The organism is Variovorax sp. GW821-FHT09B01 (genome assembly GCF_059418345.1).
This window is the reverse complement of sequence record NZ_JBWKPQ010000039.1, coordinates 1-43258: the sequence shown is the minus strand read 5'-3', so window position 1 is coordinate 43258 and position 43258 is coordinate 1. Positions and strand designations below refer to the sequence as shown.

33 protein-coding genes and 1 pseudogene are annotated in these 43258 nt (G+C 70.7%); 27 read left to right on the top strand and 7 right to left on the bottom strand.

The annotated features are described in order from the left end of the window. From AC07RV_RS44340 to AC07RV_RS44270, 15 genes and pseudogenes are all read left to right on the top strand, one after another. Nucleotides 1-397 (top strand): annotated as a pseudogene (locus AC07RV_RS44340) (hypothetical protein); the annotation flags it as partial. Continuing rightward, nucleotides 394-2454 carry a caspase family protein gene (locus AC07RV_RS44335; protein ID WP_296781259.1) on the top strand — a complete coding sequence of 687 codons (2061 nt, stop codon included), beginning with the start codon at nt 394-396 and terminating at the stop codon, nt 2452-2454. The pseudogene AC07RV_RS44340 and the gene AC07RV_RS44335, both read left to right, overlap by 4 nt. Before the next feature lie 19 nt (nt 2455-2473). Then, the gene (locus AC07RV_RS44330) at nt 2474-3019 is read left to right on the top strand and encodes a type VI secretion system tube protein Hcp (RefSeq protein WP_093350822.1); all 546 of its coding nucleotides are present in this window, start codon (nt 2474-2476) and stop codon (nt 3017-3019) included. Nucleotides 3020-3032: 13 nt separating this feature from the next. Further along, nucleotides 3033-3869, top strand: a complete 837-nt coding sequence (locus AC07RV_RS44325; RefSeq protein WP_296781258.1) for a type VI secretion system accessory protein TagJ — start codon at nt 3033-3035, stop codon at nt 3867-3869. Further along, nucleotides 3862-4374: a type VI secretion system baseplate subunit TssE gene (gene tssE, locus AC07RV_RS44320; RefSeq protein WP_093350827.1), complete on the top strand. Its 513-nt coding sequence runs from the start codon at nt 3862-3864 to the stop codon at nt 4372-4374. The genes AC07RV_RS44325 and tssE overlap by 8 nt, the downstream gene beginning before the upstream one ends. A 93-nt stretch (nt 4375-4467) precedes the next feature. Continuing rightward, nucleotides 4468-6369 (top strand): type VI secretion system baseplate subunit TssF, encoded by a 1902-nt coding sequence (tssF, locus tag AC07RV_RS44315; protein ID WP_296781257.1) that lies wholly within the window; start codon nt 4468-4470, stop codon nt 6367-6369. Beyond that, nucleotides 6345-7457, top strand: coding sequence for a type VI secretion system baseplate subunit TssG (tssG, locus tag AC07RV_RS44310; RefSeq protein WP_398499444.1), 1113 nt, complete (start codon nt 6345-6347; stop codon nt 7455-7457). Before tssF ends, tssG begins: the two co-directional genes overlap by 25 nt. 39 nt (nt 7458-7496) lie before the next feature. After that, the gene (gene tssH, locus AC07RV_RS44305; protein ID WP_296781255.1) at nt 7497-10193 is read left to right on the top strand and encodes a type VI secretion system ATPase TssH; all 2697 of its coding nucleotides are present in this window, start codon (nt 7497-7499) and stop codon (nt 10191-10193) included. Nucleotides 10194-10245: 52 nt separating this feature from the next. Next, nucleotides 10246-13122 (top strand): type VI secretion system Vgr family protein, encoded by a 2877-nt coding sequence (locus tag AC07RV_RS44300; RefSeq protein ID WP_296781254.1) that lies wholly within the window; start codon nt 10246-10248, stop codon nt 13120-13122. A 12-nt stretch (nt 13123-13134) separates the two neighbouring features. Next, the gene (locus tag AC07RV_RS44295; RefSeq protein ID WP_296781253.1) at nt 13135-15735 is read left to right on the top strand and encodes a DUF2169 family type VI secretion system accessory protein; all 2601 of its coding nucleotides are present in this window, start codon (nt 13135-13137) and stop codon (nt 15733-15735) included. After that, a complete protein-coding gene (locus AC07RV_RS44290; protein WP_296781252.1) occupies nt 15732-16793 on the top strand; it encodes a pentapeptide repeat-containing protein in 1062 nt (353 codons plus the stop codon). Before AC07RV_RS44295 ends, AC07RV_RS44290 begins: the two co-directional genes overlap by 4 nt. Then, nucleotides 16790-17470, top strand: coding sequence for a DUF3540 domain-containing protein (locus AC07RV_RS44285; RefSeq protein WP_296781251.1), 681 nt, complete (start codon nt 16790-16792; stop codon nt 17468-17470). The genes AC07RV_RS44290 and AC07RV_RS44285 overlap by 4 nt, the downstream gene beginning before the upstream one ends. A gap of 10 nt (nt 17471-17480) precedes the next feature. Next, nucleotides 17481-17876: a DUF4150 domain-containing protein gene (locus AC07RV_RS44280; protein WP_093350847.1), complete on the top strand. Its 396-nt coding sequence runs from the start codon at nt 17481-17483 to the stop codon at nt 17874-17876. A gap of 194 nt (nt 17877-18070) precedes the next feature. Then, nucleotides 18071-19780: a type VI secretion system-associated FHA domain protein TagH gene (gene tagH / locus AC07RV_RS44275; RefSeq protein WP_296781250.1), complete on the top strand. Its 1710-nt coding sequence runs from the start codon at nt 18071-18073 to the stop codon at nt 19778-19780. A gap of 68 nt (nt 19781-19848) precedes the next feature. Next, entirely contained in the window at nt 19849-20664 is an 816-nt protein-coding gene (locus AC07RV_RS44270; protein WP_296781249.1) for a PP2C family protein-serine/threonine phosphatase, read from the top strand. A 144-nt stretch (nt 20665-20808) separates the two neighbouring features. Here AC07RV_RS44270 and AC07RV_RS44265 read toward each other — a convergent pair whose 3' ends face one another. From AC07RV_RS44265 to tssA, 4 genes are all read right to left on the bottom strand, one after another. Next, on the bottom strand, nt 20809-21288 hold the full coding sequence (locus AC07RV_RS44265; RefSeq protein ID WP_093350855.1) for an Hcp family type VI secretion system effector: 480 nt from the start codon (nt 21286-21288) through the stop codon (nt 20809-20811). Nucleotides 21289-21436: 148 nt separating this feature from the next. Next, nucleotides 21437-22930, bottom strand: a complete 1494-nt coding sequence (gene tssC / locus AC07RV_RS44260; protein ID WP_093350857.1) for a type VI secretion system contractile sheath large subunit — start codon at nt 22928-22930, stop codon at nt 21437-21439. A gap of 50 nt (nt 22931-22980) precedes the next feature. Then, complete coding sequence (gene tssB / locus AC07RV_RS44255) at nt 22981-23499, bottom strand: type VI secretion system contractile sheath small subunit (protein ID WP_093350860.1); 519 nt, start codon at nt 23497-23499, stop codon at nt 22981-22983. Between the two features lie 88 nt (nt 23500-23587). After that, on the bottom strand, nt 23588-24619 hold the full coding sequence (tssA, locus tag AC07RV_RS44250) for a type VI secretion system protein TssA (protein WP_296781248.1): 1032 nt from the start codon (nt 24617-24619) through the stop codon (nt 23588-23590). Between the two features lie 137 nt (nt 24620-24756). On the opposite strand from tssA, the gene tssJ reads away from it, so the two are divergent. Then, the gene (tssJ, locus tag AC07RV_RS44245) at nt 24757-25233 is read left to right on the top strand and encodes a type VI secretion system lipoprotein TssJ (protein ID WP_296781247.1); all 477 of its coding nucleotides are present in this window, start codon (nt 24757-24759) and stop codon (nt 25231-25233) included. A 29-nt stretch (nt 25234-25262) separates the two neighbouring features. On the opposite strand, the gene AC07RV_RS44240 is transcribed toward tssJ, so the two are convergent. Continuing rightward, nucleotides 25263-26462 (bottom strand): type VI secretion protein IcmF/TssM N-terminal domain-containing protein, encoded by a 1200-nt coding sequence (locus tag AC07RV_RS44240; protein ID WP_296781246.1) that lies wholly within the window; start codon nt 26460-26462, stop codon nt 25263-25265. 16 nt (nt 26463-26478) lie between these two features. Continuing rightward, on the bottom strand, nt 26479-27810 hold the full coding sequence (locus AC07RV_RS44235) for a DotU family type IV/VI secretion system protein (RefSeq protein ID WP_296781245.1): 1332 nt from the start codon (nt 27808-27810) through the stop codon (nt 26479-26481). A gap of 302 nt (nt 27811-28112) precedes the next feature. Here AC07RV_RS44235 and AC07RV_RS44230 point away from each other — a divergent pair, with 302 nt between their 5' ends. Then, nucleotides 28113-28793 (top strand): response regulator transcription factor, encoded by a 681-nt coding sequence (locus AC07RV_RS44230; protein ID WP_093350872.1) that lies wholly within the window; start codon nt 28113-28115, stop codon nt 28791-28793. A 36-nt stretch (nt 28794-28829) separates the two neighbouring features. On the opposite strand, the gene AC07RV_RS44225 is transcribed toward AC07RV_RS44230, so the two are convergent. Next, nucleotides 28830-30641 carry an acyclic terpene utilization AtuA family protein gene (locus AC07RV_RS44225; protein WP_296781244.1) on the bottom strand — a complete coding sequence of 604 codons (1812 nt, stop codon included), beginning with the start codon at nt 30639-30641 and terminating at the stop codon, nt 28830-28832. Between the two features lie 153 nt (nt 30642-30794). Between AC07RV_RS44225 and AC07RV_RS44220 the strand changes: the two genes are divergently transcribed. From AC07RV_RS44220 to AC07RV_RS44175, 10 genes are all read left to right on the top strand, one after another. Next, complete coding sequence (locus tag AC07RV_RS44220; protein WP_296781243.1) at nt 30795-31970, top strand: acyl-CoA dehydrogenase family protein; 1176 nt, start codon at nt 30795-30797, stop codon at nt 31968-31970. 24 nt (nt 31971-31994) lie between these two features. Further along, entirely contained in the window at nt 31995-32828 is an 834-nt protein-coding gene (locus AC07RV_RS44215; protein WP_296781242.1) for a TIGR03084 family metal-binding protein, read from the top strand. After that, nucleotides 32825-33724, top strand: coding sequence for a phosphatidylglycerol lysyltransferase domain-containing protein (locus AC07RV_RS44210; protein WP_296781241.1), 900 nt, complete (start codon nt 32825-32827; stop codon nt 33722-33724). The genes AC07RV_RS44215 and AC07RV_RS44210 overlap by 4 nt, the downstream gene beginning before the upstream one ends. 67 nt (nt 33725-33791) lie before the next feature. Beyond that, nucleotides 33792-34700, top strand: coding sequence for an amidohydrolase family protein (locus tag AC07RV_RS44205; protein WP_296781240.1), 909 nt, complete (start codon nt 33792-33794; stop codon nt 34698-34700). 69 nt (nt 34701-34769) lie between these two features. Continuing rightward, nucleotides 34770-36392, top strand: a complete 1623-nt coding sequence (locus AC07RV_RS44200; RefSeq protein ID WP_296781239.1) for an acyl-CoA carboxylase subunit beta — start codon at nt 34770-34772, stop codon at nt 36390-36392. A gap of 17 nt (nt 36393-36409) precedes the next feature. Then, on the top strand, nt 36410-38395 hold the full coding sequence (locus AC07RV_RS44195) for an acetyl-CoA carboxylase biotin carboxylase subunit (RefSeq protein ID WP_296781238.1): 1986 nt from the start codon (nt 36410-36412) through the stop codon (nt 38393-38395). Next, entirely contained in the window at nt 38392-39168 is a 777-nt protein-coding gene (locus tag AC07RV_RS44190) for an enoyl-CoA hydratase/isomerase family protein (protein ID WP_296781237.1), read from the top strand. Before AC07RV_RS44195 ends, AC07RV_RS44190 begins: the two co-directional genes overlap by 4 nt. A 533-nt stretch (nt 39169-39701) precedes the next feature. Then, nucleotides 39702-41105, top strand: coding sequence for a substrate-binding domain-containing protein (locus AC07RV_RS44185; protein WP_296781236.1), 1404 nt, complete (start codon nt 39702-39704; stop codon nt 41103-41105). Nucleotides 41106-41256: 151 nt separating this feature from the next. Then, entirely contained in the window at nt 41257-42513 is a 1257-nt protein-coding gene (locus tag AC07RV_RS44180) for a substrate-binding domain-containing protein (RefSeq protein WP_296781235.1), read from the top strand. 8 nt (nt 42514-42521) lie between these two features. Further along, entirely contained in the window at nt 42522-43148 is a 627-nt protein-coding gene (locus tag AC07RV_RS44175) for a transposase (RefSeq protein ID WP_296781234.1), read from the top strand. The last annotated feature ends 110 nt before the right edge of the window (nt 43149-43258 follow it).

The window sequence follows — 43258 nt, the reverse complement described above, 5'->3', positions numbered from 1 at the left end:
GCCCCAGCCCGGGCCCGAGGGCGGCTGGTGGGGCAGCGTGCGGCGCTGGCTCGGCGCCGACGGCTGGATGCGGCCCGCGTTCGCGGTGCTGGCCCTGTGCGTGGTGGTGCAGAACGTGGGCCTGTTCGGCGGCCACGATGCGCAGGACGACGTGCGCTTCCGCGCCGTGCCCACGGCACCGGCCGCGGCCGGTGCCGATCTCACGGTGCGCTGGAAGGACGGCGTGCGCGTGGACGAGGCCGACCGGCTGCTGCAGGCGATCTCGGCCGACGTGGTCGGCGGTCCCGGCAGCAACGGCGTGTGGCGGCTGCGCGTGCCCGACGTGGAGAAGAGCCTGCAGGTGCTGGCCGCCTCGCCGCTGGTCGAAGCGGCGGGACGGGCGTCGGAGCGGCCATGAGCCATGGCGCGCGACCTCCGGCCCGGCTCCCTCCCCCGCTGGGGGAGGGCTGGGGTGGGGGCACGCGGCGCTCGATGGTGGCGCAGTGGCTGCTGCTGCTCGCGCTCGCCTGCCTCGCCCCGCGCGCCTTCGCCACCCAGCGCGCGCTGCTCGTGGGCGTGTCCGAGCTCGTCAACCAGCCGCAGTCGCTGTGGCTGCAGGCGCCGCGCAACGACGTGGCGCTGATGCGCGACGCGTTGCTCCGGCAGGGCTTCGGCGCGGGCGACATCACGACGCTGGCCGATGGCGTGAGCGGTGCCGCGCTGCCCGAGTCGCAGGCGATCCATGACGCGCTGTCGCGGCTGCTCGCGCAATCGCGCAGCGGCGACTTCGTGCTGCTCTATTTCTCGGGCCACGGCACACGCTGGCGCGATGCCACCAAGCGCTACCAGGAGCCCGACGGGCTGGCCGAGAACTTCCTCGCGCGCGACGTGCGCGGTGCCGTCGGCGTCGACAGCGCGCTCGCGGGCGGCGTGCGCGACGTCGACTTCGACGGCTGGGTGCAGGCCTTTCTCGCGCGCGGCGTGTTCGTCTGGTCGGTGTTCGACACCTGCGCCGCCACCTCGATGACGCGCAATGCCGCTGCCGCCGTGCCCGCCGTCGCCGAAGGCCCGGCCGACGACGAGGTGCGCTGGCGCGGCCTGCGCGCGGGCCAGCTGCGCGCCGCGCCGGCGGCCGTGCCGCTCGCCGCGCCGCCCGCGCCGCCCGTGGCCGAGCGCGTGGCGCGTGCGCGCTACGTCGCCTTCTTCGCCTCCGAGAGCCACCAGATCACGCCCGAGCTGCGGCTGCCGCGCCAGGGCCGCAACGCGCGGCCGCAGGGCCTGCTGACCTGGGCCGTGGCCGGCGCGCTGGAACGCCGGCCCGCCACCTGGCGCGAGCTGTTCGACGGCGTGCTCGCGCTCTACCCGCCGGTGATCGACGAACTGGCGCAGCGCTTCCCGACCCGCGAGCTGCCCTCGCCGGTGGCCGAGGGCAATCTCGACGCGCCGCTGTTCGCCAACAGCGCCGGCGCCGTCTCCACCTTGCCGGTGTGGCGCGCGCAGCGCAGCGGCGACAGCCTGGTGCTGCAGGCCGGCCTGGCCGACGGCCTGCAGCCGCAGCAGGAACTGCGCATCAACGCCACGCTCGAGGACGGCACCGTGCGCGGCGTGCAGGCGCGCGCATCGCAGGTCGACCTCGACGGTGCGAGCCTCGCGGTGCCCGCCGCGCTGCGCGAACTGCCGGGCGCGGTGCTGTGGAGCGCCTCGCCGCTGGCCGCACCGCCTTCGACCGCGCTGCGCGTGCGCAGCGACGGCCCGCTGCCGCCCGGCATCGGCCTCGACTACCCGGCCTCGGTGGTGGCGGTGGGCGCGGGCGCGCCGGCCGACCTGCGCTGGAGCGACCTCGGCGCGGCCGGCCAGCGCCTCGAATGGCAGTCGCCGGCGCTCGGTGCCGGCAGCGAGCGCCTGGGCGACAAGGCCGCGGTGCGGCGCCGGCTCGAGACGCTGGCGCGGCTCAAGTGGTGGCGCCAGCTGTGCGCGCTCGGCGAGGGCACGCAGATGCCGATCGACGGCTTCGAGGCCGTGCTCGAGATCTGGAACGGCGACCGGCTCGCGCGCAGCGGGCCGCTGCGCACCAGTGGGGCGAACCTGCTGCCGCTGCGCGACGGCGAGCGCGCGGCGCTCAACGTGCGCAACACCAGCGGCCATTCGGTCGACATGGTGGTGGCGGGCATCGATGCACAGGGCCGCCCGCGCGCCGAGTACCCGTCCGACCCCGGCGAGAGCAACCGCTTCGAGCGCGGCACGCGCGAGGCGCCGGCCGCCAAGCGCTTCGAGCTGCCCTGGCTCTCGGCCGAGGGCGCGCGCCTGTTCGTGCTGGCCACGCCGGCCGCGCCGCAGAGCGGGCCGCGGCTGTTCGGTGCGGCGGTCGAGCCGGTGCTGGCCGACCTGCGCGTGCGCGGCCAGGTGGAGCCGCCGCGGCGCCGCCTCTACGCGGCGATGTTGTCCTGGGGCGCCGCGGACGCCGCGTCCCGATGATTTTTTCAAGGAGATTGCAATGAGCTTTTCTGCAGAAGGCGCCCTCGATCCCGACGAGCTGCTGCGCCTGCTCGACCTGATGGCCGGCGAACCGGTCAACGACTTCCTGATGTCGATCGACAACCGCGGCACCAAGGTCAAGGGCGAATCGGAACGCGGCCTCGAGTTCATCGACATCGGCGGCTACTGCCACCAGATGGAGGTGGTGTCGCCGCCCGGCTCGACCAAGGGCTCGGTGCGCGTGCATCCCTTCGTCATCGTGCGCGAGGTCGATGCCGCCACCGCGTCGATCGCGAGCCTGCTGTTCAGCCAGGAGGCCAACCTCGAGGTCTCGATCTTCGTCTACCGCGCCAGCGGCGACCACCTGCCGTCGCAGCCCTTCTTCGAGGTCATCCTGACCGGCGCGCGCGTCGTGAGCCAGGCCATCCTCACCGGCGGCACGCCGCGCCAGCCGCGCGAGGTGACCGTGTTCGAGAGCCGCAACGTGCAGATCAAGACCGCGCCGCAGCTCGCCTCGGGCATCCGCGGCGCCGTGCGCACCGCGGTCATCGCGGCCACCCAGTGAAGCGGAGCCAGCCATGACCACCGCCGCCGAATTCCTCAAGGCCGCCGATCCGGTGGCCGCCCTCAAGGCGCTGAGCGACGACGTGCGCGCCAAGCCCGCCGACAGCAAGCCGCGCGTCTTCATGGCGCAGCTGCTGTGCGTGCTGGGCCAGTGGGAGCGCGCGCTCAACCAGTTGACGGTCGCGGCCGAGCTCGATGCGCTCGCCGTTCCGATGAAGCAGGTGTACGGCGATGCCGTGCGCTGCGAAGGCCTGCGCGCCGAGGTGTTTGCCGGCACGCGCACGCCCATGATCTTCGGCCAGCCCGACGAATGGCTGGCGCTGCTCATCGAGTCGCTGCTGCGGCAGGGACGCGGTGAGGCCGAGCTGGCCGAAGACCTGCGCCAGCGCGCCTTCGACGCGGCGCCGGCCATCGCCGGCAGCATCGACGGCGTGCCCTTCGACTGGCTGTCCGACGCCGACATGCGACTGGGCCCGGTGCTCGAGGCCTTCGTCAACGGCAAGTACTACTGGATCCCCTATGCGCGGCTCGCCTGCGTGAAGATCGAGCCGCCCGAGGACCTGCGCGACTGCGTCTGGATGCCCGCGCACCTGGACTTCGAGAACGGCGGCGAGACGCTGGCGCTGATCCCCACGCGCTACGAAGGCACCGAGCGCTGCAGCGACGGCCAGCTGCTGCTCGCGCGCCGCACCGAGTGGCGCGAGCTGCGGCCCGAGGTCTGGGCCGGCCATGGCCAGCGCGTGTTCGGCACCGACGCCGGCGAGTACGCGCTGATGGATGTGCGCGAGATCGTGTTCACGGCCGCCGCTCCGGAAGAAGAAAGCGGCGAAGAAAGCGGCGCAGGTGGTTGACCTCACCGCGCAGGAGCGGCTGCAGCCCTCGCTGCTCGACCGGCTGGTCGACAGCGCGCCCGACGAGCAGCGCGAGGGCGACGACAAGCGCACGCTCACCAAGCAGGCGCTGCGCGCGGCCGTGCTGCGCGACCTGAGCTGGCTCTTCAACGCCACCAGCTACGGCCTCGGCATGGACGACCGGCAGTACCCGAACGCCGCGCGCTCCGTCATCAACTACGGATTGCCTATGCTGTCTGGCCAGTTCACCTCGTCGATACAGCGTGTCAGCATGGAACAGGCTCTGAAGAACGCGATCCTGCAGTTCGAGCCACGCATCCTCTCACGCACTCTCGAAGTGGAACTCGTCATGGAAGGCTCCGCCCTGGACTCGCACAACTGCGTCGGCCTGCAGATCCGCGGCATGCTGTGGGCGCAGCCGGTGCCGCTGGAGTTCCTCATGCGCAGCCGGGTCGACCTGGAAGAAGGACGCATCGAGATCGAGGACGCGACCCAGAAGCCATGACGCCGCCGGCCCCGCATCCCGCTTCGCCGCGCGCCGATTCCCGCCTGCCGCGGGCCGCGCGCGGGCCGCTGGCCACCTGGAGGTAGCGCCGCGATGGATCCCCGACTGCTGAGCCTGTACGAGCAGGAACTGCGCTACTTCCGCGAGAGCTCGGCCGAGTTCGCGCGCGCCTTTCCGAAGATCGCCAACCGGCTCGGCATCGAAGGCCAGGAGGTCGCCGACCCCTACGTCGAGCGCCTGATCGAGGCCACGGCCTTCCTGTCGGCGCGCGTCAACCTCAAGCTCGATGCCGAGTACCCGCGCTTCACCGGCCACCTGCTCGACATCGTCTATCCGCACTTCCTCGCGCCCACGCCCGCGATGGCGGTGGTCAGCATGGTGCACGACCCCGACGACGCCAACCTCGCCGTGGGGCCGACCCTGCCGCGCGGCGCGGGCCTGCGCTCGCGGCACGCGGTCGGGCAGAGCACCTACTGCGAGTTCCGCACCGCGAGCGCGATGCGGCTGTGGCCGCTGGAGCTGCTGCGTGCCCAGTACTTCAGCTACGCGCCCGACCTGCCGCTGGCCACGCACCCGCAGTCGCGCGCCATCCGCGGCGGCCTGCGCATGGTGCTGCGCACCACCGCCGACCTGAACTTCAGCCAGATCGCGCTCGACGACCTCGTGCTGCACCTGGGCGGCGCCGACGACGTGGCCTGGCAGCTGCACGAATGCGCGCTGGGCCAGCCCATCGGCGTGCTGGTGCGGCCGCTGGGTGCCGGCGGCGCGCTGCAGGGCGAGGCGCGCAGCCTGCCGCCGAGCGCCATCGGCGTGGTCGGCTTCGAGGACGACGAGGCGCTGCTGCCGGTCACGGCCACCGGCTTCTCGGGCTTCCGGCTGCTGCAGGAGTACTTCGCGTTTCCGCAGCGCTTCCAGTTCCTCAAGATCTCGGGCCTGCAGTCGGTGCTGCCGTCGATGCCGGTGACGCAGATCGAGATCGTGCTGCTGTTCTCGCGCGGCGACGCGGCGCTCGAGAAGCTGGTGACGGCCGAGAACGTGCAGCTGCATTGCGTGCCCGTGGTCAACCTGTTCAACAAGCGGCTCGACCGCGTGCCGCTCAGCGAAGGCGTGAGCCAGTTCCACCTGGTGCCCGACCGCACGCGGCCGCAGGACTTCGAGGTGCACACCGTGACCGAGGTCGTCGGCCACGGCGCGCCGGGCGCGGACTCGGGCTCGGCGGCCGCGGTGGAGCAGCTGTTCCGACCCTTCTATTCGGCCTTCCACGGCACGCGCCACAGCCATCCCGCCTACTACACGACCACGCGCGAGCCGCGCATGCTGTCGGTGCGCCAGCGCACCGAGGGCAACCGCAGCAGCCACATCGGCTCCGAGGTCTACATGCAGATCGTCGATCCGCAGCAGGCGCCGTACGCGGCCAGCCTGCGCCAGCTCGCGGTGTCGGCGCTGTGCACCAACCGCGACCTGCCGCTGCTGCTGCCGATGGGCCGCGACAACGACTTCGACTGCGTCGACTCCTTCCCCGCGCAGCGCGTGCGCATGGTGCGCGGGCCCTCGCGGCCGGTGTCGCCGGTGGTGAGCCAGGGGCTGGGCTGGCGCGTGCTCGACCACCTCGCGCTCAACTACCTGTCGATCTCCGACAGCTCGCCGCAGCAGGGCGCGGCCGCGCTGCGCGAGACGCTGATGCTCTACGCCTCGCACGCCGACGAGATGCGCCAGGGCCAGGTGCGCGGGCTGCTGTCGGTCAGCAGCAAGGCGGTGGCGCGCCGGCTGCCGATGAAGGGGCCGATCGCCTTCGGGCGCGGCCTGGAGATCACGCTCGAGGTCGACAAGGACGCCTTCCACGGCCACAGCGTGTTCCTGTTCGGTGCCGTGCTCGCGCGCTACCTGGCGCGCCACGTCGAGGTCAATCATTTCGTCGAGACCGTGGTGCGCATCGCGGGCAAGGGCGAGAACATGCGCTGGAGGCCGCTGTGCGGGACGCGCCAGATCCTCTAGCCGCGCCCGCGCTGCCGGCGACGCCCGAGGGAACGGTGGCAGCGCGCGTCGATGCCGCGCTGCGCCGGTGGTCCGACCAGCCCTGGGCCTACGACTACTTCGCGGTGCTGCGCCGGCTCGAATCGGCCGCCGCCACCACGCCGCGCTGGGGCCGCGCGCTGCTGCCGAGCGCCGAGCCGGTGCGCGTGGGCCAGGAGCCCTCGCTGTCGTTCGCGCCCGCCGCCTTCAGCCGCTTCGAACCGGCCGGCGCGCACTCGCCGCCGCGGCTGCGCCAGCACTTCTTCGCCTACATCGGTCCCAACGGGCCGCTGCCGGTGCACCTGAGCGACTTCATCCGCGAGCGCAGCCTGAACCACGGCGACCCGACCTGGCTCGCCTTCCTCGACAGCTTCCTGCACCGCTTCTCGCTGCACTTCTACCGCGCCTGGGCGCAGGCGCGGCCCGCGGTCGCGCTCGACCGGCCGGGCGAGGACCGCTTCCGGCTGCAGATCGGCGCGCTGGTGGGCATCGGCACGCCGGGGCGCACCGGGCGCGACGAGATCCACGACGACGCGCGGCTGCACTTCTCGGGCTGGCTCGCGCGCCGCGTGCACAGCGCCGAGGGCGTGGAGTCGGTGCTGTGCAGCTACTTCGGCGTGCCGATGAAGCTCGAGCGCTGGGTCGGCCACTGGATGAGCCTGCCCGATGCCGAACTCACGCGGCTGGGTCGCGGCGAGAGCTCGCGCGCCATGGGCATGGGCGCGATGCTCGGCACCCGCGCCTGGGACCGCCAGCACCGCGTGCGCCTGCACGTCGGGCCGCTCGACCTCGCGCGCTACCGCATGTTCCTGCCGATCGGCGACGCGCAGCCCGTGCTGCAGCGCTGGATGCTGCAGCTGCTGGGCGGCGAGCTCGAGTGGGATGCCGAACTGGTGCTGCGCAAGGAGCAGGTGCCGCCCACGCGGCTCGGCCAGCAGCGCGGCAACGCGCCGCGGCTGGGCTGGATCTCGTGGCTCGGCGAGCGCCCGCGTTCGCGCGACGCGAGCGACGTGCGCATCGCGAGCCGACCCGGTGGCGAGGCGCATCCGCGCGCGCCGGCCTTTCAATGAAACCCCTTTCGTTCGTCTTGAAGAGATACGGAGTCCTCCATGAGTGAAATCAGCCGCACCGCCCTGTTCGGGAAACTCAATTCGCTGGCCTACAAGGCCATCGAAGGCGCGACCGTCTTCTGCAAGATGCGCGGCAACCCGTACGTCGAGCTCGAGCACTGGTTCGCGCAGCTGCTGCAGGCGCAGGACTCCGACCTGCACCGCGTGATCCAGCACTACGGCCTCGACGTCTCGGTGATCGCCAAGGACATGACGGCCGCGCTCGACCGCCTGCCGCGCGGCGCCACCGCCATCAGCGACTTCTCGCCGCACATCGAGAACGCGATCGAGCGCGCCTGGACCTACGCCACCCTGCAGTTCGGCGAGGCGCAGGTGCGCACCGGCTACCTGCTGGTGGGCATGCTCAAGACGCAGAGCCTGCGCAACCCGCTGTTCGGCCTGTCGAAGCAGTTCGAGAAGGTCAAGGTCGAGGACCTGGCCGAGAACTTCGTGAAGATCTGCGATGCCTCGCCCGAGGCCCAGATGCGCGCGCAGGACGGCACCGGCATGGGCAGCGGCGCGCCCGGCGAGGACGCGGGCGCGATGGCGCCGGCCGCCATGGGCAAGGGCGATGCGCTCAAGAAGTTCGCGGTCGACCTGACCGAGAAGGCCAAGAAGGGCGAGATGGACCCGGTGACGGGCCGCGACGAGGAGATCCGCCAGATCGTCGACATCCTGATGCGCCGGCGCCAGAACAACCCGCTGCTGACCGGCGAGGCCGGCGTCGGCAAGACCGCCGTGGTCGAGGGCTTCGCGCAGCGGCTGGCGCGCGGCGACGTGCCGCCGCAGCTCAAGGACGTGAAGCTGCTCACGCTCGACATCGGCCTCTTGCAGGCCGGCGCGAGCATGAAGGGCGAGTTCGAGCAGCGGCTGCGCCAGGTGATCGACGAGGTGCAGAGCTCGCCCACGCCGATCATCCTGTTCATCGACGAGATCCACACCCTGGTGGGCGCGGGCGGCGCGGCCGGCACCGGCGACGCGGCCAACCTGCTCAAGCCCGCGCTGGCGCGCGGCAACCTGCGCACCATCGGCGCCACCACCTGGGCCGAGTACAAGAAGTACATCGAGAAGGATCCGGCACTGACGCGGCGCTTCCAGGTCGTGCAGGTGCCCGAGCCCGACGAGACCAAGGCCATCCTGATGCTGCGCGGCGTGGCCAGCGTGCTCGAGAAGCACCACCGCGTGCAGCTGCTCGACGAGGCCATCGAGGCCGCCGTGAAGCTGTCGCACCGCTACATTCCCGCGCGCCAGCTGCCCGACAAGGCCGTGAGCCTGCTCGACACCGCCTGCGCGCGCGTCGCCGTGAGCCAGCATGCGACGCCGCCCGAGGTCGAGGACTGCATGCGCCGCATCGAGGGCCTGACGGTCGAGCAGGAGATCATCGGCCGCGAGGAGGCGATCGGCATCGACGTCACCAAGCGCGCGGCGCAGGTGTCGGCGCTGCTGGCCGAATCGAAGGCGCAGCTGGAAGTGCTCAATGCACGCTGGCAGGAAGAGAAGGGCCTGGTCGACCGGCTGCTGGAACTGCGCGCGAAGCTGCGCACGGGGAACAAGCCGGTGGATGCGGCGGCCGCCGGCGAAGCCGCGCCCGCCGAGGCCGCGCCCGACCGCGCCGCGCTGCTGGCCGAGCTGCACGAGCTGCAGGCGAAGATCCACGCGGTGCAGGGCGAGTCGCCGCTGATCCTGCCCTCGGTCGACGAGCAGGCCGTGGCCTCGGTGGTCGCCGACTGGACCGGCATCCCGGTCGGGCGCATGGTCAAGAACGAGGTCGAGGCGGTGCTCAAGCTCGCCGACACGCTGAACCAGCGCGTGATCGGCCAGAAGCACGGCCTCGAGATGATCGCGCGCCGCATCCAGACCTCGCGCGCGCGGCTGGACAACCCGCAGAAGCCGATCGGCGTGTTCATGCTGTGCGGCACCTCGGGCGTCGGCAAGACCGAGACCGCGCTCGCGCTGGCCGAGGCCCTGTACGGCGGCGAGCAGAACATCATCACCATCAACATGAGCGAGTTCCAGGAGGCCCACACCGTCTCCACGCTCAAGGGCGCCCCCCCGGGCTACGTGGGCTACGGCGAGGGCGGCATCCTGACCGAGGCCGTGCGCCGCCGGCCCTACAGCGTGGTGCTGCTCGACGAGGTGGAGAAGGCGCACCCCGACGTGCACGAGATCTTCTTCCAGGTCTTCGACAAGGGCTGGATGGAGGACGGCGAGGGCCGCATGATCGACTTCAAGAACACGATCATCCTGCTGACCACCAACGCCGGCAGCGAGCTCGTCATGAGCATGTGCCGCGACCCCGAGCTGCTGCCCGACCCGAATGCGCTGGCCGATGCGCTGAAGGCGCCGCTGATGAAGGTGTTCCCGCCCGCGCTGCTGGGCCGCATCGTCACCATCCCCTACTACCCGCTGTCGCCCGAGATGATGAAGAAGATCGTGCGGCTGCAGTTGGGCCGCATCAAGAAGCGCGTCGAGACCAACCACGGCGTGCCCTTCGAGTACAGCGACGCGGTGGTCGACCAGGTGGTCGCGCGCTGCCAGGACCCGGAGTCGGGCGGCCGCGTGATCGACGCCATCCTGACCAACACCGTGCTGCCCACGATCTCGGTCGAGTACCTGCAGCGCCTGGCCGCCGGCGGCGAGATCCGCCGCGTCGCGCTCGACGTCAAGGACGCCGACTTCACCTACGCCTTCGATTGACCTGGCGCCGCGGCCGGCACGCTGAGGCGCTCCCAACCAGAAAGACAGCAAGATGGCCGAGCACGAGTTCCGCATCGACAGCGAATCACCCGTCAACAAGGACCTGATGTTCTGGCGCATCGTGGGCCACGAGGGGCTGTCGCGCCCGTCGTCCTACGAGCTCACCGTGCTGTCGCAGGACCGGACCATCGATCCGCGCCAGATCCTGGGCCACGCCTTCGACGTGGTGATCGGCTTCGCGGATGCCGACGACCAGAAGCACGAGCGGCATGCGCGCGGCCATGCGGTGCGCGTGGTGCGCGGCGGGCAGGTCGGGCGCTTCTTCGAATACCGCATCAGCCTGCGCTCGTGGTTCGGCCTGCTGACCAAGCGCATCAACTCGTGCATCCTGCAGGAGAAGCCGGTGCTCGACGTGCTCGATGCCGTGCTGACCGACAGCCCCATCAAGGCCCACGCGAAGACCGAGCCCGCGGGCGTGATCGGCGTGCACGAGGCGCGCCGCTACTGCGTGCAGTTCCAGGAGAGCGACTACAACTTCCTGTCGCGCATCCTCGAGGACGAGGGCGTCTACTACTGGTTCGATTCCTTCGACTCGCCGGGCGTGATGCACCTGGCCGATTCCACCGGCATGGCGCACGGGCCGCTGCCCGCCAAGGGCGTGCTGAACTACGCCGGCGATGGCGCGAGCGAGGCGCGCTTCAACGAGATCGAGCGCTGGGTCAGCGCGCGCCAGCTGCGCTCGGGCAAGTACGAGTCGCGCGACGTGAACTACAAGGCGATCAACACGCTGCTGAGCACGCACGGCGAGATGGTGCCCGCGCACGAGCTGGCGGACCTGGAGGTGTTCGAGTACCCGGGCGGCTTCTTCACGAGCGAGCAATCCGATGTCGTGCTCGAGGTCCGCGCGGGCGAGCTGCCGGCGCGGCAGACGCTGCACTGGGCCGTCACACGCTGGCCCGATGTCGCGGTGGGCCACACCTTCACCTTCAAGGGCGATCCGGACGGCACGCGCGACGGCGACTACCTGATCGGCGGCTGCGTCTTCGTCGCCACCCATCCGGGCTACGAGGGCATGGGCACCTTCGTCGCGCCGCGGCCGACCGCGGAGCTGCTGCGCGAGGCGCTGCGCGACGACGCGGTCAATGCCGGCTGCACCGATGCCCTGCTCGAGCTGATCGACACCACGCCCACCTTGCGCGAGGGCGTGCGCGGCACCAGCGCCTTCCTGATCACCGCGCTGCCCGCCGACCACATCTTCCGTCCGCCGCGGCTCACGCCGCGCGTGACCATGCCGGGCCCGCAGAGCGCCATCGTCGTGGGCGGCAAGGGCAAGGAGCACGACGTCGATCCCATGGGCCGCGTCAAGGTGCACTTCCACTGGGACCGCAAGGATTTCCGCGACGACCGCTCGACCGCCTGGATCCGCGTCTCGCAGCCCTGGGCCGGCAAGGGCTGGGGCGGCTACTTCGCGCCGCGCATCAACCAGGAGGTGATCGTCGAGTTCATGAACGGCGATCCCGACCGGCCGATCGTCACCGGCCGCGTCTACAACGACGACCAGCCGATCCCGTACAAGTCGGCCACGCAGAGCGGGTTCAAGACCCGCTCCACGCCGGGCGGCGGTCCCTCGAACTACAACGAGATCATGTTCGAGGACAAGAAGGGGGGCGAGCTGGTCAACATCCATGCGGAGCGGAACATGTCGACCTCGGTGGAGGTGGACGATTCGCTGAGCGTGGGGCGCGACCAGACCGAGACCGTGGACCGCGACCGCACGGCGCTGGTCAAGCGCAACGAGAAGAACACGGTGGCGGAGATCCAGACCAACATCGTCGGCATCTCGCAGAGCAACACCATCGGCTCGGGCGGGCAGAAGACCCAGGTGCAGGGCTACCAGGAGAACATCTTCCATGCGAGCCAGAAGACCTCGGTCGTCGGCATGCAGGACCTGATCGTCACGGCGAACCAGAACGTGGCGATCGGCGGGTTCCAGAAGACGGTGGTGGGTGCCAACCACGACATCGGCGTGGTCGGCTTCCAGACCACCTCCGTGGGCGCCGACATGGCCTACCTGGTGACCGGCAACAGCAAGATGCAAAGCGGCGGCGAGCGCAACGACGTCACCGGCGGCAAGCACGCCATCATGGCCAACCAGGTCAAGCTGATCGCCAACTCCTCGATCGACATGATCGCGGTCGGCGACATCAACGCCACCTCGATCGGCTCCAACACCACCGTGCTGGGCTCCAACTCGAGCGGCTACATCGGCTCCAACAGCGAGGCCAACCTGGGCATGAACCGGTCGACCTTCATGGGGCTCAACATGAGCAACGCGCTGGCGGTCGACATCGCGAACTTCGCCGGCGTGCAGATCGAGAACACGGCCGCGGCGCGGCTGACCAACGTCGCCTCGGTGAACCTGAGCCAGAACGGCGTGGACCTCGACCTGCAGACGATGAAGATCATCTCGGGCGGCGGCGGTGCCGGCGCCGCGGCCAGCGGCGGCACCGCGGGCATGGTCACGGGCTTCGCCATCGGTGCCGCGGCCCTGATCGCCGGCCTGTTCGACGTGAACGCCACCTTCACCCAGTACGAGACGGCCAAGACCGAGCTCAAGAAGGCGGCCGAGGAGGCCGCCGCCCAGGGGCTGACGAGCCTGGCCGCCCGCCTGGGCGACATGGCGGCCATTGCCGAGCGGCGCGCCTACGAAGGCAAGCTGTCGATGATCCCTCTGGTGGGCGGACTGGGCATGGCGGGCGCGGAACTGCTGGGCGGAACCTACGGCCGGCGCACCGCCGATGCCTTGAGCAAGGCGGCGCCCGAGACCGCAGGCAAGGCCCCCGTGGTGCCCGCGGCGCCGGTCATTCCGGACGCGCCGCCGATGCCGCCGCTGCCGCCGCGCTACGTCCCGCCCCACGGCGGCACCTGAGGCCGGCCGCGCATGCAAGTCACCAAGCCCCAGGCGCTGGGCCTGTCGACCCGTCCGGTGGAGTACCGCAAGCGCTTCGGCCTGTGCGTGACCGCGAGCCTGCACGTGCCCTTCGCGCAGGGGCTGTCCGGGGCGCTGTGGAGCGAGCAGTCGATGTGGGAGTTCCTCGGCCAGGAGATGGTCGAGCCAATGATCGACGAGGGCGTGGCCAAGCTGACGGCCGAGTTCCTGGTCCACGGGCGCGCCTTCGCGCCGGCCGACCAGCCCACGGGCTGCGCGGTGCGCGCGCGGCTGGGCGCGCGCGAGAAGACCCTGCTCGTGTTCGGCGAGCGTCACTGGAACGGGCAGGACGCGAGCGCGCCGCTGCCCTTCGAACAGATGCCCATCGACTGGGCGCATGCCTATGGGGGCGCGGACTTCGCGGCCAATCCGGCCGGCACGGGCCGCGAGGTGCGCGAAGGCGTGCAGCGGCTGCCCAACGTCGAGTGGCCCGGCACGCGGCTGCTGCGGCCCGATCACGCGGTGGCGCCGGCCGGCTTCGGCGCGCTCGCGTCGACGCACCCGCAGCGCGCCCAGTACCGCGGGACCTACGACGCCGACTACCTGCAGGCGCACGCGCCGGGCTTCGCGCCCGACCTGGACTGGCGCCATTTCAACCTGGCACCGCCCGACCAGTGGTTCGAGCAGCCGCTGCGCGGCGACGAGCCTTTCGCGTTCGACCACCTGCATGCGACGCGGCCGCGCATCGAGGGCCAACTGCCCGGATTGCGCGCGCGCGTCTTCGCCGGCTACGCGGTGGCCGGGGCCAGCGAGCCGAAGCTGCGCGAAGTGCCGCTGCGGCTCACCACGGCGTGGTTCTTCCCGCATGCCGAACGCGCGATCCTGCTGTTCCAGGGACTCGCAGAGGTCGACACCGACGACGGTTCCGATGTCGTCTCGCTGGTCGGGGCGGTGGAGCGGCTCGGCGAGCGTCGCCCCGACGAGCACTACGTGGACGCGATCGCGCGGCGCGGCGATCCGCGCCTGGGTGCCGTCCACATGCTGCACGACGGCGACCTGCTGCCCGAGGGACTGAATGCCGACGATCCCGCCGTCGAGGCGGCGCGCGCGGCCTTCGCGATGGACGGCCTGCAGGGCGATGCGCAGTACCTGCGCGCACGCGCCGAGGTCGAGGTGGCCCGCGAGCAGGTCCGCGAACACGGCGGCGATCCCGACGCGCTCGGCATCCGCCTGCCCGAGCGCGAGAAGGTGCCCAAGGGCGCCGAACTCGCGCCCTACATCGAACGCAAGATGAAGGAGGAGCAGCGCCAGCAATGGGCCGTGCTCGAGGATGCGCTGACCCAGGCCGAGAAGGCGCTGGCATTCGCCGCCGAGCAGGGGCTGCCGCCGACCTCGCTGGCGCATCGCGGGCCGCCGCGCTTCAGCGCCGAAGCGAAGCTCGACGAATTGCGCGCCGCCTTCGCCGCGCAGGGGCAGGCGCTGGACACCGCCAAGGTCTATCCGGCGCTGATCAAGCAGCAGGCGGCGGAACGGCTGGGCTATCTGCAGTCGGCCCATGCCCAGGCGCCCGCGGCGCCGATGGAGGCAGAAGCCGCCAAGGCGCTGCGCGAGGAGATGAAGCGCGCGGTGGCGGGCGGCCTGCGCCGCTTCGCGGACCTCGATCTCACCGGCGCCGACCTGTCGGGCCTCGACCTGCGCGGCACCAGCTTCGCCGGCGCGTGGCTCGAAAGCGCCAACCTGTCGAAGTCGAACCTCTCGGGCGCGGATTTCTCGCGCGCCGTGCTGGCCCACGCGGACCTGCGCGGCGCCATCGGCGCGGGCACGCTGTTCGCCGAGGCCAACCTGGGCGCCTCGCAACTCGCCGGCGCGATGTTCGACGAGGCCGACCTGCGCGGCGCCGTGCTGAACCGCTGCGTTCTTGCCGAGACCCAGCTGCGCCGTGCGCGGCTGGAAGGGGCCTCCCTGCTCGAGACGCAGTGGGGCAGCGCGGACTGGAGCGGCGCCCACGGCACCCGCCAGATCTTCTACAAGCTCGACCTGCGGGGGCTGTCGCTCGCCGAGGCGGAGCTGGCCGAATGCAGCTTCGTGGAGTGCGACCTGAGCGGCTGCGACCTGCAGGGCGCGCGGCTGCGGCACAGCAGCTTCATCGGCTGCAAGCTCGACGGCGCGCGGCTCGTCGGCGCGCAGGCCGAGGGCGCGGTGTTCGTGCAGCAGTGCAGCCTCGCCGCGGTGGACTTCAGCGGCGCGGTCCTGGCAGGGTGCAACCTCGGCGAGGCCATCCTCGATGGCGCGAAGCTGGTGCGCGCGAACCTCGACGGCGCCAACCTCACGAAGGCCTCGCTGGCGCGCTGCGACCTGCGGCTCGCGCGCGCCCGGGGCGCGATGCTGCGCAAGACCAGCCTGCGGCAGGCCGCGATGGCGGGCATGGACCTGTCGAACGCGGTGCTGCACCACGCGGACCTGCGCGGTGCCGACCTGCGCCGCGCGAACCTCTTCGGCGCCGACCTGTCGCGCGTGCGCCTGGATGGCGACGCGCGCTTCGAGAACGCGCTGCTGCAGCGCGCGCGCACCTGGCCGCGCCTCACGCCCGAACAGCAGCAGGCCGCGCCATGATGAGTCCCGAACTGCTGTCCATGGCCGTGGCCATCGGCGAGCCCGTCATCGGCATGGACCTCGCCAAGGGCGCCTTCGGCGGGGCCCAGCTCGGCGGGGCGGTCTTCTCGGGCGCGCGGCTCAGCGAGGCGGACCTGCGCGGCGCCGACCTGCGCGAGGCGGTGTTCGAGCAGTGCGACCTGCGCGGCGCGCTGCTGGCCGGCGCCAACCTGCGGCGCGCCGTGTTCGATCGCTGCACGCTCGACCATGCCGACCTGCGCGGCGCCAACCTGCACGCCGCCGTCTGGACCGACTGCCAGGCACCCCATGCCCAGCTCGCCGGGGCCCAGCTGAGCATGGCCATGCTGACGCGCTCGCGTCTGGACCATGCGGTGCTGCGCGGCGCCGACCTCGACGCGGCCGTGATCGACGGATCGAGCCTGATCGACGTCTGCGCCGACGAGGCCCACTGGCGCCAGACCACCGTCATCGGCTGCGACCTCTCGCTGCTGACCTGGGCCGGCGCGACGCTGGTGCGCGTCGCCTTCATCGACACCGGGCTGCAGAACCGTTCCTTCGCCGGACTGCGGGTCGAAGGCTGCCAGTTCCTCAAGGCGAACCTGTCGGGGGCCGACTTCTCGGGCGCCGACATGCGCCAGTGCAACTTCCAGGAGGCGTTGCTCGACGGGGCCTGCCTGGCCAAGGCGCATGCACCGCTGGCGCTGTTCTGCGAGACCCGGGGCGAGCAGGTGGACTTCTCCGGTGCGCGGCTGCGCCAGGCGCTGTTCACGGGCGCGAAGCTGCCGGGCGCCAACTTCGCCGGCGCCGACCTCTACCAGACCCACTTCGCGGGCGCGCAATTGCCCAAGGCACGGCTGGTCGCGGCCGAACTCACCTATGCCGACTTCCGGCACGCGGACCTGTCGGGCGCCGATCTGCAGGACGCTTCGATGTTCCGCACCGTGCTGCATGGCGCGAACACGCAGGAGGCGCGCATGTCCGACCGCGGGCGTGCGATCGAGCAGGACCCCGAACTGGCGGCCGCGGAACGCTGGCAGCCCATGGAGCAGAAGACATGACGACCTCGAAAGCAGCCCCGGCGCGGCGCCGTTCGCGCCGCGCCGCCCATCCCCAGGCCGCGCAGCCGGCCCAGCCCGCGCAGGCCATTGCCGCCGGCTGGTGCGTGGGCACCGTGTGCGAATGCGGACCCGCCGGCTTCACGGTGCTGAGCGGTGCGCTGCGCCGCAGCGGCCAGCGCGCGGTCAGCTGCCTGCTCGAGCCGCGTGCGGGCGACAGCGTCGCCTGCCTGCAGGTGGCGCCGGACGAGCTCTGGATCCTGGCCGTGCTCCAGCGCGAAGGCGAGACGCCGCACGTGCTGCAGCTGCGCGGAGACACGCAGCTGCAGGTCGACGGCCGTCTTTCGCTGGCGGCGCCGCAGCTGTGCCTGCGCAGCGACCAGCTCGAGGTGCGCGCCCGCGAGGCGCGCGTGGCGCTGGATTCGGCCGAGCTGACGGGGCGCCACCTGAGCGTGGTGGGCAGCGTGGTCAAGCTCGTCGGCTCGGTGCTCTCGACGGTCATGGACCGCGTCAGCCACTACAGCCGGCACCACGTCCGCACCACGGAAGGCACGGACCGCGTGGCGGCGACGCATGTCGAATGCGAGGCCCGTCAGCTGCTGCGGCTGTCGGGTGAGCACACGCTGGTGAACGGCGAGAAGCTCGTCAAGACGCGCGGCGGCCAGATCCACTTCGGCTAGGAGCACGCACATGTTCGCCAACTGCCAGATGATGGGCACCGACATGGGCTTTCCCGATGTGTGCCTGACGCCCACGCCCGCGGGGCCCGTGCCCATTCCGTACCCGAATATCGCGATGGGGCCGATGGCCATCCCGAACTGTCCCACCATCCTTTTCATGGGGGCCCCCGCGCACAACCTGGCGACCTCGATCCCCATGACCAACGGCGACAACGCCGGCGTGAACATGGGCGTGGCCTCGGGCACCGTCATGGGGCCGTCGCGCCATGTGACCGGCGCGTTCACCGTGCTGCTCAACGGCATGCCGGCCAGCCGCCTGACCAGCGTGTCGCTGCAGAACAGCACCAACTGCCCCGGGGTGCGCGTGGTGCCGAGCCAGGCGCTGGTGCTGCTGCTGGCGCCCTAGCGCGGCGCTCTCCATCGCCTTCCGATGCAAAGACATACCTCTTAAGTCGAGATTGCCAAGCCGTCCCCCGGAATGAATACTCCTTCCGAGTTTCGTCGCAAGCTCGCGCACAGCTGTAGGGGCGTCGCCCTGGGGGCCGGTTCATGATCCAAATCACTGTTGTCACCCGCCAAGGCGTCCCGGCGGGCCCGTCGTTGTCGGCGAATTTCGGCCCCGAGGGCGGCACCATCGGCCGCGCCGACACCAACACGCTGGTCCTCGACGATCCCGACCGCACCGTCTCGCGCGTGCATGCCCAGGTGCTGTGCCGCGACGGCCAGTACTTCGCCATCGACCGCGGCAGCAACCCGATGCAGTGCAACGGCGTGTCGCTGGGCTCGGGCAAGGAAGCGGCGCTGACCGACGGCGCGCGCCTGGTGGTCGGCAGCTTCGAACTCGTGGTGCGCGCGCAGGCCGCCGCGCCCGCACCGGCACCGGCCGCGGCAGCGTTCGCGATCCCCGAAACCATCATGGGCCTGTCGGGCGCGAAGCCGGCGCCGGCGCCGGCATCCGCCGCGGCGACCAGCGACGATCCCTTCGCCGACCTGCTCGCGGGCCTGGGGTCGCCGCCCGCACCCGCGCCGGGCCGGTCGCCCGCGCCGTCGCCATCCTCGTCGTCGTCATCGTCGTCAGCCGACTCGCTGCTGTTCCCCGATCCCATGGCCACCGGCTCGCGCAATGCGCAGGCCGCGCAGATCGATCCCTTCGCCAACCTGCTCGGCCCCGACCCGGCCTCGGCACCGGCCGGCGGGCTCGGTGCGCTCGACGACTTCTCCGACCTCGGCGCGCCGCCCGCGCACGGCAAGGCCGCGGGCATCGACGAGCTGTTCGGCGGCGCGGCCGGTGGCGGCGGCATCGGCGGCGATCCGCTCGCGCTGTCGCCGCTGGCCGATCCGCTGCTGCAGCCCAACACCGCGAACGATGCCGACCCGCTGGCCGCGCTGCAGCGCGCCGCGCCGGCCACGCCGATGGCGCGTTCCGACCACCTGCCGATCGAGCAGTTCGGCTTCACGCCACCGAAGGCGATCACGCCGCCGGCCGCGGTGCCGGTACCGCCGCCGGCCCCCGCGCCCATTCCCGCACCCATCCCCGCACCGCGCGCAGCGCCGCTGCCCGAGCTGCCCGCCTTCGACGACATGACGGGCCTGCCGATCCGCATCAGCGGCCCCGACACCGCGGGCCGGCCCCTGCCGCCGTTGTCCGCGCCGCCGCCGGCACCCGTGCCGCGCGCGCCCGCGCCCGTTGCGGCCGCGCCCGTCGAGCGCATCGCGAGCGACGACGAGCTGCTGGCCGCCTTCCTGCGCGGCCTCGGCGGCACGCACCAGCCGCCCGAGATGCTCACGCCGGGCCTGATGGAGCGCATCGGCTCGATGCTGCGCAGCGCCACCGAAGGCACGCTGCAGCTGCTGCTCACGCGCCAGGAGTTCAAGCGCGAGGTGCGCGCCGAGGTCACGATGATCGCGGCCCAGGCCAACAACCCGCTGAAGTTCTCGCCCACGGTCGAGGTCGCGCTCGCGCACCTGCTGGGGCCGGGCGTGCGCGGCTTCATGCCGGCCGAGGCCGCGATGCGCGATGCCTTCAACGACCTGCGCGCGCACCAGTTCGGCGTGATGGTCGGCCTGCGCGCGGCGTTGGCGCACGTCATCGCGCGCTTCGAGCCCGAGGAGCTCGAGAAGAAGATCAGTTCGAAGTCGGCGCTCGACGCGCTGTTCGCGGCCAACCGCAAGGCCAAGCTGTGGGACCAGTTCGTGGCGCTGTACGGCGGCATCGCGACGGAGGCCGAGGACGACTTCCACAACCTGTTCGGCAAGGCCTTCCTCGAGGCCTACGAGGCGCAGATGGCGCGCCTGAAATCCGACGACTGAGGCGCGCGCGACCGCTGCACCGCAGAACAAGAACCCACGACACGCACGACCGACGCGAGGAGCCCCGCTTGGAAATCGAAATCGTCACGCTGTCCCGCCAGGGCGGCCGCAGCTACAACGAAGACGTTCACGGCCATTGGCACGACGAGCGCCATGTCGCCTGCCTGGTGGCCGACGGCGCCGGCGGCCATGGCGGCGGCGACGTGGCGGCGGCCACGGTGCGCGCGAGCGTGCTGGGCGCGTTCTCGGCCGGCCCCAGCCTCGACGCGGGCGTGCTGCGCGGCCTGATCGAGCAGGCCAACCGCGACGTGGTGACGCGCCAGGCCGAGGGCGGCACGCTCGCCGGCATGCGCTCGACGGTGGTGTTCGCGGCCATCGACCTCGAGGTCCATGCGCTGGCCTGGGTGCACAGCGGCGACAGCCGGGCCTACCTGTTCCGCGGCGGCGCGATCGTCGCGCGCACCACCGACCACAGCCTGGTGCAGCAGATGGTGGCCGGCGGCATGCTCGACGAGGAGGGCGCGCGCCTGCATCCGCAGCGCAACATGCTGCTGTCGGCGCTGGGCTCGCTCGAGGAGGAACCCGACATCGCGGTGTCGGACCGCATGCGGCTGCTGCCGGGCGACGTGCTGCTGCTGTGCAGCGACGGCGTGTGGGAGCCGCTGGGCGACGAATGCCTGGTCGAGACCCTGCATGCCTCGCGCACGCCCAGCCAGTGGGTCGAGCAGATCGAGGCGCAGATCGTCGCGCGCGCGAAGCCGGGGCACGACAACTACACGGCGCTCACGCTGTGGGTGATCGACGCCGCCGAGGACGAGACGCGGCTGCTGCCGGTCGAGGCGCAGCCCGAGCCGCGCGATCCGGACGACACCGTTCTCGGTTGACGGAACGGGCGGCGGCGCGCGCCGCCTCCTCTCCCTTTTCTTTTCTCCCGCACCAATAGAAACGGCCCGCGATGCCCTCGAGAGAGGACGCGGGCCGCAAGGCGTGGAGCTTGCCGCGCTCGCGCGGCGAAGTCCCGGGAGATCTCAGCGGGTCTCGGTGGTGGCCACGTTCCAGCCGAACTTGACGTCGCCGGTGGTGGCGCCCTTGTCGTTCTGGGCCTTGTAGGCGAACTCGATGTCCTTGTAGGTCACGACCACGTTCTCGAGCACGTCGCCGCCTTGCGAGCCGGCCGGGGCCACGTTCGAGATGAAGACTTCCTTCATCGTGACCTTGAGGTACTCGCCCTGGCCGTCGCCGGACTTGCGGCAGGTCAGGACCGCGTCCTTGAAGTGCTTGCCGCTGACGCAGTTCTTGGCCAGCACGGGCGAGGCCTTGTCGAAGATGTGGACGAAGTTGAAGAAGCCGGGCTGCGCCTTGCCCTTGCCCGAGCCGCCGCCCGATGCCGCGCCGGAGGTGTTCGCCACGTCCCACGACCACGACAGGATCTCGATCTCGTCCTTGTGATCCTTGTGGGTGGCCTCGCCGGTGACGCCGTCGAACTTGATGTGGAAATCGGATGCCATCTTGCTACTCCTGTGATGCCTGCGATGCGCGGGCGATGGTTGACGAAAGAGAAAGTTTTTTGGGGCTACCGGCCGCAGCGGGTGGGGCTTCGGCCGGTAGTGATCTCAGAACGAAGAAGCGGGCGGGATTTCAAACCCACCCGATGGCCTATGCCGCGCCCTTGGCGGACGGCAGCTTGGAGACCAGGCGCAGCGAGACCGTCAGGCCCTCGAGCTGGTAGTGCGGGCGCAGGAAGAACTTGGAGGAGTAGTAGCCGGGGTTGCCTTCCACCTCCTCGACCACCACCTCGGCCGCGGCCAGCGGCTTCTGGGCCTTGGTGACTTCGGACGAGTTCGCCGGGTCGCCGTCCACGTAGTTCATGATCCACTTGTTGAGCCAGCGCTGCATCTCGTCGCGTTCCTTGAACGAGCCCACCTTGTCGCGCACGATGCACTTGAGGTAGTGCGCGAAGCGGTTGCAGGCGAACAGGTAGGGCAGGCGCGCGGCCAGGTTGGCGTTGGCGGTGGCGTCGGGATCGTCGTACTCGGCCGGCTTGTGCAGCGACTGGGCGCCGATGAAGGCCGCGAAGTCGGAGTTCTTGCGGTGGATCAGCGACAGCAGGCCGGCCTTCGAGAGCTCGGCCTCGCGCCGGTCGCTGATGGCGATCTCGGTCGGGCACTTCTGGTCCACGCCGCCGTCGTCGCTCGGGAAGGTGTGCAGCGGCAGGTTCTCGACCGCGCCGCCCGACTCGATGCCGCGGATGCGCGAACCCCAGCCGTAGAGTTTGTACGAGCGGTTGATGTTGGTGGCCATCGCATAGGCGGCATTGGCCCAGGCGTACTTGCTGTGGTCGGCGCCGGCGGTGTCCTCCTCGAAGTCGAACTCCTCCACCGGGTTGGTGTTGGCGCCGTAGGGCGTGCGCGCCAGGAAGCGTGGCATGCACAGGCCCAGGTACTTCGCGTCGTCCGACTCGCGCAGAGAGCGCCAGCCGGCGTACTCGGGCGTGAGGAAGATCTTGGTCAGGTCGCGCGGATTGGCGAGCTCCTGCCATGACTCCATCTGCATCAGGTTCGGGCTCGCGCCGGTGATGAAGGGGGCGTGGGCCGAGGCGGCGATCTTGGCCATCTCGCCGAGCAGCTCGACGTCGGGCGGGCTCTGGTCGAAGTGGTAGTCGCCGACGATGGCGCCGAAGGGCTCGCCGCCGAACTGGCCGTATTCCTGCTCGTAGATCTTCTTGAACATCGGGCTCTGGTCCCAGGCCGCGCCCTTGAACTTCTTGAGGTTCTTGGCGAGCTCCTGCTTCGAGATGTCCATCACCCGGATCTTCAGGTTCTCGTCGGTCTCGGTGTTGTTCACCATGTAGTGCAGGCCGCGCCATGCACTCTCGAGCTTCTGGTAGTCGGGGTGGTGGATGATCCGGTTGACCTGCTCGGTGAGCTTGGCGTCGATCGCCGCGATCATCGACTGGATCGACTTCGTGACGTCCTTGCCGATGACCTCGCTGTTGGCCAGCGCCTGCTGGGCCAGCGTGAGCACGGCGGCTTCGACCGCGCTCTTGGCTTCGTCGCTGCGCGGCTTGAATTCCTTCTGCAGCAGCGACGAAAAGTCGCTGCCCGCGTACGCGACGTCTTTCAACGCGCTCTGTTCGAGTGCTTCGGCCATGGTGGGTTACTCCTCGTGAACCGGATGTGGAAGTCGGAATGGGACAGGGATCAGGCGGCCGGCGGGGTGGTGCCGTCCTCGGGCTTCTTGGTCGCGGCCAGCGACTGCAGCAGCGCCGGGTCCTCGAGCACCTTGGCCAGCAGTTCCTCGGCGCCGTTCTTGCCGTCCATGTAGGTGACGAGGTTCGACAGCTGGGTGCGCGCCTCGAGCAGCTTGTTGAGCGCGCCGACCTTGCGCGCCACGGCGGCGGGCGAGAAGTCCTCCATGTTCTCGAAGGTCAGCTCGACCTTGAGCTCGCCCTCGCCGGTCAGCGAGTTCTCGACCGCAAAGGCCGCGCGCGGCTTCATGGCCTTCATGCGCGAGTCGAAGTTGTCGACGTCGAACTCGAGGAACTTGCGGTCGGTCACGGGCGCCAGCGGGTCGGCGGGCTTGCCCGACAGGTCGGCCAGCACGCCCATCACGAAGGGCAGCTGGATCTTCTTCTCGGCGCCGTAGAGTTCGACGTCGTATTCGATCTGCACCCGGGGCGCCCGGTTGCGGGCGATGAATTTCTGACTGCTCTTGGCCATGGCGATGCTCCTTGCGGGGGTGAAACGGGGTGGGTCGATCCAGGGATGGAAAGGGGAGGGGACGAGGGGGAGAGGCGGCGCAACGGCCTCAGTCCGAGGCGCGGCGGCCGGTCACGTTCTCGATCGTGTCGAGCGCGTTCGGCGCGAGGTTGGCCATGATCTCGAGGAAGCTCACGCCGATCAGCTTCTTGGCGCGCTCGATCAATAGCGGCGCGGGATTGCCGGGTTCGGTGGTCTCGAGGAAGCGGATCACGCGGTCGAGCATCTTCAGCGCGTCCTCGCGGGTCTGGATCTCGCCGCGCGCGGCCGCGGGGCGTGCACCGCCTCCGCCCGCGGCAGCTTCGCCGCCATCTTCCGGGCCCGCCGCGCCGGCTTCCTCGGGCACGCCGATCGCGGCGCCGCAGGCCTTCTGCATGGTGCGCGCGATGGTGCGCAGCGCGCCCAGGTCGATGGCATCGGAACGGCCGGTGCGCTCCACCAGCAGCGCCTGCAGCTGGTCGATCAGGGCCGGCGCGCCGATCGCGGCCTCGATGCGCTCGGGCTGCGCGGCCTGCAGGGCCTCGAGGCCGGCCTGCAGCTGCGGCGCGGAGTAGAGCGGCTCGCCGTTCGCCGCGAGCGTGCCCTGGACCACCGCGATGTCGCGCACGCGGATCGAGCCCACGCCAGGCGCCGCCCCCACCTGGGCGTCGTAGAGGTCGCGCAGCACCATGGTCTCGTCGTTCAACGGCGCGAGCGCGTTCAGGCGCATCGTCGGATCGTTGTCGTCGTCGGCATCGAGCGTTGGATGTATGCCGTCCCAGAAGCGGTCGAGCAATCCGGTCAAAAGGCGCAGGCCGGCGACGAAGCCGGGCACGCCCTGCAACCGGGTGGCGGCACGCAGCATCAGCACGGCGGCGCGCACGTCCTTGCTGCGGCGCAGGATCGCGTCGGACTGCTCGGCCACGCTGCGCCAGTCCGGCTCCACCGCGGGAATGACGGTGTCGCCGAACTGCTGTTCGGGCTTGCCCTGCGACGCGGTCACGAGCGCGGTGAAGTCCGCGTCGTACTCGAGGTCGGTGCCGCTCGGCGCGCTGTCGCCGATCGGTGTGAGCAGTGCATCTGCGAGTTCGTTGGTGAGCATGTTGCCTGTTGAATGTGGCTGGTGATAATCAAAGATGCCTCTCAACCGGTCAATGCAACGAAGGGAATAGCATGCGAGCGCTCGGTACACACCATTCGTCCTATGGAGGCCTTCCGGCCACGGCTTCGCGCCGGCACGTGGCGGCCTTCGGCCTCGCTGCCGCGGCGCTCTTTCTCGCGGGCTGCGCGAGCAAGCCGCCCCCCGAAGTGAAGACGCCCGTGTCGCTGACGCTGGTGGCGGGCCCCGATGCCAATCCCGACGCGCGCGGCCGCGCATCGCCGCTCACGGTGCGCGCCTACGTGCTCAAGACGCCGGGCGCCTTCGAGAGCGCCGACTTCTTCTCGCTGTTCGAGAAGGACCAGGCCACGCTCGGCGCCGAGCTGGTGCAGCGTGAGGAGACGCTGCTGCGCCCCGGCGAGAGCCGCAAGTTCGATTTCGTGCTGCAGCCCGACGCCAAGATGATCGGCGTGATGGGCGCGTTCCGCGACCTCGACCGCGCGCGCTGGCGCGAGGTGCGGCCGCTCGAGGTCGGCAAGATCAACACCATCACCGTGACCTACGGCGCGCGCCAGATCCGCATCGATCAGAAGGCGGAGCCGATCAAGGAGAAGTAGGCGCCGCGCGGCGCGGGATCGGGCGGCGCTCACATCGCGTCCAGGCCCGTGTCGCGGTCCGCGGGCGGCAGCCGGCCGGGGCGCACCAGCGAGGCATCCGCCGGCAGGAAGCGATGGAACAGGTCGCCCGTGAAGGCGCCATTGCCGCCCGCCGCGCCGCCGGCCACCGTCAGGTAGAGGCCGCGCCAGCGCAATCCCCGGGCCTCGCGCGCCTTGCGGCCATGGCTGTCGAACAGCGCCTCGGCCGTCAGCCTGAGCCCCGGCTGCAGGCTTCGCACCCCCTCCACGAACGAATGCACCGCGAGCCGGCCCGAAGCGCCCGACTGCTCGCGCAGCAATCCCATGCGCAGCGCATGCAGCCGCGCGGCGATCGGCTCGAACACCGCATCGAGCCGCTCGGCGGCGCTGCCGGCATCGGGCATCGGCTGTTCCGCCGCCAGCCGATGGCCCAGGGCCTGCGCCAGCACCTCGGGCGGCAGCGTGCCGCGCAGCGCGCCATAGCCTTCGAGCCCTTCGAGGCCCGTGACCACGAGGTAGAACGGCAACTGCAGCCGCAGGGTGCGGCCGGCCTCCTCGACCAGCCGGCGCAGCCGCGCGATGCGCATGCGGAAGGCGATCGCGTCGGCCGGCGCGTCGCGCAGCGCCTGCGCCCCGATGCAGGCCACGATGCCGTGCAGCGGCAGATGCTCGCGGCGCTCGGCCAGCGCCAGCAGCGCCGCGAGCCAGAGGGCGCGCGACTGCGGCGCGTCGGCCGGGTCCTCGAGCACGCGCGCATCGATCTCGATGGCGGCCATGGCGCCGCCGGTCCACCAGCGCCAGCCGCTGCGCACCGGGCCGGTCGGCGCGTCGTCCGACGGGTCCGCATCGAGCGGCGAGGCGGCGAGCAGCCCCGGCAGGTCGGCGGCCGCATCGCCGAGGAACAGCAGCCATGGCGCGCTCGGCGTCGCGCCGCGGCCGAAATCCTCGTCATCGAGGCTCTCGCCGGCGGCACGCGGGCGCGGCGCCAGCCGCAGCCGCTGCTGCGCGCGCGCCATCGCCTCGTGCAGGCGCTCGACGGCCTGCGCATCGGCCGCGCGCGAGGGCGGCCGCAGCGTGGCGATGCGCTGTTGCAGCGCACGCCGGCGCGCGCCGCGCCCGGCATCGCGCACCACGGCGCAGAGCACCGCGAAGCCGAGCGCGCACAGCGCGAGCAGCGGCCAGAAGAGGTGGGCGGGCGGCAGGGTGTGCATGGCGGCGGCGCGCGCGTCAGCGCGCCTCGGTCTCGAGGAACACGAAGTCGGCGATCAGCCGGTCGCCGCCCTTGTTGGCCGCGAGCGCCTCGCGCAGCTGCAGCAGGTAGGCCGAAGCCAGTTCGAACGGCGGCCGGTCGGCGGTTTCGTGGAAGGGCATCGGCGAGGAGATCACGGTCACCAGCACGCTGCCGAAGGGCGGGCTCACGAGCCAGCTCGAGGGGATGTCGCGCCCGAGCTCGAGCTTCTCGCCGGCGTGCAGGCGGGTCGGCGCGCGGCCCGCGTTGAGGTGCATCACCGAGCCGTCGGCGGTGTAGTAGTCGACCCACAGCACGCTGTCGTGGCGCGGCGCGGTCACCTCCACGCGCACGGTGTCGCCCTCGCGCAGGCGGCGCTGCCGCGCGGAGGGCAGGTCCAGCCCGAGACCGTAGGCCTTGTCGGCATTGCGTGCCTGGTAGGGCTTGAGGATCGCGAACACCTCGCAGTGCGGCCACACGCGCACGCCGAGCTCGAAGCGCGGCGCCTTCACGCCCGGCAGCTGGCCCACGTCGTGCTGCACGTTGGCCACGTCGGCCGGCAGCGAGACGAAGCCGCTGACCTTGAGCGTGCCCCCGGCTTCCACCGCCACCGCGAGGTCGGCGCAGGCATAGCTCTGCAGCTGCTGCTCGACGCGCTGCGCGAGGTCGGCCTCGGGCCGCGGCGCGCCCGCCAGCCAGGCCCACAGCAGGTAGAGCAGCGGCACCAGCAGCGCCAGCGCCGCGCTCGCGCGCAGCAGCGAGCGGTCGCGCCGGTGCATGTCGATCGGGGCCGGCGGGTCGGGCCCGTCGTAGGGCTGGGGCGTGATGTGCTGCTGCGCGAGGCTGCCGAGCGCGAGCGGCTGCTGCCGCAACTGGCGCCCGTGCAGGTCCTTGAGCTTGCCGAGCTCGCCGCGGTCGCCGTGCTCGAAGTAGTACTGACCCTTGAAGCCCAGCGCCAGCGCATGCCAGTAGACCTCGCGCACCTCGTCGTCGCGCGCGCCCAGCGCCGACAGGTGGTGGAAGAACTCGCTGTGGGCATTGTTCGAGGCGAACAGCTGCACCTGCAGCGGCGCCGCGCCCTGGCCCGCGCCCGGGTGGCGCGCGAGGATCTCGTCGATCCAGGCGACCATCGCGAAGGCCGCCGATTCGAGCTGCGCGGGCAGAAGCGGCGTGGCCGCGGCGCGCGCGCGTTCGCGCGCCGCGTCGAGCAGCTGGCGGGCCTGGATCTGCGCGGCGTCGTGCGCGAGCGCGGGACGGTTCGCGGCGATCGCGGCATCGAGCGCGAGCCCGAACGAGACGAAGGCCGAATAGCAGTCGATCAGGCGGGCCATGAAGACACGCGCGCCGGCTCAGGCCGCGGCGAGGCGCGCAGGCAGCGCGGGGCGCCGCACGAGAGATGCCCTGCACCGGCGCCTGCTTCGTTGGCACATGCCCATGTCTCGCTTCCTTCGGGTTGGCGATCATTCTTCTCAGCGGCCCCGGGGGGCGCCATATCGCTTGGGGCCTATGCCGTTCGTGGAGCGCGCCAGCCTTGCTGCGCGGGGCATTCGCCGGTATCGTCGGCGGTCGCTGAGTCAATGCACGCTGGGGCGAGCTTCGTGACCCCTTCTCAAGCGTTGAAAGGCCTTAAGTCATGAAAATTCTGATCGCCGACGACCACCGGCTTGTCATCGAAGCGGTCAAGGCCAAGTTGTCCGAGCTGGAGCCCGGCATCGAGTTCGTGCTGGTCATGAGCGTCGACGAGCTGCTCGCCGGTGCCACCGACGACCTCGACCTGGCATTGATCGACCTCAACATGCCCGGCGCCGACGGGCAGGCCCACATCGACGAGATCCGCCGCCGCCATCCGGCCGTGCCGGTGATCGTGCTGTCGGGCTACGAGGACCCGGCCATCATGCGCGCCGCCCTCGAGCGCGGCGTGCTCGGCTTCATTCCCAAGGCCTATTCGCCCGAGGTCATGCTGTCGGCCGTGCGGCTGGTGCTGGCCGGCGGCGTCTACGTGCCCCCGATGATGCTGACCGCGCTGCCGCCCGGCATCGTGGCCGGCGTGGCGCCGCAGCCCGGCGCCGACACCGCGCGCGCGCCGGCCTCCTCGCAGACGCTCGAGCACTTGCGCAACGTGCTGACCGAGCGGCAGGTCGAGGTGCTGCAGCTGCTGTCGCAGGGCAAGCCCAACAAGCTGATCGGCCGCAGCCTCGGCATCAGCGAGGGCACGGTCAAGATCCACCTCGCGGCGATCTTCCGCGCGCTCAACGTGCGCAACCGCACCGAGGCGGTGGTGGCGGCGCAGGCCTTGACCGAAGCGCAGGCCTGACCCAGGCCCGAGACCGTTCGGGCCGCCCCTCTCGTTTCAGCGCCGTTGCGCCGCCTGCGCCACCGCGCGCGGCACCTTCACCCGCATGTCGAGCAGCATCTGCCCCATGCCCTTGCCCAGCGGGTCCATGCGCATCGACGAGGGCCCGCCGCCGTCGAGCGCCCCGTGCAGCAGCAGGTTCATCGCCGCGATGCCCGGCAGGTGGAAGCGCTCGACCTTGCCGTGCACCAGGTGCGCGAAGTAGGCGCCCACCGCCTCGGGCGTGACGCGCGACCACAGCAGCGGCAGCCACTCGGGCCGGCGCGCCACCAGGCCGATGTTCGAGAGGTCGCCCTTGTCGCCGCTGCGGGCCCAGGCCAGGTCGATGAGCCGCAGCTCGACCTGTTCGCCGCCGTCGTCGGCACAGGGCGGCGGTTCCGCCATCGGCGGCGCGGCGCCATCGCCCGCGCCCGTCGGGATCGCCACGGCCCGTCGCTCGCCATCGATCGCGAACGCGACCGGCACCTGCTCCTTGGCGAGCAGGAACGCGAAGGGCTTGACCAGCGGCGACACCGAGGGCCGGCCGCCACCGGGCCCCGTGGTGCCCGGTGACCACGAGGTGCCCGCGGGCGCGATCTCGCGCGCGAAGATCTCGAGCGCGGCCTTCTGCGGATGGTCGACCGCCACGCGCATCATCGCCTCGCGCACGCCGTGGGTGCGCGCATGCGGGCCATAGAGCGTCTCGGCGCCGATCGCCTCGATGTGGCTGCGCGTGAAGGGCGGCAGGCCCAGGCGCGCGAGGATGCCGCCGGTGCGCTCGAGGATCGCCTCGGCCGTGCGCCGCGCCTTGCGCTCGGCATCGATGCCCACGATCACCAGGCTGCCCGCGCAGCGGAAGCCGTCGAGCTGCGTGGCCGAGACCTTGTAGGCCGGCGTCGGCGCACGGCCGCGCGCGGGGCCCACGCGCACGCGGTCGGGGCCCTCCTGCTCGATCGTCACGGCGCGGAAATCGCAGCTCACGTCGGGCAGCAGGTAGGCGCCCGGGTCGCCGATCTCGTAGAGCAGCTGCTCGGCCACCGCGGCGCGGATCACCTTGCCGCCCGTGCCCTCGGGCTTGGTCACGACGAAGCTGCCGTCGGCCTGGCATTCGACGATCGGGTAGCCGATGTTCGCCCAGTCGGGGATGTCTTCCCAGTCGGTGTGCAGGCCGCCCGTGGCCTGGCAGCCGCATTCGATGATGTGGCCCGCGAGGCTGCCCGAGGCCAGCCGGTCGAAGTCGCCGGGCTGCCAGCCGAACTCGTGCATCAGCGGGCCGAGCGTGACCGCGCTGTCGACGCAGCGGCCCGTGATCACCACGTCGGCGCCCGCGGCCAGCGCGGCGGCGATCGGCAGCGCGCCCAGGTAGGCGTTGGCGCTCAGCACCTTCTCGGGCAGGGCCTCGCCCGTGAACATGTCGCGCGTGCCCGCGGCACGCAGTTCGGCCATGCGCGCGCCGAGGTCGTCGCCCTCGACCACCGCGATGCGCAGCGGCACGCCCTGGGCCTCGGCCAGTGCGCGCAGCGCGGCGGCGCAGCCCTGCGGATGGATGCCGCCCGCGTTGCTCACCACCTTGATGCCCTGGCGCTTGATCTCGGCGAGCACCGGCTTCATCGCGATCTCGACGAAGTCGGTGGCGTAGCCGAGCTCGGGCTTCTTCGCGCGCGCCGCGGCCAGGATCGCCATCGTGGTCTCGGCCAGGTAGTCGAACACCAGGTAGTCGAGCCGGCCGTGCTGCACGAGCTGCGGCGCGGCCACCATGCTGTCGCCCCAGAAGCCCGAGGCGCCGCCGATGCGGACGGTCTTGGTCGGTGCGGCGGTGGATGAAGGCATGGCGGTCCTCGGTGGCGGATGGAAGGGCCAGCTTAGCGAGACGGGCGCGGCGCGGCTTGCGTCGAGTCGCTGCGCCTCGCGTCGCCGGGCGCAGCCTGTTGGCGCAAGACCCGTGGAGCGCCCGCCGCTAGCCTCGTGCGCCAAGGAGACACCATGGAATTCCTGGACGCCCCACCGCTGCCCTTCTACTTCTCCGCCGAGCACGAAGCCTTCCGTGCCGGCCTGCGCGCCTTCGTGGCCCGCGAGATCGCGCCCTTCGTGACCGAATGGGACGAGGCCGAGACCTTCCCGCGCGAGCTCTACCGGCGCGCGGCCGGGCTCGGCGTGCTGGGCCTGGGCTATCCCGAGGCGCTCGGCGGCACGCCGGCCGACCTGTTCTATCAATTGATCGTGGCCGAGGAATTCGCGCGCTGCGGCGCGGGCGGCGTGCAGGCCTCGCTGAACTCGCACAGCATCGCGCTGCCGCCGATCCTCAAGGCCGGCAGCGAGGACCTCAAGCAGCGCGTGATCCCGCCCGTGCTGGCCGGCGAGAAGATCGCCGCGCTCGCGATCACCGAGCCCTCGGGCGGTTCCGACGTCGCGGCGCTTCGGACCACCGCGGTGCGCGACGGCGACCACTACGTGGTCAACGGCGAGAAGACCTTCATCACCTCGGGCGTGCGCGCCGACTTCATCACCACCGCCGTGCGCACCGATCCCGCGAACAAGGGCGCGGGCGGCATCTCGCTGCTGGTGATCGAGGGCGACACGCCGGGGCTCGCGCGCACGTCGCTCAAGAAAATGGGCTGGTGGAGCTCCGACACCGCGCACCTGCGCTTCGAGAACTGCCGCGTGCCCGCGCGCAACCTGGTGGGCACGGAGAACCAGGGCTTCAGGCTCGTTATGAACAACTTCAACGGCGAGCGCCTGCTGATGTCGGCGCTGGCCTGCGGCTTCGCCGAGGTCTGCCTCGAGGAGGCGGTGGACTGGGCGCGGCAGCGCGTGACCTTCGGCGTGCCGCTGGCCGAGCGCCAGGTGGTGCGCCACAAGCTCATGGACATGACCCTGCGCGTCGATGCCGCGCGCACCCTGGTCTACGACCTGGCCTACCGCATCGAGCACGGCCTGGCCGATCCGGCGAAACTCGTGGCACGCGTGTGCCTCGCGAAGGTGCAGGCGACCCAGGCCATGCAGTTCTGCGCCGACCAGGCGGTGCAGTTGCTGGGCGGCATGGGCTTCATGCGCGGCACGCGCAGCGAACGCATCTACCGCGAGGTCAAGGTGATGATGATCGGCGGCGGATCGGAAGAGATCATGAAGGACCTGGCGGCCCGGCAGCTCGGGCTCTGAAGAACGAGAAGGACAACGCCCACGATGAACGATTCGACGAACGGCCCCAACGCCGAGACCGCGCGCGACCTGCGCGACGAATACACCGACCTCGCCGCGCTGTGCGCCACGCTCACGCCCGAACAGTGGCGCGCGCCCAGCGTGTTCTACGGCTGGTCGCCCTGGGACGAAATCGCCCACCTGTGCTTCTTCGACCAGACCTCGATGCTCGCGCTGAACGACCCCGCGGCCTTCGTGCGCGATGCCGCGGCGCTCAACGCGCAGTTCGCGCAGGGCCGCGAGATCAGTTCGCTGGCGCGCGAGAAGTACGGCTCGCTCGACGGCCCCGCGATGCTCGCGCTGTGGCAGCCGATCTCGATGCAGCTGGCCGACGCGCTCGCGGTGCTCGACCCGAAGGCGCGGCTGCCCTGGTACGGGCCGATGATGAGCGCGCGCTCGTTCGCGACCGCGCGCCTGATGGAGACCTGGGCCCATGGCCAGGACATCTGGGACCTGATGCGCCGGCGCCGGCCGGCCAGCGCGCGGCTGCGCCACATCGCCCACATCGGCGCCACCACCTTCGGCTGGACCTTCGTCAATCGCCAGCTGCCGGTGCCCGAGCCCGCGCCCTTCATCGAGCTCGATGCGCCCGGCGGCCAGACCTGGTGCTGGGGCGATCCGGCCTCGGCGGAGTCGGTGCGCGGCGATGCGCTCGACTTCTGCCTGGTCGTGACCCAGCGCCGCCACCTCGCCGACACCGCGCTGCGCTGCACGCGGGGCAGCGCCACGCAGTGGCTGTCGATCGCCCAGTGCTTCGCGGGGCCGCCGGCCGATCCGCCGGCGCCGGGCGTGCGCGCGGTGGTCTACGACGCCGCATGAGCGCCGCGCCGGGGCGGCCGCTGTCGCTGTCGCTGCGCGAGGCGATCGAGCCGGCGCTCGCGCGGCTGCGCGCGGGCAGCGGCGAAGGCTGCCTGTCGGACCTGACGTTCTCGAACCTCTGGCTGTTCCGCGCGGCCCACGACTACCGCTACATCGGGCCCGAAGACGACGGCTGGCCGCGCATTTCGGGCCGCACCTACGACGGCACGCGCCACCTGGCCCCGCTGTTCGCGCTGCCAGAGGCACCACCCGAGGCGCTGGCCACGATGCTCGAAGACCACGACTGCTTCTACCCGCTGTCGCGGCGCGACGTCGAAGGCCTGAGCGCCGACCGCTTCGCACTGAGCGCCTCGCCCGACGACGCCGACTACCTCTACGACGCCAGCCGCTTCGCCGACTACGCCGGCCGCGCGCTGGCCTGGAAGCGCAGCCAGGTGCGGCAGCTGCTCGCGCAGTGCACGCCGCGCGCCGAGGCCTTCGGTCCCGCTTCGGCCGGTGCCGCGCTGCGCGTGCTCGAGGCCTGGATGGCGCAGAAGGGCAAGGCCGCGGGCGAAGCCGACGAGGCGCCGTGCCGCGCAGCCATCGCCGATGCGGCGGCGCTCGGGCTCGAGGGCTTCGTGCACTTCGCGCACGATGAGCCGCTGGGCTTCGTGCTCGCGCAGGAACTGCAGCCCGGCGTGTTCGCGATGCGCTTCGCCAAGGGGCTCGACAGCCACGCGGGCATCTACCCGCACATGTTTCAGCACTTCTGCCAGCAGTTCGAGGCCCGGTTCGGCCGGCCGGTGCGCTGGCTCAACTTCGAGCAGGACATGGGCATCGCGGGCTTCCGGCGCAGCAAGCGTTCGTACGCGCCGGCGGCGATGGTGCAGAAGTTCAGGGCACGGTTATTGCGCTGAGCCGGCGTGGCGACGGGTATTCTTCCGCCGCCCACCGTACCGACCGCATCCGCCGCGAGGAGCCCGCATGACCCGGACCACCGATTCCCTTCATCGACGCTGGACGCGCGCCGCGCTGGTCGCTGTCGCCGCCGGCCTCGCATTCGCGGCCCACGCGGCCGACTACACCGGCCCGCTGTTCGACACCCACCTGCACTACAACGAGGAGGCCTGGAACGGCAGCAGCGGCCCGTTCCCGCCGGCCGAGGCGCTCGCGCGCATGCAGCGCAACGGCGTGCGCGCCATCGTCGGCAACTCGCGGCCCAACGACGGCACGCGCACGCTCGCGGCGCTGCGCGAGACCCGCGAGGCCGGCGTCACCGTGGTGCCCTTCGTGCGGCTGTACCGCAACCGCGCCGACTACAACAACTGGTTCCGCGACGAGAGCATCCACGAGATGGTGCTGGCCGAACTCGAGCGCGGCACCGCGAGCGGGCCCTACCGCGGCATCGGCGAGTTCCATCTCTACGAGAGCGCCAATGCCAACGGCCCGGTCGCGAAGAAGCTGATGGCGCTGGCCGAGCGCAGGCAGCTCGCCGTGCTCGCGCACGTGGACGACGAGGCGGTCGACCTGCTGATGGCGAACACGCCGAGCCAGGGCCGCGACACGCGGCTGATCTGGGCCCACACCGGCATCGGCGGCACGCCGGTGGCGCGCGTGCGCCAGATGCTCGAGCGCTATCCGAAGCTGATGGGCGAGCTGTCGTACCGCCCGGGCCTGGTCTGCGAGGGCGGCACGCTGTGCGCGCCGTGGCGCGAGCTGATCCTGGCCTTTCCCGACCGTTTCCTGATCGGCTCCGACACCTGGGTCAACCAGCGCTGGAGCGCCTACGACGAGCTGATGCGCGGCTACCGCGGCTGGCTCGGCGAGCTGCCGCCCGCGGTGGCGCAGCGCGTTGCGTGGGACAACGCGGCCGGGCTGTTCGGCGTGCGCTGATCCCCAGCCACTGGGCACAAGACGCCCCGGGAGGCGCTGCCTAAGCTGCCATGGACTCTTCCGCAGACCATGGCCACCATCGAATCGACCCTCTCCCCCCACGGCGAAGCCTTCCAGGCCAATCGCGCCCACATGCTCGCGCTGCTCGAGCGCGTACGCGGCTGCGAGCAGCGCGCCGCCGCCACCTCGGAGCGCTCGCGCGAACGCTTCGAGAAACGCGGCCAGCTGCTGCCGCGCGAGCGGCTGTCGCTGCTGCTCGACCCCGGCACGCCCTTCCTCGAACTCTGCTCGCTCGCCGGGCTGGGCCTGGACAACCCCGACCTCGACAAGAGCGTGCCCGGCGGCGGCGTGATCGCGGGCATCGGCCAGGTCTCGGGCCTGCGCGTGATGGTCAATGCCTCCGACTCGGGCATCGACGCCGGCGCGCTGCAGCCCATGGGCATCCCGAAGCAGCTGCGCATCCAGGAGCTCGCGCTCGAGAACCGGCTGCCCTACGTGCAGCTGGTCGAGAGCGCGGGCGCCAACCTCATGACCTACAAGGTCGAGGAATTCGTGACCGGCGGCAGCCTGTTCCGCAACCTCGCGCGGCTGTCGGCCGCCGGCCTGCCGGTGCTGACCGTCACGCACGGTCCCTCGACCGCGGGCGGCGCCTACCAGACCGGCCTGTCGGACTACATCGTGATGGTGCGCGACCGCTCGCGCGCCTTCCTCGCGGGGCCGCCGCTCTTGAAGGCCGCCACGGGCGAGATCGCGACCGAGGAGGAACTGGGCGGCGCGCTCATGCACAGCTCGGTGTCGGGGCTCGGTGACTACCTGGCCGAGGACGACCGCGACGCGATCCGCATCGCGCGCGAGATCCTCGCCCACATCGATTGGAACCGCGAGCTGCCGGCGCCGCCGCCGCGCCGCTTCAAGCCGCCGCGCTTCGATGCCGAGGAGCTGCTGGGCATCATGCCGGCCGACCTCAAGCGGCCGGTCGACATGAAGCAGGTGATCGCGCGCATCGCCGACGACTCCGAGTTCCTCGAGTTCGGCGCCGGCTACGGCAGCGCCACCGTGGTCGGCCACTTCAAGATCGAAGGGCTGCCCGTGGGCGTGGTCACCAACAACGGCCCGATCGACAACGCGGGCGCCACCAAGGCCGCCCATTTCATCCAGGCCTGCTGCCAGTCGCGCACGCCGATCCTCTACCTGCAGAACACCACCGGCTTCATGGTCGGGCGCGCGCACGAGGAGGGTGGGATGATCAAGCACGGCTCGAAGATGATCCAGGCCGTGACCAACGCGACCGTGCCGCAGATCACCATCCATTGCGGCGCTTCGTTCGGCGCCGGCAACTACGGCATGTGCGGGCGCGGCTTCCATCCGCGCTTCTGCTTCTCGTGGCCCAACGCGCGCACCGCGGTGATGGGCGGCGAGCAGGCGGCGCAGACCATGGTCAACGTGACCGAGGCCGCGATGCGGCGCAAGGGCGGCGAGGTCGACCGCGCGAAGCTCGCGGAGATGGAGCGCCGCATCGTCGAGCGCTTCGACAGCCAGATGAGCGTGTTCACCACCAGCGCGCACGTGCTCGACGACGGCGTGATCGATCCGCGCGACACGCGTGCCGTGCTCGCGAAGCTGCTGGCCGTGTGCCGCGAGGCCGAACTGCGCGAGCCGCAGCCGATGCAGTTCTCGGTGGCGCGGCCATGAGCGAGGGGGAGCAGTCCATGACCCAGGCCACGCCCTTCCACAAGATCCTGATCGCCAACCGCGGCGAGATCGCGCTGCGCGTGATGCGCAGCGCGCGTGCCCTCGGCTACCGCACGGTGGCGGTGTATTCGAGCGCCGATGCCGGCGCGCGCCACGTGCGCGAGGCCGACCAGGCCGTGTGCATCGGCGAGGCGCTGCCCGCGCAGTCCTACCTGCGCATCGAGGCCATCGTCGAGGCCGCGCGCCGCACCGGCGCCGACGCGGTGCACCCGGGCTACGGCTTCCTGGCCGAGAACGCCGCCTTCGCGCGCGCCTGCAGGGAGGCCGGTCTGGTCTTCATCGGCCCCTCGGCCGAAGCCATCGAGGCCATGGGCCACAAGGCCGGCGCCAAGGCGCTGATGCAGGCCGCGGGCGTGCCCTGCATTCCGGGCTACCAGGGCGAGGACCAGGGCGAGGAACGGCTCGCGCAGGAGGCCGCGCGCATCGGCTTCCCGGTGATGATCAAGGCCACGGCCGGCGGCGGCGGGCGCGGCATGCGGCTGGTGCCGTCGGCCGAGGAATTCGCGCCCCTGCTGCGCAGCGCGCGCTCGGAGGCGCAGAGCGCCTTCGGCGATCCCGGGGTGATCCTCGAGCGCGCGATCGCGCAGCCGCGGCACATCGAGATCCAGGTCTTCGCCGACCGCCACGGCCATGCGATCCACCTGGGCGAGCGCGACTGCTCGGTGCAGCGGCGGCACCAGAAGCTGGTCGAGGAGGCGCCCTCGCCGGCGGTGGACGGCGCGCTGCGCGAACGCATGGGCGCGGCCGCGGTGGCGGCCGTGAAGGCGATCCGTTACGAAGGCGCGGGCACGCTCGAGTTCCTGCTCGACGGCGGCGGCAACTTCTACTTCATGGAGATGAACACGCGGCTGCAGGTCGAGCATCCGGTGACCGAGGCCGTGACCGGCCTCGACCTGGTGGAGCTGCAACTGCGCGTGGCCGCGGGCGAGCCGCTGCCGCTCGCGCAGCAGGACGTGCGCTTCGAGGGCCATGCGATCGAGGTGCGGCTGTGCGCGGAAGATGCGGCGCAGGGCTTCGTGCCGCAGAGCGGCACGCTCGCGCTGTGGCGGATGCCGCCGCAACTGCGTGCCGAGCATGCGCTGCATTCGGGCGCCGAGGTGCCGCCGTACTACGACTCGATGATCGCCAAGCTCGTGGCCCACGGCCGCACGCGCGAGGAAGCGCGGCGCAAGCTGGCCACGGGGCTCGAGGACGCGGTGGCGCTGGGCGTGACGACCAACCAGGCCTTCCTGCGCGCCTGCCTCGTGCACCCGGTGTTCGCGGCGGGCGGTGCCACCACGGCCTTCATCGGCGAGCACCAGGCGGCGCTGCTGCAGGCCGACGAGGCCGCGGCCGAACGCGCGGCCGCGGTCGCGGCGGTGCTGCTGTACGAGCGCGCCGACGACACGCAGGCGCGGCGGCTGCCGCACAAGCTGCCGATCTCGCTGCGCTTCGAACTCGCGGGGCAGGTGCGGCATGCGAGCGTCGCGTTGATCGCGTCGCGCCGGTTCCAGGTCAGGCTCGATGCGCAGGCCTTTGCGATCGAGCTGATCGAGCACGGCGACGACAGCGTGCGCTTCGCCTGCGATGGCGTGCACGAGAGCGCCGCGTACTGGCGCGACGGCACCCAGCTGTGGCTGCAGTACCGCGACCGTGCGCTGCGCATCGAGGACACCACGCGCGCGGCCTCCGCGCGCCAGGGCGGCGCGGGCGGCGGCGACGGCAAGCTGCGCGCCTCCATGAACGGCCGCGTGGTCGCGGTGCTGGTCGAGCCCGGCCAGGTCGTGCGCGCGGGGCAGCCGCTGCTCACGCTCGAGGCGATGAAGATGGAGCATGTGCATGCCGCGCCGGTCAGCGGCCGGCTGGCCGCGCTGCATGTGCGCATCGGCGACCAGGTCGAGGCGCGCCGCGTCGTGGCCGAGATCGAGGTCGATGCCCCCGTTGCCGAAGGAGCCGCGCCATGAGCACCTCCGCCGTATTGCACGAGAAGCGCGACCGCGCCTTCTGGATCACCATCAATCGTCCCGACAAGCGCAATGCGCTCAACGCGGAGGTGGTGGCCGGCCTGCGCGAAGGCTGGCGCCTTGCGCATGCCGATCCCGAAGTGCGCGCCATCGTGCTGACCGGCGCGGGCGAGAAGGCCTTCTGCGCCGGCGGCGACCTGCAGCCCGGCGCGGGCTTCGCGTTCGACCTCGCGCAGCCCACGCTCGACTACGCCGACCTGCTGCGCGAGACGCAGGCCGGCACCCTGCCGAGCATCGCGCGCATCAACGGCAGCTGCATGGCCGGCGGCATCGGCCTCCTGTGCATGACCGACCTCGCGGTGGCCGCCGACACGGTGCAGTTCGGCCTGCCCGAAGTGAAGATCGGCCTGTTCCCGATGCAGGTGCTGAGCCTGCTGCAGCGCATCGTGCCGCGCCGTACCCTGCGCGAGTGGTGCCTGAGCGGCGAGCCCTTCGGCGCGGCCGAGGCGAAGGAAGCCGGTCTGCTGAACCACGTGGTGCCGGCCGACGCACTCGATGCGAAGACGCAATGGCTGCTCGAGCGCCTGACCGACAAGTCGCCGACCGCGATCCGCCGCGGCAAGTACGCGATGCGCGCGCTCGAGGCCATGTCCTTCGACGAAGGCATCGCCTTCACCGAGGGGCAGATCGCACTGCTCGCGGGCACGCAGGATGCGAAGGAAGGGCTGGCCTCGTTCAACGAGAAGCGCAGGCCGGTCTGGACCGGGCGCTGAGCGCTTCGCACGCGCATCGCCGATGCGCCGAATCGATGACCGGACGCAATGTCCGGAATTAGCGCCGGCGCATTGAACGTCTGGCGAAAACATTGCTCCGAGATGTTGTGTTCGGCAACGGCATGTCAATTCGATGCCGATTCGGCGCATTGCGCGCTGCATGCCGGGTTGGCGTGAGTCTCCGGATCGGGACTCGAAAACGAGTCCAAAAGCGCTCATGTCCAAAGATGTTCGGGTGTCTCTTCTCGATGTTCGGGAAGACGGCGCATCGGATGCCCGTTTCCGGACGGTGACAACCCCGCGCGTGACGCCCGCCTGTCGGTGTGGGCGTCGGAATTTTGATTCGAAGAATCAACGGGTTAGCCGATTTTTCCCGAGGGCCCGGCACGCCTTTCGCCGTCCTCGGCCGTCCTCCCCGCCTCGTTTTTTTCACCGAAAAGTTCGGGTGAAATTGAAGCCGTGTTCCGGTGAATTTTTCAACTGAGCGTCATCGACGATCTTCAAACTTGATTTGTCGCCAAGGCAATGGCGGCATGTTGATTCAAGGGTATTGGGACGCTGTATTTGTCGGCGGAGAGGTGCCCGAGATCTGCTCATTCGGTTCTTATTTTTTCTCAAACTTTTTCAGTTTGTTTAGGAGCAATTCGATGATTTCCGTTAATTTCAAGCGCAACGCGCTGTCGGCGCTGGTCGCAGTCGGTGTGATGACCATGGCAGCTGCTGCTTCGGCCGCGGTCGTGGGTGGCGGCGCAACGTTGCCCGAAGAGCTTTATGGCAAGGCAAAGTTTCCCACCAGCTCCACCGGCATTCTGAACAAGACGCCGGCACCGGGCTTCAACACCTATGTCGGCATCGGCAGCGGCGGCGGCAAGAACTCGTTCTTCCAGAACAATTCGAACCTGCTGGTCTGGGACCATGATGGCAACCCCGCCACTGCGAACGTGCCGTTCTACTCCACGCCCGTGACGGTCGACTACGCCGGTAGCGACTCGCTGGTTACCGCCGCGGAACAAACCGCCTACGACAACCACACCACGCTGGGCAAGACGAGCTTCGGCCGCCTGATCCAGGTGCCGACCGTCCTGACCTCGGTGACCGTGCCCTACAACATCTCGGGCCGTACCTCGGTGAACCTGACCAGCGCCCAGCTGGCACAGATCTTCGCTGACCCGACCATCACCAACTGGAACCAGGTGACCGGCTTCTCGACCCTGAACCAGCCGATCAAGGTCATCTACCGCGCCGAAAGCAGCGGCACGTCCGAGATCTTCCTGCGTCACCTGAACTCGGTGAACAGCACGCTGGTGCCTTCGGTCAACAGCACCTTCTCGTCGGTGGTGAACGTCAGCAACACCAGCAAGTACGTCGCCGCGACCGGCAGCGACGGCGTCGTGGCCGCCCTGGCCGCCAACCCCTACTCGATCACCTACGTGAGCCCGGACAAGCTCGGCGCGCCGCTCGGTACGCTGACCCCGGCCCAGCTCGCCGCCAAGGTCGTGGCCATCACCCGCACGATCAGCGGCACGACGAGCAACCTGCTGCCGACCGAAGTGAACGTGACGGCTGCGATGACCGGCATCAACCCCCCGGCCCTCGCGTCGGCTCCCGCTGTGGATTGGGGCATCGGCGCTGGCTCGACCGCTGCAGCCCTGGCGAACCCCTCGCAAGGCTATCCGATCGTTGGTGCAACCAACCTGATCTTCAGCCAGTGCTATGCAGACGTGAGCTCGGGTGGTGACCGGGACAAGGTCCGTCAGTTCCTCGCTCAACACTACGCCCCGACTTCCACGGTCAATGACGCCGATATCGCCGCGCATTCGTTCATCAAGCTGCCGTCCAACTGGAGGACCGCGATCTACAACGCGTTCTTCACCTCGACCAGCCCGGAAAGCGTCGGCTACACGAGCATCTGCACCGGCAAGGGCCGCCCGCTCTGAGCATGATGTCTGAGGTTTGATGGGATGCCCGCGAGGCTTGGCGTCGCGGGCCCCTTTCAACCTTTCGTTCGGGCCGGCCAGGCATTCATGTCTGGCCGGCCTTCGAGTTTTCAGGCCGGTATCGATCGCCTCATGGCTCGAGGAGTGGTCAATGAAATTCCCTGTCTTCCAGTGCAAGGCGCTGCTCGTCGTCGGTGCGATGACGTGGGCCCTTGCCGCATCGGCCCAGGTCGTGGGTGGCGGTGGAACCTTGCCCGAAGGTCTCTATGGCAAGGCGCAGTTTCCTGTCGGTTCCACGGGCATCCTGAACAGGACGCCGGTTCCCGGCTTCAACGCCTATGTCGGCGTGGGAAGCGGCGCGGGCAAGAGCGCGTTCTTCCAGAACAACTCGAACTTGCTGGTCTGGAACCATGACGCCAACGCGTCGACGCCGAACGTGCCGTTCTACCCGACGCCGGTGACCGTGGATTACGCCGGCAGCGACTCGGTGGTGACCGTCGCCGAAGAAACCGCCTATGACGCGCACCCCACGCTGGGCAGGGCGAGCTTCGGCCCATTGATCCAGGTTCCGGTCGTTCTCGCGGCGGTGACCGTGCCCTACAACATCCCGGGCCGCAGCTCGATGAACCTGACCAGTGCCCAGCTGGCACAGATATTCGCCGACCCGACCATCACCCACTGGAACCAGGTCGCCGGCTTCTCGATCCTGAACCAGCCGATCAAGGTCATCTATCGCGCCGAAAGCAGCGGCACGACCGAAATATTCCTGCGCCACCTCAACGCCGTGAACAACACGCTGGTGCCTTCGGTCGGCAGCACCTATGCGTCGGTCGTGAACGTCGGCAACGCCAGCAAGTACATCCCCGTGACCGGCAGCGATGGCGTGATGGCGGCCCTGCTGGCCACTCCCTATGCGATCGCCTACGTGAGCCCGGAGAGGGTGGCCCTCGGCGACCCGACCAAGGTCGTGGCGATCAGCCGCGCGAGCGGCGGCGTGCTGCAGAATTTTCTGCCGTCGCAGGTGGACGTCGCGGCGGCGCTCGGCACCCCGGCCAGTGCGGGCGCCATCCTCCCCCCGACCGGGGCGGCTGCGACGCAGGCCCGCAACTGGGGCATCGGCTATGTGGTCTCCGGCGTGAGTCCGCTGGCCAATCCCTCGCGCGGTTATCCGATCGTGGGTGCGACCCACCTGATCTTCAGCCAGTGCTATGCCAGCGCGGCCGACAACACCCGGATTCGCAACTTCTTCGCCCAGCACTACGGCAGCGCGAGCGGCGACGTCGTGCATCCCTTCATCAAGCTGCCGGCCCACTGGCGCACGGCCATCTACAACACCTTCTTCGCCACCAACAGCGTGCAGCGCATCGGCAACCCGGACGTGTGCACCGGCAAAGGCCGCCCGATCTGAGACGGATGATGAAAGAGAAAAAACCGAGATTCAACATCCCCTACGGCCAGCCCAGCAGCATCCCGATGCATGCCCTGGACAAGGAGCTGTCGAAGCAGGCCGAGATCGCGCAGACCACGCCGGTGCTGGTCGACCGCTATGGCGAGCCCTGGGTCTGGATCGTCTCGCATGCCTTGTGGCTCGAGAACGACGGGCTCGAGGCCTTCGTGCAGAGCGAGCACGGGCTGGTCGATCTGCGCACGGCGATCGATGGCCTGCTGTCGGATGACGATCCGGTGCTCGACGAGCTCAGCGCCCAATGCGCGAGCGTCGCCGATGCGCGGATCATCGTGCGCGCCTGGCTGCTGCAGATCGTCTATTCGCTGCCCGACCCCAAGCGCGTGCGCCAGGGCCTGGGCTACAACATGCTGTGGCGCTGGTTCGTCGGCTATCTGCTGCGCTCCGAGCCGCTGCCCGAGCCGCGCGCCTTCGTCCAGGACATGAACAAGGTCAGCGCCCATTCGCATGTGGTGGGCATCGTCTTCCGCTGCCTGGCCAACAGTGCGTTGCTCCAGGGCGGCTCCGAGGAATTCCGCATCAATCACGGCCTGCTGCGCACCTTGCGGGCCCAGCATCTCGACCCGATGGGCCGTTGACGCGTGCGCGAAGCTAGGGCCTGTTAACACTATGCAAGGGGTCGCGAAGCTCGCCAAAGCCCGCCCATCAAGGCGCGCGACGACGCGTGTGCGTCCGCACACGCTAGGAG

What these genes read in the sequence shown, in the direction of transcription:
- AC07RV_RS44335 (WP_296781259.1), top strand. Translation starts at nt 394, where the DNA reads ATGAGCCATGGCGCGCGACCTCCGGCCCGGCTCCCTCCCCCGCTGGGG.
- AC07RV_RS44330 (WP_093350822.1), top strand. Translation starts at nt 2,474, where the DNA reads ATGAGCTTTTCTGCAGAAGGCGCCCTCGATCCCGACGAGCTGCTGCGC.
- AC07RV_RS44325 (WP_296781258.1), top strand. Translation starts at nt 3,033, where the DNA reads ATGACCACCGCCGCCGAATTCCTCAAGGCCGCCGATCCGGTGGCCGCC.
- tssF (WP_296781257.1), top strand. Translation starts at nt 4,468, where the DNA reads ATGGATCCCCGACTGCTGAGCCTGTACGAGCAGGAACTGCGCTACTTC.
- tssH (WP_296781255.1), top strand. Translation starts at nt 7,497, where the DNA reads ATGAGTGAAATCAGCCGCACCGCCCTGTTCGGGAAACTCAATTCGCTG.
- AC07RV_RS44300 (WP_296781254.1), top strand. Translation starts at nt 10,246, where the DNA reads ATGGCCGAGCACGAGTTCCGCATCGACAGCGAATCACCCGTCAACAAG.
- AC07RV_RS44295 (WP_296781253.1), top strand. Translation starts at nt 13,135, where the DNA reads ATGCAAGTCACCAAGCCCCAGGCGCTGGGCCTGTCGACCCGTCCGGTG.
- AC07RV_RS44290 (WP_296781252.1), top strand. Translation starts at nt 15,732, where the DNA reads ATGATGAGTCCCGAACTGCTGTCCATGGCCGTGGCCATCGGCGAGCCC.
- AC07RV_RS44285 (WP_296781251.1), top strand. Translation starts at nt 16,790, where the DNA reads ATGACGACCTCGAAAGCAGCCCCGGCGCGGCGCCGTTCGCGCCGCGCC.
- AC07RV_RS44280 (WP_093350847.1), top strand. Translation starts at nt 17,481, where the DNA reads ATGTTCGCCAACTGCCAGATGATGGGCACCGACATGGGCTTTCCCGAT.
- AC07RV_RS44265 (WP_093350855.1), bottom strand. Translation starts at nt 21,288, where the DNA reads ATGGCATCCGATTTCCACATCAAGTTCGACGGCGTCACCGGCGAGGCC.
- tssC (WP_093350857.1), bottom strand. Translation starts at nt 22,930, where the DNA reads ATGGCCGAAGCACTCGAACAGAGCGCGTTGAAAGACGTCGCGTACGCG.
- tssB (WP_093350860.1), bottom strand. Translation starts at nt 23,499, where the DNA reads ATGGCCAAGAGCAGTCAGAAATTCATCGCCCGCAACCGGGCGCCCCGG.
- tssA (WP_296781248.1), bottom strand. Translation starts at nt 24,619, where the DNA reads ATGCTCACCAACGAACTCGCAGATGCACTGCTCACACCGATCGGCGAC.
- AC07RV_RS44240 (WP_296781246.1), bottom strand. Translation starts at nt 26,462, where the DNA reads ATGCACACCCTGCCGCCCGCCCACCTCTTCTGGCCGCTGCTCGCGCTG.
- AC07RV_RS44235 (WP_296781245.1), bottom strand. Translation starts at nt 27,810, where the DNA reads ATGGCCCGCCTGATCGACTGCTATTCGGCCTTCGTCTCGTTCGGGCTC.
- AC07RV_RS44230 (WP_093350872.1), top strand. Translation starts at nt 28,113, where the DNA reads ATGAAAATTCTGATCGCCGACGACCACCGGCTTGTCATCGAAGCGGTC.
- AC07RV_RS44225 (WP_296781244.1), bottom strand. Translation starts at nt 30,641, where the DNA reads ATGCCTTCATCCACCGCCGCACCGACCAAGACCGTCCGCATCGGCGGC.
- AC07RV_RS44220 (WP_296781243.1), top strand. Translation starts at nt 30,795, where the DNA reads ATGGAATTCCTGGACGCCCCACCGCTGCCCTTCTACTTCTCCGCCGAG.
- AC07RV_RS44215 (WP_296781242.1), top strand. Translation starts at nt 31,995, where the DNA reads ATGAACGATTCGACGAACGGCCCCAACGCCGAGACCGCGCGCGACCTG.
- AC07RV_RS44210 (WP_296781241.1), top strand. Translation starts at nt 32,825, where the DNA reads ATGAGCGCCGCGCCGGGGCGGCCGCTGTCGCTGTCGCTGCGCGAGGCG.
- AC07RV_RS44205 (WP_296781240.1), top strand. Translation starts at nt 33,792, where the DNA reads ATGACCCGGACCACCGATTCCCTTCATCGACGCTGGACGCGCGCCGCG.
- AC07RV_RS44200 (WP_296781239.1), top strand. Translation starts at nt 34,770, where the DNA reads ATGGCCACCATCGAATCGACCCTCTCCCCCCACGGCGAAGCCTTCCAG.
- AC07RV_RS44195 (WP_296781238.1), top strand. Translation starts at nt 36,410, where the DNA reads ATGACCCAGGCCACGCCCTTCCACAAGATCCTGATCGCCAACCGCGGC.
- AC07RV_RS44190 (WP_296781237.1), top strand. Translation starts at nt 38,392, where the DNA reads ATGAGCACCTCCGCCGTATTGCACGAGAAGCGCGACCGCGCCTTCTGG.
- AC07RV_RS44185 (WP_296781236.1), top strand. Translation starts at nt 39,702, where the DNA reads ATGTTGATTCAAGGGTATTGGGACGCTGTATTTGTCGGCGGAGAGGTG.
- AC07RV_RS44180 (WP_296781235.1), top strand. Translation starts at nt 41,257, where the DNA reads ATGAAATTCCCTGTCTTCCAGTGCAAGGCGCTGCTCGTCGTCGGTGCG.
- AC07RV_RS44175 (WP_296781234.1), top strand. Translation starts at nt 42,522, where the DNA reads ATGAAAGAGAAAAAACCGAGATTCAACATCCCCTACGGCCAGCCCAGC.